Genomic DNA, 57,671 nt, shown 5'->3' on the forward strand with positions numbered 1-57,671 from the left:
AGCGAACTGTGATAAACAAGGCCTTCGGTGGCCGCCGAAGGTGGGTCTCAATTTACCCGTTAGCGAGAAGGGCGTAAAACGCCAAAATACGATAAGAACAACCATACAAGGCCAGGCAATATGCTCCGGGCCATTGGCCCTCCGCGGGACAGCTTACCTTGTGCACCTTTTGCGCAGGTCGCTTCGCTCCCATTTTGGCCCAAAATGCGCACAAGGTAAGCTGCCCCTGCTGGCGGCGTTAGGAGGAGTATATGGACGATACCCCAGAAGAAGCACAGCAAAGACATTTGCTTTTTATGCAGCACTTAATGGAGCGTGGAGTAGCCTGGGCGCTGCACAATGGAGATGGACTCGCCAATTTCGAAACAGATGAAGGAGAGCTTCTACTCCCGCTTTGGAGTTCGTGTACTGCGGCTGAATCTGCTTTGGGGAATTTTAAAAACTACGAGCCAATCCAGATTAGTAAAGAAGATTTACTTGATTGGGTTCTTCCTGCTGCCGAGAGCCACGGGATGTGGATTGGCACAGATTTAAACCCCAGTCTTGCTGGATTAGACGTGCCGGCGACTTATCTTAAAGAAATTGTCTCCAGCGACTACTCCTCCTAACAATCACGGGCAGTGAAGCTCCGGCCCTTCGGGCCTCCGCGGGACGGCTTACCTTATGCACGTTTTGCGCGGTCGCTTCGCTCCCATTTTTGCGCAAAATGTGCACAAGGTAAGCCGCCCCTGCCGTGGGCGTTAGGGCCTAAAGCAATATCGAGAATAATTCAATAATCAATAAGGAAGTAAATTGAGTTTTAATAAGCAAAGAGCTACCCAAATAGCTGAAGAAATCACTATAAACGCTGATGAAAAATTACTCATCCCATCTTTCATAGAGGTATGCCAATTTCTATCAGACTTTCCCAGCGAGTTATCTTGGCGAACCAGTAAAGCGAACCCAGTTAAGCCTAGTGTTGATAACGAAGACGGGTTAAGGATACTAGCCAATAGATACTTTGATGCTTATAGAAGATCTGATTTCCCAGTTAAACCAAGCACAATCCCAGATGAAATGGTTTCGGTCATAATGGAAAGTGCTTATGGATATAGCAAGGAAGAGTGTCAGAGAATAAAACTAGAGCATCAACATGCTATGTGTGCCGAAAATTGCGTTGGCAATTTATTAGAGCGTTACTTAGAGTCCAAATTGCGAGCGAGTCATTGGAGCTGGTGCTGCGGTGAATTTGTAAAGGCCGTGGACTTCATAGGTAAAAATGAAAAAGGCGAGTGGATTGCCTTGCAAATAAAGAATAGGGATAACTCCGAAAATTCATCAAGCAGTGCCATCAGAGATGGCACAAGAATACAAAAATGGTTCCGCTCATTTTCAAAAGATACGGCAAAAGGAAGGCCGAGTTTTACAAATTGGGAGAACCTACCTCCATTGATGCAAGGCTATGGATTAAACGAAGAAGGCTTTAAATCGTTTGTTTCCAGCTACATCTCATCGGAGAAAGCCAAGAACAAGGGTTAACCAAACCCAAGTTCTTGCTGTTCTGATTTATCCTGAAATATCTCTATTTGCTTATTGAATTGAGCTATCCACTCTTTGTCACTAGTATTTTTATACCTTGAGTATTTAAAACCAACAATGGGAACGATCTCAACATTATTGATTAGTTTTATGATCAATTGACCTACGGCAAGTCCCATGCCAAGTGGGACTGCATTGCCAACCTGTTTATACTGCTGAATTATTGGGCCAGCTAGCTCCCAGTTATCTGGAAACTCTTGTATTCTTTTGTATTCCTCAACAGATATTGGTCTATCTTCTGTTGGGTGAGCTAGGTCAGTTGCGGGCATTGCTGGATGAGTGACCAAAGTTGGGGACGGTTTATCCCACGCTAACCGTCTTAAAAAACCTGTTTTCCCTCCACCGGAATAAAATGATTTTCCCATAGCTTCTTTTTGTAACTCTATTGGTAAATCTTTCCAATTTTGACCAGGCTTGAGCAGGCGATAGTATTGCAATCTCTTTTCTGGGAAATTAAGGTGATTGTGGCTTTCAATATTTTTAATGCACGACTTTAAAGTTTTCCATTTTGGCAACCCAAACGAACCATCTTTTGAATGTGTTGGTATCAAAAAGGGTGGTTTTTTGCCGTCACGAGAGCAAATTATAATAACACGTTCTCTAATTTGCGGTGTTCCAAAATTAGCAGAATTATATAAATTAAATGAAAATCCGTATCCGGAACTTTCTAGTCTATTAATTATAAAATTTAGCGCGCCGCCTTTTAGCTCATCCGCTTTTAAATCGGGGAATTCGGGGCCTCTTTGATCATGCGGCCTATGATCCATAGGACAAGATAAAAGCCCTCTAACATTTTCAATAACAAAATATTTCGGTTTCAGTTCAAGGCATAGCTCTAAATACTTTAAAAACACATTACCTCTATCGTCATTGAAGCCTTTTCGCTTTCCTGCCGTGCTAAATGCTTGGCATGGAGGGCCGCCCATAATCAAATCTATATCATCGTCATCTGACAATCCTGCGGCCTGTCTTATATCTGAGCTAGAATATTCGTTTATGTCGGTTAGCAAAGCCGCATTGGGTTTATTCAGAGCAATTGTTTGCCTGCAAAATTTATCAATTTCACAGGCAAGACGGACGTCAAAACCTGCCTTTTCTATTCCTAGGTCAAGCCCCATGGCTCCAGAGAAAAAGCTCAATGCTATGGGCTTTTTGTTGTCAACTTTATAAACAGGATGATCTTCAGCTACTTTGTGTGCAGATTTAAGACCATAGCTTCTTAAGCTAGAGGCATCAATCACCCATGAGCTGCCTAGCTTTCTTGCGTTGAGTTCATTAGTTCTACAAAGGGTGCGAATTCGCTGCTGGCTAATATTTAGTTGTTCTGCTGCTTCTTTAATGGTAATTTCGGTACTCATTCTGTGTTTCCTTTGCGAAACCTATAATAGGTACCAATATAGCTGGATATATATACATGTCAAGCCCTAACAAGCAGCAGCAACGGACTGTCAAACCTGTCACTCAAATTGCTGCGCAATTACGTGCCAGCTTTGCCAGCCGCTGTGCTGGGCGTTATGTGATCACGAGGAATAATAATGAATAGCGGAAAAGTGAACTGCGGAAATTGTAACAACGACGTAGTTCCAAAGTTGTGGAAGAAGAATAAAGAGAGCGCTTTTAATGAGCGTGAGCTAGAGCATGTGTGCCCAATGGCAAGCCCCTAGTATCCTAGACACTCTTTAGCGTTACAATAACGCCAAAAGAGGTGTCTAAATTATGAGCGGAAAGCGCTATACCGAAGAGTTCAAGATTGAGGCGGTGAAGCAGGTCACCGACCGGGGGTACAAGGTTGGGGAGGTTGCTGAGCGACTGGGTATTACCAGCAAGAGCCTGTATGACTGGATCGCAAAATACGGTGACCAAGGCTCTCAGCACCAGACTATCAATAGCCAACAGGATGAAATCAAGAAGCTGAAGGCCCAGCTTCGCCGCGTCACCGAAGAGCGCGATATTTTAAAGGAGGCCGCAGCGTACTTTGCAAGCGAGTCAAGGAAAGATACGCGTTCATAAAATCACGGCTCGATAGGTACTCCATTGCGGCCATGTGTCGCGCTCTGCAGGTTGAGCGTTCTGGCTTTTATGCCTGGCAGGAAAAGCCAAAAAGCAAACGTCAGATTGAAGATGAGCGGCTGTTGGGGCTGGTCAAACAGTTCTGGATCGAAAGCGGGTTTTCCTATGGTTATCGCAATATTACTTTGGACCTCAAGGATCATGGCGAAAGTTGCGGTAAGAATAGGATTTACCGAATCATGCGCCACGCAGGCATTCGCTCTCAAAGAGGCTACAGAAAGCACCGCGGCTTTACAGGCGGGGATCTCAGCCATGTCGCGCCGAATACGCTTGACCGCCAGTTTGAAGTGAACCGCCCCAACAAGGCTTGGGTGACGGACTTCACCTATATTCGCACCCACGAAGGCTGGCTGTATTTGACAGTTGTACTGGACCTCTTCTCTCGCCAAGTTGTTGGCTGGAGCATGAAGAGCAATCCACGCGCTGATTTGGTGATCGACGCCCTGCTAATGGCTATATGGCGACGGAAGCCGAAGGAACGTGTACTCATTCATTCCGATCAGGGTGTGCAGTATACCTGCTCGGACTGGAGGAAATTTCTCACAGACAACAACCTGGAGGCCAGCATGAGCCGCCGCGGCAACTGCCACGATAATGCAGTCGCCGAGAGCTTCTTCTCGTTATTGAAGGGTGAGCGAATCAAGCGCAAGATCTACAAAGATAGGAACGAAGCGCGGGCAGAGATATTCAATTATATTGAGTTCTTCTACAACCCGAAGCGCCGCCACGGCAGCAGTAATGGCTTGTCACCGATTCAGTTTGAAAAGCAGTACTTTGAGGAGCTAGAAAGTGTCTAGAGAACTAGGGGCTTGCCATCACGTTCATACTTGTTATCGGTCTTAATGAACCGGCCAGGCAGCGAACTGTGATAAACAAGGCCTTCGGTGGCCGCCGAAGGTGGGTCTCAATTTACCCGTTAGCGAGAAGGGCGTAAAACGCCAAAATACGATAAGAGCAGACAGCCAACGCTACGCACCTTTTGTGTAACTCGCTGGCGCTCAAACGTTAACACAAAAGGTGCTCCGCGCTGGCTGCGCCTGCGCTGGGCGTTATGTGAAAGACTTACCCACGTTTAGTAGGCATATGAGAAAACGCTTGACTTATCTCTTTCCGGTCTATATTGTCGTGCGCAGCTCGAAAGCAAGCTTATTTTTTACTCTCTCCATTTCGTTGTTTCTTAGTAGTTCCTCGTCCTGTAGTTTTTAAATTCTTCGTTTTATTTCCCGCTATTCATGCCTCATGAAGGCACACTTATACTTATCTACAGGATATACATTATGTCTAATACAGTTACTGGTACAGTAAAATGGTTCAACGAAAGTAAAGGTTTTGGGTTCATCGAACAAAAGTCTGGCCCTGACGTTTTTGCACACTTTAGTTCAATCGTAAGCTCTGGCTTTAAAACTCTTACAGAAGGCCAAGCGGTTGAGTTCACGGTTTCACAAGGTCAAAAAGGCCCACAAGCAGAGAACATCATGGTTGTTTAATCGCTAAGATTTTCTTTAAAGAGGCAAGCTGTGATGGCTTGCCTTTTTTGTGTCTGCAATAAATGTAAGCTTCGTTCAAATAAAACACATAACCAGGCGCTAAATGCTCGGCCAAGGTCTATTCCTCGACTGGAAATCAGCTCGGCGAGTTAGCTCCGGTGGATAGCTCGGGCACACAGTGGGCAGGGGACTTTACTTATATTAAGACCGCTAATGGCTGGCTATATCATGCCGTCGTGATCGACTTGTTGACGAGATCGGTCGTCGGGTGGTCCTTCAGCAGGAAGCGAAATAGCGAACTAACGAAAAGTGCGCTCAAGATGGCATTGGCACGCCAGCGACCACAGGCAGGCTGTATATTCCATTCTGACCAGGGAATTGAATATGCAGCACATGAATATCAAGAACTTGTCGAGTCGGCAGGTATGACACGGAGTATGAGCCGAAAGGGCAATCCTCTGGATAATGGAATTGTCGAATCATTCTTCCATAGCATGAAGACAGAGCTTGTTCACCAGCGGATATTCGAAAATGAAATCGATGCAGTAGCTCATATCATCGAATACATTGAGTTCTACAACCGAGAACGGCTTCACTCAAGTCTCGGCTATCAATCGCTTTCAGAGTATGAAAAACTGGCGGCATAAAGTGTCCACGAAAGTGGTAGCAGATCACTTCTAAAATGCTAACGCATTTAAAAAGCTGATCTGAAACCACTTTCGTGGGCGGTATGAGATGGTTGGGATACCCTGTTTCTCTGCTATAGTCTGCTCTATATCTTCTTAGGTGAAATCCATTGAAGAAAATGATATTTGTTATTGTTTTGTTAGCAGTCGCGTTTTTTTTCTTCTACCAGTATGGGAGAACAATTTGGCATCCGGCAACGACAAGGATTACCGGTAAGAAAACGCTAGCACAGGTTATTGATCGTTATGGTGAACAGGCAAGACAAGAGCTGGAGCCGCTGTTCAATAAAAAAGGCATCAGTTACCCACCGTCAAAGCTCGCGCTTGTTGCCTTCAAGGATAAAGATGTGTTGGAAGTCTGGGCGGCTAACGGCAGTGACTACCAGCTGATAACTTCCTATCCCATCAAGGCGGCTAGTGGTGTACTGGGGCCGAAGTTGCGTGAGGGAGACAAGCAGGTGCCGGAAGGGATTTATAAAATCATCGGGTTTAACCCAAATAGCGCTTATCATCTTTCCATGAAGTTAAATTATCCCAACGATTTTGATTTGGTACATGCTAAGAATGAAGGGCGGACTTATCCAGGTACAAATATATTTATCCATGGCCGTGCCGCTTCAATAGGCTGTCTGGCAATGGGGGACCCTGCGATCGAGCAATTGTTTTCCCTAGTTTATGCTACCGGAAAGTCGAATACGACAGTGCTTATTTCACCATCCGATCCATCGCAGAGCACGCTAAGCCCGCCTGCAGACTCTCCGTCGTGGGTTTCCGATCTCTATAAAGATATTGCGTCAAAGTACTCGGAAATTACTGGGAAGTAGATCCACACCACACTCCAGCGTCTCAAACCAATCCAGAAACTCGGCGACCAATTTTTTGCCAATAAAAGGTTTACCGTGCTGTGGCAGTATCATTTCCACATCCATTAGCCTTATCCGGTTCACCCACTCGCGGCACGCACGATTACCCGCCATGTAGCGGCGGTGGAAGCCTTCCATACGGGGAATATGCGCTGCCATATCATCCACCGGTAGGTGATCCTGTCCGGGGGTTATGGCTGCACCCACATCGCCGGAAAACAACGCCTTGCTGATTGGGTCGTAGAAATGAAAATTGCCCACTGAGTGCAAAAAATGTGCGGGCACCGCCTGAAAGCGTGTCTCGCCCAGTGGGATGTGACCCCCTTCATCGGGCAGTTCGATCATACGGTGGGTGAGGGAGGCATTCATGCGTTCAGACACGAAGCCAGATACCAGGTGCGGCAGGAATCGTGCCCATAGCTTGGATGTTACAACGCAGCAGTCTGTATGCATTAGCCAGCGGGGTAGGGATGCGATGATGTCGGGGTCTTGATGTGAGGCGCATACGTAGCGCAGTGACTTCAAGTCGATGAGCTTGGATAGCTCGAATGACAGCGCGCTATAGGTGAGATCCCCACCTGGATCAAATAGGGCGGCTTCTCCGTGATCGATGACGACCAGTTGATTGCTTGGAATGGCCTCTCCATCCACCAGGCCGGTTACGAATAGACAAATATGATCGTCTTTGTCATAGAGTTTGATAATCTGCTGGCTCATCGCACCGATCCCTTCTATTTCTGAGCAGTAGGCGTCATTATTCTTTTGGAAGGGCGCGATCATACGTATCGGACGAGGCGTCCAATTGATGTAGATCAAGCAGGTCGTGGGCGTGAATCACTAACGACGGGATGAGTATGAAGACGATCGGTATGCTCGGCGGGATGAGCTGGGAATCAACCGCAAGCTATTACAAGACCATCAATGAGGGGGTTAGGGAAAGCCTCGGTGGCCTGCACTCAGCGAAAATCGCGCTTTGCAGTGTGGATTTCGATGAGATCGAGAAGCTGCAGCATCAGGGGCGTTGGGATGACACGGCGAATATTCTTGCGGATGCAGCCAGATCGGTAGAGGCCGCCGGAGCAGATTTCCTGGTCATTTGCACAAATACTATGCACAAGGTTGCAGGAGAGGTGGAGGCTGCCATATCCATACCTCTTGTGCATATTGCAGATGCCACGGCTGAGCAATTGGTAGCGGACGGAGTGAAGTCGGTAGGATTGCTCGGGACAAAGTTCACCATGGAGCAGGAATTCTACAAGAGTCGACTGGCAGAGCGGTATGGGATCGATGTGATTATCCCAACACAAGACGAGCGCGATACCGTGCATGCTGTAATTTACTCTGAGCTTTGTGTTGGCGTCATCAATGATGAGTCTCGTGAAAGTTATATCGACGTGATTCATCATCTGGCGGAGCGCGGCGCCGAAGCCGTGATTCTGGGTTGTACGGAAATAGCACTGTTGGTCGGACAATCACACACAAGGATACCGCTCTACGATACAACAAAGATTCATGCAGCGAAGGCAGTGGATCTGTCGGTTAGTGAGCTGTAACGCTGGAAAGGTAAGTGGATTGGAAAACTCATTCCCAAAGGCATGATTAGCATGCATTTGACAGCCTCGGTAAGCTCGATCTTTGCGCCTGCAATGGAAGTATCTGTAGAGGAAGCGGTATCGATTGTCGAAGAAGTATCGCCAATTCGTTAGTTGGGTACACGGGTCCGTAAATTGTAAGATGTTTGATGATGCGAAAAGTAATATCGCTTGTTTTGGCTTATTTTTTCATCGCCCTCGCGGTAATCGGTGTGTTCCTGCCGGGTATTCCCACGGTTCCTTTTCTTCTGCTTTCCGCCTGGTTTGCCGCGCGTGGTTCAGACCGCTTGCACAAATGGTTGTATGCGCACCCCACCTTCGGCAGCCTGTTGATCAACTGGGAGCAGCAAAAGGCCATATCGCGCAAGAGTAAGATTCTTGCTGTGCTTATGTTGTGCGGCAGCTGGATCTTTCTTTATCACTACCTGGAGAGTATCTGGCTGCTATTGGCAATCAGCGGTATTTTCTTGCTTGTGGCGACGTTTATCCTCACTCGCCGTGAACCCTATTGAGCCGGCACACAAACCGAAAATGGACTCTGAACTGGTGCAGAATGTCCTTGAGCGGTTTGCCAGACAGACACCGCAGATTTCCAGTTTGATTAGGGCCTAACCGCTGCAAGTCACTTTTCTGCTAGTGACTACTCAACAGGATGGATACATTGCCGTAGTATGGCGATGCAACCCTTTTGCATAAACATCCCTTAAGCAGAAAGTATGTCTGAACACGAAGACCGTCGGCGCAGTGCATCTGAAATTTTTACTGCGTTCCTGAAGCTTGGGCTCACCTCTTTCGGTGGCCCCATCGCCCATTTGGGGTACTTCCGTACAGAATTTGTCGAGAAGCGGGCATGGCTCGATGAACAGCAGTTTGGCCAGTTGCTTTCGATCAGTCAGTTTTTGCCCGGGCCGGCCAGTAGCCAGCTGGGCTTTTGTATCGGGCTGCTCAAGGGCGGCTGGCTCGGGGCGCTTTGTGCTTTTCTCGCGTTTACCCTGCCGTCGGTCATGCTGCTGCTGGTGTTCGCGGGGCTTTCCTCTTTCCTTTCCGGGCCCGTTGGCATTGCCATCGTGCACGGGTTGAAACTGGTCGCCTGTGCGGTCGTCGCGGATGCGCTGCTCGGTATGTCCAGAAACTTATGCCCGGATGCGAAACGGCGCACCATCGCCGTGGCTGCCGCGGCATTGCTACTGCTCTTCTCATCCTCCTATATGCAGCTACTGGTGATTCTGCTGGGCGGTATTGCGGGCGTGCTGGCGCTCAGTGGAACGACGAGCAACAATGCCGCCACCCCAATCTCGGTTTCTTTTGGCAAGTGCACCGGGTCGGTGTTACTTGCGGTATTTTTTGCCTTGCTGTTTGCGTTGCCATTGTTCTCGAGTGCAGCGCCGAACCTGCTGTCTGTTACCGAGGCGTTTTACCGCGCGGGTGCTCTGGTATTTGGCGGTGGGCACGTGGTATTGCCGCTACTTGAGGATTCTGTGGTGACGCAGGGCTGGGTGAGCCCGGATGAGTTTCTGGCGGGCTACGGCGCTTCTCAGGCCATTCCGGGGCCGATGTTTGCATTCTCTGCCTACCTGGGTGCGCTGATCCCTACCGGCGCGGGTGCCTTGTTGACCGCTGCCGTGGCATTGATTTTTATGTTTCTGCCCGGGTTTCTGCTGGTAGCTGGGGTGCTGCCGTTCTGGGGCTCTGTATCCCACAGTCCGGTTGCTGCGCGCGTCATCGCAGGTGTGAATGCAGCGGTGGTCGGTTTGTTGGGGGCGGCACTGTATAACCCTATTTTCACTTCGGGTATTGAAGGTGCCCAAGATCTCGCCATTGCGCTGGTCGGCTTCGGTTTACTGGCGGTTTGGCGAGTTTCGCCACTGTTTGTTGTGTTGTGGTGCGTGCTGGCCAGTGTTCTGCCGGTTTTGATTTAGCGCTCGGTTGCTTCTATATATTTGATTGCGGGCCCGAAGACTTCAGCTTGTAATCACTTTTTGGAGCTTTTCCTATGCAGCGACAGAGTGGGAATTGTGCCGTCGCCCAGCAGTTATACGATGCGTTTCTGGCGGGAGATCTGGACGGGATCTATGCACTGTTAGACCCGAATATTGAGTGGGCACTGGTGGGTCCCAATGAGGTGCCACATTTTGGTGTGTACCGCGGTATCGATGAGGTGAAGCGCTTTTTCTCCATCGTCGGTGATATCAACCGGGTCGAGTCGTTTGAGGTGCTGTCGTATACCGAGACGGAGAAGGGCGCCTACGTGGAGTGTCGGGAACACGGCCATTTTGCCGGGCACCCGCAGCACTTTGATATACGCTCTTGCCAGATTCTTGAAATTGACAGCGGCCGTATCGTGCGCTTTCGTATCTATCAGGACACTGCGCAGATGGTGGATGCCTGGCGGTCCTGATATCGCCGGTGTGTTGCCTGTTACTGTTTACAATTCGTCGAGTGGCGTTTCCTCCAGCTTTGCCAGCATCAGCTCGCGGATAACCGGTACCGGTGCATTGCCGTAGCTTAGAAAAGTCTCGTGGAATTGCTTCAGGTCGAATGCGTCGCCCATCTTTTCCTTGATTTCATCGCGTAATTCCATGATGTCCATGTAGCCGGCAAAGTAGCTGGTGAGCTGGACCTGGCTGAGCGTCGCGCGGCGCCACTTGCCCAGCGCCTCGGTCTGTTGCTGGAACCCCTGCTTCATCATCATGTCCATGGCTTCTGCTTCGGTCATGCCCTTTACCTGAATGGAGTAATCCAGAAGCGTGTTGATGACGGTGCGCAGATTCCACTTGTAATACATCATCCAGAGTTCCGGCTCGAAGTCACCGTAGCCGGCTTCCAGCATCATTCGTTCGGTGTAGACCGCCCAACCTTCGATCATTGCCCCGTTGCCGAGAATATTCTTGATGAGGCTGGGGGACTGGTTGGCGTATACCAGTTGCGTGTAGTGCCCGGGAATCGCTTCATGAATATTCAGTATCTGCATCAGGTAGGTGTTGTATTCACGCAGAAAACTTTCGGCGCGGTCGTCCGCCAGTTCCGCAACCGGCATCACGTTGTAGTAGGTGTTGGCGCCTTTGTCGTAGGGACCCGGTGCATTGATCGAGGCAATGGCAAAGCCGCGCATGTAGGGCGGGGTGGTACGGACAACTAATGGCTTTTCTTCGTCCAGTGACAACAGATCTTTTTCTTTGACGAAGGCGACAAGCTCTGGAATCTGTTTTTCCACCTCGGCCTTGAAGGTTTCCTTGGTGGCATGATTCAGTGAAAGCTTTTCCAGTACCTTGTGGATTTTTTCCAGAATATCGTTCGGGCGCTTTTCGTCGGGAAAATACTTCGGCCAAAGTTTGTCTGCCAGCTCATCCATTTTCAGGTGGAGGCGATCTTTTTCACGTAGCGCACGTTCGTACAGCGACTTCCCGCTCATGCTGATCTGAATATCGTAACCAAACTTTTGTTCGTATTGTTCTTCGCCAATACGGAAGTCGCGAAAGCTTTGGGCATTCGCCATTTGTGAATGTAGCGTTTGCAGGAAAACGACATACTCGTCGATTGCCTTGCGCGCATCCTTTAAGCGGCTCAAGAATTGTTCCTGTTCTCTAGGGGAGAGTCCGCTGTCTTCAACCTGGCTTTCCAGTGATTCGCCAAATACGGACTTGGCGCCTTCATTTTGCTGGATGGCCAGTATCAATTGAGGCGCGGCAGGGTTTTTCAGGGTTTTTTCTGCAGCGGCGTAATAGGCGGGTACCTTGGTGAGGCGTTCGCTAAAGGTGCGCAGACGATCGTCCAGCGGAGCGTAATCGGTATTCAGGATCAGCGCGAAACCGTGCGAGACATTGTAATCGGCGGGATTCCACTCGTGAGGTTTGAATTCGGTGAGCTTCCAGATGGTTTGGTTGAGAAAATTAATAATCAGCGCAAGATCGGTGCGTGCGCCGGCACTCAGGGTCTGCGGGTCGAATCCGGAAAATTGGTTCAGGTAGTTTCGCGCAAAGCTCAGTACCGCGCGGCGGTAGTGGTTGTCCGGTACCTGAAGTTCACTGGCGACTTTGTAGTAGCCGTTGCTGATTGCCCAGGTGGGGAATAGCTGCCACATGCGCTCAATCATCTGTGCGCTCAGGCGCTCAAATGTTTCTTCGTTAACGGTAGCGCGTCGGCTGGGTTTCTCTTCTTCGGCAGGGGATTCGGTTGCGCTCTGATCGACGAGCGTCTGCGGTGTGTTGGCGCCAGTATTCTCTTGTGGCGTATCTTTCGGTCCGCAGGCGCAGAGTATGCTGGTGAGGAGAAGTATCGCAGTCAGTTGTTTCATAAGAGGGCTCGAACTTTTGACCGAATCTGTTGAAAAACTAGCACAGTCGTCTTGTTAGCAGGTTTTTATCCGTACACAATTTCGTGTGACCGAGCTTACCTTGTTTCCGCTTCGTGTGGCGACTACAGTGTCAAATTCTGGATTTGTGGTCGAGCGCCACGATTCTACCCTCACTAATAATGAACTATGCATAGAGGAGTCAGATATGACTGAGCTGGCAGCTCAAGCCTGCGAGGCCTGTCGTGCAGACGCACCACTGGTATCCGATGATGAACTCGCGACACTGATCCGCGAAATTCCGGATTGGACCCCGATGACCCGCGATGGCGTCATGCAATTGGAGCGTGTGTTTAAGTTCCGTAACTTCAAGCAGGCGTTAGCGTTTACGAATCGCGTCGGCGCGATTGCGGAAGAGGTGGGCCACCATCCGGCGCTGCTGACCGAGTGGGGCAAGGTAACCGTTACCTGGTGGAGTCACGAGGCAGGCGGTTTGCACAAGAATGACTTTATTATGGCGGCGCGAACCGACCAGCAGCTGGACGCAGAGTAAAAACCTCTGTGGTTCCTGTTTCCAGGCTAGCGCTCAGTGGCGAGTTCTAGCCTGGAGTTGTGTGTGCCTAATCGCGCTTTGAGGCCCACAGTAGAAATTCGCGGTTGCCGTCTCCTCCCTTGATTGGGCTTTCAATATAATCCCGCACGGTAAGATCCAGCGCTTCACACAAGGCGCAAATTTTTTCCTGAACGCCTTGATAGAGGCTCGGGTCCTTTACCAGGCCACCTTTACCGATCCCCTCCGGGCCTACTTCAAACTGGGGTTTTACCAGACTCAGCAGGTGCCCCTGTGGCTTCAGCAGGGCGGGAAGCTGGGGCAGGATGAGCGTCTGGGATATAAACGAAACATCCATCACCACCGCATCGAAGCCCTCACCCCCCCATGGGGAGATTTGCTCGGCGGTGAGATCGCGTGCGTTGATACCTTCGAATAGGTGCATGCGCGGGTTTTCCAGCAATGCGGGCGCCAGTTGGTCGCGCCCCACATCCACACCCACCACCAGTTCTGCGCCTCGCTGTAGCAGGCAGTCACTAAAGCCGCCGGTGGAGCAGCCCACGTCCAGAGCCTGCCAGCCCGCGGGGTTCAGGCCGGTGTGGTCGAGAATACCGGCCAGCTTGATGCCGGCGCGGGAAACGTACTGGTCTTCCGGCAGCGCTTCCACGCGCAGCTGGGTGTCTTCACTCAGGCTCTGGCTGGCCTTGGTGGCGGTGCGCCACTGGCTTCCAGCTGCATCCGATACCTGTACCTGCCCGGCGTCAATCAGTTTGCGGGCATGGGTGCGCGAGCTGGCGAGTTGTTGCTGTACCAGTAGAAGGTCGAGGCGGGTCATGAAAGGCACTATAGTTCAGAAACAATGGAAGATTAAATCGCTGCCATGCTAACCTCAGTCTCCCGGATGCGGAAGACGCGGATAGCAGGTAACCGCTGGGTAGATCGTAAAGTAAGCAGACAACCATGTAACTTGGCAAAGCGGTTACATAGCGGATCTGAATGATAGGAGTTGGTGTTAGATGGCAAATAAGGTTCTGAGTAAATTCAGAGTGCGTAAAGGCAAGGTGTTCGAGGCGCCGTTGGAGAATGCCCTGGGACGCCTGATGACGCCGTTCGACGAATTTATTCACCGCCAGAGTAGCAGTGGTGTACTGCTGATGATTTGTGCAGTGATTGCGCTGGTGATCGCCAACTCTGCATGGCAGGCGGGCTATGCGCACCTGCTACACCTGCCGGTCAGTTACAACTTCGGTGACTGGTCTCTGTCAATGAGTTTCCATCACTGGATCAATGATGGCCTGATGGCGATCTTCTTCTTACTGGTGGGCCTCGAACTTAAGCGTGAGTTCCTCGTCGGTGAACTCTCGGAAATGAAGCATGCGGTGTTGCCCGTAATGGCCGCCATCGGTGGTATGGTGGTGCCGGCGTTGATCTTCTCCATGTTTAACATGGGGACGCCCACGGAGCGTGGCTGGGGTATTCCCATGGCCACCGATATTGCCTTCGCGGTGGGCTGTATTGCCATCCTGGGGAACCGGGTTCCGCGCGCGGTGGTGACCTTCCTGGTGGCATTGGCGATTGTGGATGACCTGGGCGCTATCCTGGTGATTGCCATCTGGTATACCGAAAGCGTCAATATGATCGCGTTGATGGGCGCCTTCCTGCTGACGGCGATTTTGTGGCTGCTGAATTTGGCGGGGGTACGGCACTCTGCCGCCTATATTTTTGTGGGTATCCTGCTGTGGTACGACCTCCACATCACCGGTGTGCACGCCACGCTGGCGGGGGTGATTACCGCCATGGCGATTCCGGCGCGCCCGAAATACGACCCGGTGGCGTTCAGTGCCTTTGTGAAAGACATCATTCGCAGTTTCGACCGCTGCTTCCGACCGGGCGACAAGATTATCGCCAACGATGCGCTGCGCGCGCGGGTCTCCGCACTGGATAACGGTGTGCACCTGGTACAGTCTCCGTTGCAGCGCATGGAAACGCGCCTGCACATTCCGGTGGCATTTATTGTGGTACCGATTTTTGCCCTGGCCAACGCGGGTATCCCGGTGGACAGCTTTACCAGCGCCGAGGCGGTACTGAACCCACTGACCATTGGTGTGATTTGCGGCCTGGTGTTTGGCAAGCTGATCGGTATTGTGGGAGCGACCTGGATCGGCTGGAAACTGGGCTGGGGTGAGCTGCCCAAGCATTCGACCTTCCACCACATCATTGGCGTCGCGCTGCTGGGCGGTATCGGCTTCACCATGTCGATCTTTATTTCGGAACTGGCCTTTGCCGGCCAGAATGAAATGCTGATTCAAGCCAAAGCAGGTGTGTTGCTTGCGTCGCTGATCGCGGGTATTTCAGGCTTCTTGATCCTGCGCCGTGCGCCGATCGAGGAGTCCACCCAGAGTGATGAGATCGATGTTGTTGCTACCGCCGAGATGAGCACCGGTAGAAAATTGCCCTGATAGGCTACTTCTCTCGGTAGTTCTCAAGAATCCCTTCTCAAACGATCCCAGCACCATAAAACGTGGTGCTGGGGCTTCGTTCTTCCCAAGCAAATACGGTAGACGCAGTCGCGCGTATCAGAATACTTCGTGGCGCTGGTAGCGGTTGCACCGATTGTCGCAGTACGGCTTGTCCGAGCGAATGGCGCCACTGGTCGGGTGGACCAGTAGTTGGCGCTTCTTGCTGCCGTGGTAGGCGACCACATTCCAGTAGCCGTTGCGAAAAACCATGCTGCCGAAGGAGTGAAAGCCCAGTTGCTGCAAGCGTGCGCGGACTGCGCCGGCGCTCAGGTCAATCTCGGAGGGTGTGTGTCCATCGAGATCGGGCCCGTACAGCTGCGGGGGGATCTGGGGGTTGGTTTTGGGGCCGGAAAACTGGAAGTCCTGGGGGGAAAAGGGGCCCGGTTGTTGTGCGGCGGCACCGGCGGCCACCGACAGGGCGACAGCGAGCAGCGTGACGCCGAGAAAGTGACGCGTTTTGTGGGACTGTCCTTGTTGGAATGGTTCAGTGGCAAACAGCATGGCGCTCCCCAAATTGCCTTTATCCGGTCATTGATAGGCTGGGAAGGGTGCAATCCCAAGTAGGCTTAGCTTCCTGCCGCTGGCAGACGGGCTCCCGGCCGCCGGCGGAAGCACTTTGCGATAAGTGGAAGGGTTGCTGAGACGGTATTTCGGGGCCGGAATAGCCAGTCACGAGCAGGCTGCTAGAATGGCGCGCTATTTATCTAGCATGAGAAAAATGGCGCCAACCATGACCATTAAGACCTTATACCGTCGCCTGGGCGCGGTACTGCTCGGATTTGCCGGGACCTCTGCGGTCATTGCCGCCGACCCTCTGACTGTGACCGGCGACAAGTTCCGCCAGCTGGAAGAGCTGCTGCCCACCCCGAATATGTACCGCGCCGCTTCCGGTGCGCCGGGGCATGCCTACTGGCAGCAGCAGGCAGATTACGACATCAAGGTCTCCCTGGATGATGACAAGCAGCGCATCACCGCGTCTGAAACCATCACTTACACCAACAACTCGCCGGATACCCTGCGTTACCTGTGGGTGCAGCTGGACCAGAACCGCTTCAAGCCAAACTCTTCCGGCAACTTGGCGGCGCCGGTAGACGTTGAGTCCATCGCCCCGGACACCATCCCGTTCCGCAGCTTCCGTCGCGAAGTGGTCTCCGCGGAATTCCAGGGTGGTTATGACATCACCAAGGTGGCGGATGCCCGTGGCCGTGACCTGCGCCACACCATCGTCGACACCAATATGCGCATCGACCTGCCGCAGCCGCTGAAGTCTGGCGACAGCGTCACCTTCCAGATCGACTGGGAATACAACATCATCGAGCAGAAGGCATTGGGTGGCCGCTCCGGTTACGAATATTTCGAGCGCGATGGCAACTACCTGTACGAGATTGCCCAGTGGTTCCCGCGCATGGCTGCGTATAACGATGTGAGCGGCTGGCAGAACAAGCAGTTCCTGGGCCGTGGTGAGTTTGCCCTGGAATTCGGTGATTACCGGGTGGCTATCGAAGTGCCGGCGGACCACATCGTTGCCTCCACCGGTGTGCTGCAGAACCCGCAAGACGTACTGACCCGCGAGCAGCGCGCGCGCCTGAAAAAGGCCGAGACCGCGAAGAAGCCGGTAATGATCGTGACCAAGGACGAAGCCCTGGAGAACGAGAAAGACCGCGCAACTGCCCGCAAGACCTGGGTGTTTGAAGCAGAGAACGTGCGTGACTTTGCCTGGGCTTCCTCGCGTAAGTTCCTGTGGGATGCACAGGGCTACAAGAAGGGCGGCACCGACACCATGGCGATGTCTTACTATCCGGAAGAGGGTACCCCGCTGTGGGACAAGTACTCTACCGAAGCCATCATCCACACCATGGAAGTGTTTAACCGCTACAGCTTCGATTACCCGTACCCGACCTCCATTTCGGTCAATGGCCCGGTAGGTGGTATGGAATACCCGATGATCACCTTCAATGGTCCGCGTCCGGAGATTGATGAGGAAGACCGCAGCAAGCGCACCTATTCCCGTCGCACCAAGTACGGTCTCATCTCGGTGATCATCCATGAGGTGGGTCACAACTACTACCCGATGATCGTGAACTCCGATGAGCGTCAGTGGACCTGGATGGACGAAGGTCTCAACACTTACGTTCAGTTCCTGGCGGAGCAGGAGTGGGAAGAGAAGTACCCGTCTCGCCGTGGCGACGCGCGCAAGATCATTGAGTACATGAAGAGTGAGAACCAGGTGCCGATCATGACCAACTCAGAATCTATTCTGCAGTTTGGTAACAATGCCTACGGGAAGCCGGCTACTGCGCTGAATATCCTGCGTGAAACAGTGATGGGCCGTGAGCTGTTCGACTTTGCGTTCCGCGAGTACTCCCAGCGCTGGAAGTTCAAGCGCCCAATGCCGGCGGACTTCTTCCGCACCATGGAAGACGCGTCCGGTATGGATCTGGACTGGTTCTGGCGCGGTTGGTTCTACACCACTGACAATGTGGATATCAGCATTGATGCAGTGAAGCACTACACCGTGGGTACCAAGAACCCGGATGTAGAAGGCCCGTGGAAGCGTGAGCGTTTCGAGGAAGCGCCGGAGTCTGTCACCAAGCAGAAGAACCGCGCGAACAAGATGACGCGCATTGTGGATGGCAAGCCGGAGCTGGCGGACTTCTACAATGAACACGATGAGTTTGATGTGTCCAATGCGGATCGCAACAGTTACCGCGGTATGCTGGATGGCCTGGAAGACTGGGAGCGCGATCTGCTGAAAGTAGAGAGCAATGTGTATGTGCTGAATTTCAGCAATATCGGTGGTTTGGTGATGCCGATTATTCTGAAGCTGGACTACACCGATGGTTCTTCTGAAGAGCTGCGTATCCCGGCGGAAATCTGGACCCGCAATGCGGCCAAGACTTCCAAGATGCTGGTGCGCGGTAAGGACAAACTGTTGAAGTCGGTTGTGGTTGACCCGCACTGGGAGACTGCCGACGTGGATGTGGAGAACAACCACTACCCGCGCCGTATCATCAAGTCGCGCCTGGAACTGTTTAAAGACGAGAAAGCGCGCAACCTGATGAAGGACTGGCAGGAAGAGTTGAAAGAAGACTAAACCCTTCCTCAAGTCTCTACTTAGCTGGCCCGGTGGCGGTGCTGCCGCCGGGTGCAGTCTTGCGAGACACGCATGAACCCATCCCTGGGGCTCTGCACCGCCATCCATGGCGGTGAAGGTCTCGCAAGACTGCCCCCAGCGTCAGCACCTTCTCTCAAACTGCACATCTCCGTTAGCGCACATCGTCGTTTCGTTATGCGTTGCATACAATTTCTAAACGCACATTTTGAATTGGTTGGGTTCATATATGCAGATTCAAATGCTTCGAGCTTTGCAGCTTGCTTTTGTCGCTTTCGCTCTTATCTTGAGTGCAGCTCAAGCCCACGCCCATCGCTACCACTTCGGCCTCACCGAAATGTCCGTGAATGAGCGTACCCAGTCCCTGGAAATCACTCATCGTTTCTTTATCGCGGATATGGAGCGCGCGCTGCAATTGAGTGCGAGTAAGGAAATGAAGGATGCCAAGGCGCAGATGGAGGCGTATGTGAATGATCGCTTTCAGTTGCGCACCGCCGATGGTGCAGTGATCAAGCCCAAGTGGGTGGGAATGGAAGCGGATGTGCACGATGTGTGGGTGTATCAGGAGCTGCCGCTGGCGGAGGTGCAGGGTAAGAAACTGCAGGTGCGTCAGTCGATGCTGATGGAGATGGAGCGGGATCAGGTGAATACGGTGAACGTTACCCGCGATGGCAATACTGAAACCTTTACCCTGAAGCCCGGTTCCAGTGCGGTAACGGTTCAGTTCTGAGTTTTGTGTCTGGGGTTTTTGCCTGAGATGTGTGCCTAGCCGCAGCTACAGCAGCGGCGGGTTTTTTCGGTCTTGCCGATACCGGGGTTGAAGGTGTTGGTGGGGTCGAGTTGTTCGAAGAATTCGCGTTGTGCGTCGGGCGCCTGATACAGGTGGCCGACGTTGTGCTCTGCGGGGTAGCGCGCGCCTCGCTGGTCGAGCAGCGCGAGCATAGCCTTTTTGACGGCCTCGTGGTCGGCGTCTTTTTTCAGGACGTAATCCTGGTGGAAGACGTTACACAAGAAGTGGCCGTAGTAGAGGCGCTGTTCCAGTTGGTCGGCGATTTCTGCCGGTAGCTGTTCCTCCCAATTTATATCGTTGCGCCTGAGTGCGATATCCAATGGCAGCAATTCGCCCACGCGCTTGTGATGTACGGCCTGGTAACGCATGGCGGCACCGGCGGACACGAAACGGTGCAGCATGGCTTTGCTGGCTTCCTCCACTGTACAGACAAAAAAACAACCCGCGTTTTCCTCTTTCGCGAAAAAGGCCTGCAGCCATTCGTGGGTGCTTTCGATGCCGTCGTCGGCCACCTTGACGATCAGGTGGTGAGGAAACTTTTCTCGATAGTCCAGCATGCGCTTGGGCAGGTGTTGCGGGAGCAGCTTGCTGATTTTTTGTAGCAGGCGTTCACTCAGAAAGCGCGGCAGGAAACTGCGTTTTTCCAGCCAGGCATCAACGCGACCTTTGAGGGCAAAGAAGCGCGGCATGTTGCTCGTGCCGAGTGTGTTGATCAGGTAGAAGCTGTCTCTTCCGTATTTCGCAGCGAGATCAAACATGTCGCGGTGCAGGTATTCACCGAGTAGAGGAATAGTAGGTAACTCGCTCAGTAGCCCCCGGCGCAGGCGCGCAAATACGGCGGGATCGTCGCTGCCGATATAAAACGTTTGTGTGCGCTTGGGGGTGGGGTAGGTGTCGAGGCGCACCGCGAAGACTGCGACCTTGCCGGCGCAGCCGCTGGTTTCAAACAGGCGGCGCGGGTCGGCGTTGAATCTCGCCGGGGTATCGGCGTCCACATCACGCACCCGTGCCACATATTCCCGGTCCGAGGCCATCCGTGGACGGGTGTTATTGTCCGAGTAGGCGAGTTGCCCAACTTCCGAAAAATTACCGTGCTCGAGGTTAGTGAGTATTTCCTCGGGGGTTTTGCCCAGCTCGATTCCCAGGTGATTGATCAGTTGCAGTTCGCCGTTGCCATCGACCTGTGCGTAGAGGGCCAGTTCGGTGTAGGCCGGACCGCGTTGGCAGAGCGCGCCGCCGGAATTGTTGGCGATACCACCAATAATCGAGGCCCCCAGACAGGAAGAGCCAATCTCGGAATGTGGTGAGCGCTGCAGGGGGGCCAGCCGTTTTTCCAAACTGTTGAGTGTGGCGCCGGGCAGGGCGACAATTTGTTCGCCCTTCTGGTTACCCTCACCCAGCAGATGAATGGTGTTCATGCGCAGGGTATTGATGACCACAACTGGACGGTCGTAATCGGTACCGCTGGGGGTGGAGCCTTCTGTCAGGCCGGTATTGGCAGCCTGCAAGATTATGATGGTGCCTGCGTGTACGCAGGCCTGGAGGGTTTGCCAGAGTTGCAGGAGTGAGTCCGGGAAGACCACTGCGAGCGCCGCGCCTTCACCGGAGCGATAGCCGGTGCGGTAGTACTCGTTGCGCTCGGCATCGGTGATAACACGCTCGCGGCCCAATAACTGTTCCAGTTGTTGGAGTAGTTGCTGCGTGTTTGCGCGGGTATCACTGATACGGGACGTGGTTTCTGGCATTGCAGTAGATCAGTTGTTGTCTTCCTTCATCTCTAGTATTTCCCCGCTGTTGGGGTCTACCTCCAGATCCCACTTCTTGCCTTCTTTGTAGGCTTCAATCTCCCAGCGGCCCTGTTCCAGAGTTACTTCCACCACGGGTGTATAGCCCTGTTGCTCCAGCTTGGTAAGCACCATGGATAGCGCCATGGCACCGGGTGGGGGCTTTTTGTCTTTGGTGTCGTCCTGTGCGGCTGCCACCGCGGCAATGCCGCCCAGGGTGACGGCGAGCAGTGAGTTCTTCACATTTTTCATGTTGTACTCCCTGAACCAGCGGGTAGTCCAGCCGGTTTCTCGAAGTGATGATCTTGCCTAGGAATCAGTCGTTCTTGCTGAGACGTTGCTGCATCATAAAGCACCACTCATCACTGCCGCCATCGGGGCCATGGGCGCCGTCGCCGCCGGTGAGCTTGTCCATGGCGGTGAACCATTCTTCGGAGCCCACTTCAGGCAGGCCCGTAGGGTAGTGTTCGGCAATGGCCAGGCCCTGGGTTTTCATCACCTCACCGTTGACCCACTCAAACCATTTTGCGTTGCAGATTAACTGTCCCTCACTGTTTGGGCTTTCGGGGGATTCGGTGCTGCTGGTATCGCCAGTACTGGCTGCCGGTGACGCACTGTCGCTGGTGGTTGTTTGGGTGCTGGGATCGGGTTCGGTAACGGTCACTTCTTCCACCACCTCCGCTTCGGTGGTCGGTGCGGTATCCGGATCGTTGGTATCAGATTTGCGGCTGCAGCCGTGGAGGATGACAGATGCCGCAAGAGTTGTGGCGAGCGCAGTGAGCAAGAGTTTATGGGTCATGAGGTCTCCTAAACTGTGCGTGCGTGTTCACTTGAACAGTGGTGGCGCCTATTTTTTCGGGTAGGTGCACTAAGCATAGGTGGATTTTGGTGCCTTGCACGGCGGTGGGGTGTTGCTCGAGCGCCATAACACAACAGGCGGCCAGTGGCCGCCTGTTGTGTTCATAAGAAGGGCTCGATCAGAGTGCCGACTGGGAGGCCGCAGATTCCGCAGCGGGGACTTCCACAAGGGCTTCGCCATTGTCGTTGGCTGCGGCGTCGGCCAGGCGCTGTTCTTCGATCCGGTCGGTCCAGGTCAGCAGGGCCTGATAGTGGCGGATATTCTGCACATACGTCACCGGTTCCCAGCCCCGGGCATAGCCGTGTTTCAGGGTCTTGTAGTACTGGCGTTTGGCCAGCAGCGGCAGGTGGTCGCGCACGTCTGGCCAGCGATCCGGGTTGCCGCCCATGCGCTCGGTGAGAACGCGGGCGTCTTCCAGGTGGCCAAGGCCAATGTTGTAGGCCGCAAGTGCCATCCAGGAGCGGTCTGGCTCGCGGATACGCTCGGGGATGCGGTCGCGTACCTGAACCAGATAGCGTGCCCCGCCGTCGATGCTCTCCAGCGGGTCCAGTCGATTTACGCCCATTTCGCGCGCGGTGGCGCGGGTCAGCATCATCAGGCCGCGCACACCGGTTGGTGACTTGGCGCGCGGATTCCAGTGGGACTCCTGATAGCTGAGGGCGGCCAGCAGCTCCCAGTCCAGGCCGTATTTGTCGGCGGCTTTCTGCAGCTCTTCCCGCCAGCGGGGCAGGCGGTCGCGGGTGAGCTGGGCGAAGGTCTTGGCACCGCCCACATTCATCTGGCTCACGTGCCCAAAGTGCACTTCACGCAGCTCCGCGACCAGGCCACTGGTATTGGCGCGGACCATAAAGCTGCGCGCGGCGCGGTAAAGGGTGTCGTCGTCGCCCTTGGGGAAGGCCCAGGAAACCGGCTGGAACTGGGTCAGGTTAAAGGCGATATGGGTATTGGGGTACAGGCCGCGGTGTACTGCGTAGGCGTTGGAGTCGACAACCGCGTAGTGGTACTTGCCCTGATCGACCATCTCCACCAGTTCCATGGCGTCGACGTCGGAGATTTCCTCCCAGGACAAGTCTTCGTAGCGCTGGGACAGTTTGCGCAGCTGCTCGGCATGGGCGCTGCCGGCGATCACGGCAATATTTTTACCGGCCAGGTCACCCACACTGCGCGGGCGTGCCTCGCCCAGGCGGTAGATCACCTGTTGGCGAATCTCAAAATAAGAAGGGGTGAAGCGCACTTGCTCGCGGCGCTCGGAAGTCACCGTGAGGCCCGATGCCGCCATGTGTGCACCAGACTCGGGGTCTTCCAGCTCACCGAACAGGTGGCTCAGGTCGTGCACGTCGCGGATTTCGAGTTCAACGCCCAGTTCGCGGGCAAACTCTTCCAGCATGCCGTATTCAAAACCGGTGTATTGGCCGTTGGCATCTTCGTAGTAGGTGGTGGGCCCATTCTGGGACAGCACGACAAGATTGCCGGAGGCCTTGACCCTCTCCAGCAGGCTGGGCGCCTTGCTGGCGACCAATAAAGAGGCACAGCAGGCCAGTGCCACCCCCTTTGCCAGGCGGCGGCTGTATCGCAACAGTCGGCTTTTCATGATCATAGGCTGTCCCCTCGAATCCTTTCGTTAGCATTATTAACGTGTGAAGCTCGGCCAGTACCTGCTTGGTACCTAACACCTTTCATCCGGATCTTTCCCCAAGACTGGTTACCCGCTTGTGGCCGGTATCCATGCTTCACTGCGAGCGCTATCCATTGCGTCTCGCTTCGATTTACCGAGTACCAAGAGAATCCAGTACATCGGCAATGCCGGCTTTGCCTATTATTTGAACAGCACTAGGCAAAAGCGCGGCAATTTTACCCCATCTCTACCGGGTCTGACCAATTTTGACCAAATTGCGAGACCTGGTTTGTGAAAGCCGGGGTTGTCCCAATCCACCTTTCAGTGTAGTTGGCGCAGCCGACCATGGGCCTGGCCAAGGGTGATTTAAGGGGAATTGAGGTCGTTCCTGGTGCCATTTGGGTCTTCTTTATTGAAGAACTAGGGGCATTGGTCCAGTTAATTCCCGTGGCAGTGTTGGAGTTGCGTCGCTTCAGGTACAATGCGCGCGCTCCGATTCCCGGTGCACCTGCGTGCCACCTCTAAACTGACCGGTTGCTTCCGGCCGCAGGCGCTCAAATTCAGACAAGAGGCTATCTCCCGCGATGCTAGTTCTGCGTGGTGCTCCCGCACTGTCGAAATTCCGCCATCAAAAACTGCTAACCCAACTCCGCGCCCTGCAGCCTGCTGTTGCAGACGTGTACGCCGAGTTTGTGCACTTCTCTGACAGCGACAACCTGGGGGACAAGGACCTCGCGCTGTTGGAGCGTTTGCTGCAGTACGGTCCCACCGAAGAAAAGCACCTGCCCGAGGGCGAGCTGCTGCTGGTGGTGCCGCGTCCGGGCACGATTTCTCCCTGGTCTTCCAAGGCAACCGACATCGCACACAATGCGGGCCTGACGGATATCCACCGCCTGGAACGTGGTGTTGCCTACTACATTACCGGCGTTGAATTAACTGAAGCTGAACGCGACGATCTGGCGGCGCTGCTGCACGATCGCATGGTGGAGACCGTATTCACCGAGGTGGCCCAGGCAGAGCAGCTGTTCCGCGTGGAGAGCCCACGCCCGATGAGTACTGTCGACGTACTGAGCGGTGGCCGCGAAGCCCTGTCTCAGGCCAACGTGACTCTGGGCCTGGCGCTGGCGGAAGACGAGATCGATTACCTGCTCACCAGCTTCGAAGAGCTGGAGCGTAACCCCACCGATGTGGAGCTGATGATGTTCGCCCAGGCGAACTCCGAGCACTGTCGCCACAAGATCTTCAATGCCAGCTGGACCATCGATGGCGAAGACATGCCGAACTCCCTGTTTGGCATGATCAAGAACACCTACCGCCAGGGCGGTGACAATGTGCTGTCTGCCTACGCGGATAACGCGGCCGTTGTCGTTGGCCACAATGCGGGCCGTTTCTACCCCGACCCGGAAACCAAGGAGTACGGCTTCAGCCAGGAAGCCATCCACTTGCTGATGAAGGTGGAAACCCACAACCACCCGACCGCCATTGCACCGTTCTCCGGTGCCGGCACCGGCGCCGGTGGTGAGATCCGCGACGAGGGCGCGGTAGGCCGCGGCTCCAAGCCCAAGGTTGGCCTCACCGGCTTCACCGTATCCAACCTGCAGATCCCGGGCTTCGAACAGCCGTGGGAAGTGAATTACGGCAAGCCCGGTCGCATCGTGACCGCGCTGGATATCATGATTGAGGGCCCCATCGGTGGTGCTGCCTTTAACAACGAATTCGGCCGCCCGAACATCTGCGGCTATTTCCGTACCTTCGAAGAAGATTTCAATGGCGAGCGTCGCGGTTACCACAAGCCGATCATGCTGGCCGGTGGTTACGGCAACATCCGTGAAGACCACGTGGATAAGCCGGAATTCCAACCGGGCGCCATGCTGATCGCCCTGGGTGGCCCGGCCATGTTGATTGGCCTGGGTGGCGGTGCCGCTTCCAGTATGGCCAGCGGCTCCAGCTCGGAAGATCTGGACTTTGCCTCCGTGCAGCGCCAGAACCCGGAAATCGAGCGCCGTTGTCAGGAGGTCATCGACCAGTGCTGGCAGCTGGGCTCCGAGAACCCCATCGCCTTTATTCACGATGTGGGCGCCGGCGGCCTTTCTAACGCCTTCCCGGAACTGGTGAAAGACGGTGGTACCGGCGGCAGCTTCGAGCTGCGCAATGTACCGTCCGATGAGCCGGGTATGAGCCCGCTGGAAATCTGGTGTAACGAATCCCAGGAGCGCTACGTCCTGGCGGTGATGCCGCAAGATCTGGCGCGCTTTGAGAAGATCTGCGAGCGCGAGCGCGCGCCGTTCGCGGTGGTGGGTGAAGCCACCAGCGAGAAACACCTGACCCTGAACGACAAGCAGTTTGACGCCAAGCCGGTCGACCTGCCCATGTCCGTATTGTTTGGCAAGCCGCCGAAGATGCATCGCGAGGCTGCCAAGGTCGAAGCCAAAACCAAGGCCTTCGATACCAGCAAGATCGATCTGAACGACGCCGCCGAGCGCGTTCTGCGTCTGCCTACCGTGGCCAGCAAAAACTTCCTGATCACCATTGGCGACCGTACCGTAACCGGACAGGTCAGCCGCGATCAGATGGTTGGCCCCTGGCAGGTACCGGTCGCGGACTGCGCGGTGACCACCGTTTCTTACGACAGCACCGCGGGCGAAGCCATGTCCATGGGTGAGCGGACTCCGGTGGCGCTGCTGGACGCGCCGGCCTCCGGTCGCCTGGCGGTGGGTGAGGCGATCACCAATATTGCCTGTGCGCCGATCAAGCAGCTGTCCGACATCAAACTGTCCGCCAACTGGATGTGTGCCGCGGGCCACCCGGGTGAGGAAGAAAAGCTCTACCGCACCGTAGAAGCCATCGGTATGGAACTGTGTCCGGACCTGGGTATTACCATCCCGGTTGGTAAGGATTCCATGTCCATGCGCACCGCGTGGAATGAAGACGGCGAAGACAAGGCGGTAACTGCGCCGCTGTCGCTGGTGATCTCTGCCTTCTCCCCGGTTACCGATGTCCGCAAAGTGGTGACCCCGCAATTGCGCCGTACCAAAAAAGGCGAGAGCGAACTGATTCTTGTGGATCTGGGGGCGGGCAAAAACCGTCTCGGCGGCTCCTGCCTGGCACAGGTATACAACGAGCTGGGTGAACAACCGGCAGACCTGGACGATGCCAAGCGCCTCAAGGGTTTCTTCGACCTGATGCAGCAGCTGCTGGCGGAGAACAAGGTAATTGCATATCACGACCGCGCCGACGGCGGCCTGTTCGCCACGCTGGCGGAAATGAGCTTCGCCGGCCGTGTGGGTCTGGATGTCGAAATTTTCGACCTCGACGACGATGCCATCGCCGCGCTGTTCAGCGAAGAGCTGGGTGCGGTACTGCAGGTGCCGGCGGCCGATGCTGAGATGATCGAAGGGCGTTTCGCCACCGTTGGCGTACCGGCGCACCGTATTGGTGGCCTGAACGACAACGAAACCCTGTGCATCACCAATAACGGCAAAGAAATCTTCAACCGCAGCCGTGCGGAACTGGAGCAGATCTGGTCAGAAACCAGCTACCGCATTCAGGCGCTGCGCGACAACGCCGATTGCGCCAAGCAAGAGTTTGACGCCATCGCCAAAACTTCCGCGCAGGATCCAGGCCTGTCCGTGAGCCTGAGCTACGACGTCAACGAAGATATCGCCGCGCCGTACATCAGCAAGGGGGTGCGGCCGAAGATTGCGATCCTGCGCGAGCAGGGCGTCAACAGCCAGGTGGAAATGGCACATTCCTTCCACCGCGCAGGCTTCAATGCCGTCGACGTGCACATGAGCGATATTCTCGCCGGCCGTGTTGAACTGGGTCAGTTCAAGGGTCTGGTGGGCTGTGGTGGCTTCTCGTACGGTGACGTGCTCGGCGCCGGCGAAGGTTGGGCCAAGACCATTCTGTTCAACGATCGCGCGCGCGATCAGTTCGAAGGCTTCTTTAACCGCAAAGACACCTTCGGCCTCGGCGTATGTAACGGCTGTCAGATGTTCTCCGTCATCAAGGAACTGATTCCTGGTGCCGGTCACTGGCCGCGCTTTGTGCGCAACCTGTCCGAGCAGTACGAAGCGCGCTTTGCGCTGGTGGGCGTGGAAGATTCCCCATCTGTCCTGTTCAAAGGTATGGCTGGGTCTTACATGCCGGTGGCAGTTGCTCACGGTGAGGGTCGCGTGGAATTTGCCGACCAGCAGGCGCTGGAAGCGTGCGAACAATCCGGCACCATTGCCATGCGCTACCTGAACAACAACCAGCAGATTACCGAAACGTACCCGGCCAACCCGAATGGCTCGGTAAACGGTATTACCTCGCTGTGTTCCGAAGACGGTCGCGTCACCATCATGATGCCGCACCCGGAGCGTGTCGCCCGCGCCGTCAGCAACAGCTGGCGCCCGGACGACTGGGATGAAGATTCCGGTTGGATGCGCCTGTTCCGCAATGCCCGTGTGTTTGTCGACTGATTCTCGGTATCGCACATCCGCCTGATTTCAGGCGTACAAAAAACCCCGGTTTTTACCGGGGTTTTTTTATGCGCGAAAGAAAACAGTTTTCTAAGAATGGATACCGCTGTACAGCGATTGAACTTGTCTAGACTGAAGGGGCTTTTAAATTGGGTTGTCCGGTGACTCTGCGCGCTGGTCGGGTTATGAATGCTCTTAACAGTCTCGGTGGTTCAATTATGTGTGACGAATTACTGTATTCCAGCGAAACCTCTCGCGCCACGCAATCGTCTTCTGATGCGTCGGGTGCTGGTCAGGATACCAGCCGCCGGCAGCTCTTAAAGGGCGCATTCTCAGCGAGCGTTGCTGGGCTTGCCGCTGGCGCAGGGCTAATGGGTTTTTCCAACGTGACCTTCGCGGGCGCCTTGACCAAAGAGCAGCGTGATGGGATGAGGCCTGATGACATCATTAAGATGATGGAAGAGGGCAACAAACGCTTTCGTGCTGGCAAGATGAAGCAGCACGATTATGTGGCGCAACAGAGTGCCACGGCATCGGGGCAATACCCCGCCGCCGCCATACTGAGCTGTATCGACTCACGCACCCCGGCGGAAATCCTGCTCGACCTTGGCCTGGGTGATGCATTCAATGCGCGTGTCGCGGGTAACATCTGTAATGATGACGTTATTGGTAGCCTCGAGTTTGCCTGCGCAGCCGCAGGTTCCAAAGTGATCCTGGTGATGGGGCATAGCGCCTGCGGCGCCGTAAAGGGCGCCATTGATAACGTGAAACTGGGCAGGCTCAGCGGTCTGCTAGGCAAGATCCAAACTGCGGTGGCGGCGACCAAGTACGATGGCGATCGCACCAGCAAAAATGCCGAGTTTGTGGATCAGGTGGCAGAAAACAATGTGCGCCAGTCGATCAAGGAAATTCGCGAGGGCAGCGAGACACTGGCCAATCTGGAAAAAGAAGGGAAAATCAAAATCATCGGCGCCATGTACAACCTGAGTGATGGTCAACTGACGTTGCTGGACTGAAACGTTAACGGCGACCATCGGGCGCCGTCCCATCCCTATAAGTGTATTTGCGCGCCTGGCCAGAGACTAAAGTTCCTGACTGGCCGGGCACTTTTTCCATTCTTTGCTACACTAAAAACCATAAGCGCAATAACATTTTTCGTATGGACACTTCATCGCAATTGCTATCAATCTCCATACCTTCGTTGCTGGCGGATTACCTCAGCCGATTAAGCCCGCAGCGCAGCGAACGCCTGCACAAGTTACACAACCTTGTGACCGCCAACTATCCCGATGCAAACCTATCCCTTAAATACAAAATGCCAACCTACGAGCAGGGTGCCGGCTGGGTGGCATTGGCGAGTCAGAAACATTATGTGTCGGTGTATACCTGTGCCCGCGTCCATATACAGCCGTATCTCGATAAGCATCCAAAAACCAAGTGCGGAACCGGGTGCCTGAATTTCCGCGACAATGACGATATTGTGTTTGAAGACCTGAAGCCGGTATTGGCTTCTGCATTGAGCAAGAAGTGAGGCGAGCGACCCCACGGTGGTGTAGTCGCGCGCTCACAGGGAATTAAGATAAAAATCAAGGAGTTGATCATGCCTTACAACGAAGAGCTGGCGGACAAAGTACGTGAAGTCCTGCACGAAGAAGCCGGTCTGACCGAAAAGCAGATGTTTGGTGGTCTGGCCTTTATGCTCAATGGCAACATGGCCTGCGGTGTTGTTGGTGAGGAGCTGATGGTGCGGGTAGGGCCCGACAACTACCAGGCCGCACTGGGAGAGCGCTATACCCGACCTATGGATTTCACCGGTCGGCCATTAAAGGGCATGGTTTATGTCGAAGAAGACGCCATTCTTGAGGACCTGAATGGTTGGGTCACCCGCGGCGTGGAGTTTGCCGGCACCCTGCCACCAAAATAAGAGCGCACACGCGCTCTGATCAAACAGTGCCGGCATCCAGGGTGTCCGGGTCGTCCAGCTTCGAGGGGGCGGCAATACCGTCTATTTCGACGGTCAAATGGGAAACCTGTGAACAGCGCTGTTTGAGCTCCGCTTCCAGTGTATCAATCAACATTTCTGTTGCCTCCAGGGTGGCCTGCACCGTCGCCCTCTGTTCCGCATAGTCGATCACCGTCTCCGTGCGCCGATGATCGGGCACGCGTTCCAGTAGTGCGGCCTGGTGCTCCTCAATACGTTTACGCATATCGCGCATCAGCACTTCTTCGCGTATCTCTATTTCCGCAACGACCACGGTATGCCGGTCGTCTACGATGACCGAGCGCAGGTCGTGGTGGCGTTCGATCTCTGGGTGTTGGCGCACGATCTCACTAAAGCACTTCTCGGCCTTGTGATCGCGAATACTGGTAAGAAAGCGCATATTTACCATGCCGAGAAAGATTGCGGTGACACCGAGCATCAGTGCGATCAGCACAGAAAACCCGATGTCCCAGCGCGGGTCGCCGGTGACCTGCGTCATACCGATACCTGTGGCAGCGAGGATCACACCGGTAACCGCAATCGAGTCTTCCAGCAGTACCGCAATCAGCGTCGGGTCATCGGCGGACACCAGATAACGAAACGGATTACGCAAACCGGCGGCGCGCATGCGGCTGAAGAATTCCTTGGCCGCGACATAAAGGACATATCCCTCGAGTATGAAGGCAATGGTTAACACCAGCGCTGAAATCACAATAGGGTGGACCGCCATGCCCAGCACCTGGATGGTCTCCGGCCGCTCTATATGTCCCAGATTGTGAAACGCGTGCCAGGCATGGGCCAGACCGAGGCCACAACCAATGGAGAAGAGGCCAATGGCACTCCACAGGTTCCACAGATACTTTTTCTGGCCGTGGCCAAACGCATAGTGACGATCTGCCGGACGCCCGCCTCGCTTCAACCCCAGTAGCAGGAATATCTGGTTCAGCGTGTCCATGAGACTATGGACTGCTTCATTCATCATTGCGGCGGAATGGGTTGCCAGAGCGGCAACACCTTTTAATACGGTGATGATCGCATTCACACAAATGGCATAGAGAACCGCTTTTTTTGATCCCTGGGCCATGTGACTCCCCTTCTCCCTGATGTTTCTCGATTGCTGGTCGCAGCCAAAGGGCGCCACGTAACACGGTGAACGTTGGTGTAGTAAAAACCCACTTCCATCAAAAATAGGCAAGGTGACGGCGGCTGAATTTCTCTCTAGGCGCGAAAAACGCCAACCCGCCAATCTGCACAAAAAACCGCTGCCTATACTTCCCCAATTCCAATTGTCTGTCACCGCGCACAGTCCAGCGCGGACACTAATGGGGAATCACCATGAGTAAGTATGGGATTGTTTTAACGGCTTTGGCTTTCATTTTTGTCGCGAGTGGCTGCGGTGAAAAACAGCAGGGTGGGCCGGAGAGTGAAACGCCAAGCGGCCAGCCCAAATTGATCGAAGAAGAATTTGGGCGCGATGCCAAACAGCTGAATGAGGAATCCGAACAGCCCCGGGACAAGGACCCGCAAGCCGCCCCGGAAGGTGGTGACACCAGCGCGGCAGCGCCGGCTCCTGCGTCCAGTGGCGACTACCCGACCCAGGCCTACTTCGGTGACACCCATGTCCACACCGGATGGTCGGTAGACGCTGGTATGGATGGAGCGATTCTTTCGCCGGAAGACGCCTATCGATTCGCCCTTGGTGAAGAGGTCAAATCCAATAGCGGCCTGAGTGCCAAGCTCAGCCGCGCCTATGACTGGTTTATGGTCACGGATCACTCCGATGGTATGGGGGTCATTAGCGAGCTGGTTTCCGGTAACCCGGAGATGATGGCTGACGAGACCCTCAAGCGCTGGAACGAGGCACTCAATTCCGGTGACGACCAGCGGGCGGCGGATGCCAAGAGCGAGCTGATTGTCATGCAATCCGAGGAGCGCCTGCCGGAAATCGTGATGGATCCCAAGTGGATGAAATCCGCATGGGAAAAAACCGTGGATGCGGCGGAGAAGTTCAACAAGCCCGGTGCGTTCAGTACGTTTATCGCTTTCGAGTGGACCGTGAATGCGGGGGGAGGTGATAACCTGCATCGCAATGTGATTTTTCGTGACGATGCCAGCAAGACACGCAGCTTGATTCCCCTGACGACCTTTGACACTCAGGACCCGGAAAAGCTCTGGCAGTGGATGAAGGCCTATGAGGATAAAACTGGCGGGCGCGTTTTCGCCATTCCCCACAACGGTAATCTGTCCAACGGGCGTATGTTCGAGCAGAAACGCTTTGATGGCTCGCCCATGACCAAGGAGTGGGCGGAACTACGTGCGCGCTACGAGCCACTGTACGAAGTCACCCAGATTAAGGGACAAAGCGAATCCCACCCCAGCCTGTCACCTGAAGATGAATTTGCTAGCTGGGACTTGTGGGACCGCGGCAACCTGATTCTCAAGCCAAAGCCCGCCGGATCCTTTAAATATGAATACTGGCGTCCAGCCTTGAAGGAGGGGATGCGCCTAGAGAATGAGCTTGGGGTGAATCCGTTCCAGCTTGGCGTCAACGGCGCAACGGATACGCATACCGGACTCTCCACCCCCGATGAAGATAACTTCTTCGGCAAGTTCAAAACGTTAGAGCCAAGCAATAAAGAACGCTGGAAGTTCCCACTACTGAGCGGACCTTCCGACAACTATATGGGATGGCAAATGGCTTCTGCGGGCATTATGGGTGTCTGGGCGATGGAAAATACCCGCGAGGCGATCTGGGACGCGATGCTGCGCAAGGAAACCTTTGCCACCAGTGGGCCACGCATGCAGGTGCGCTTCTTCGGCGGTTTTGATTTCTCTGCCGCTGATGTGGAGTCGGATCTTGTGAAACAGGGTTACGCGAAAGGCATCCCCATGGGCGGGGTAGTCAACGGGGGTGCATCTGGTAAGAAGCTGGGCTTTCTGGTCGCCGCCATGAAGGACCCTGATGGTGCGAACCTGGATCGCGTCCAGATTGTTAAGGGGTGGGTCGATGGCCGTGGCAAGACCCACGAGAAGATTTTCAATGTGAAGTGGTCCGGTGATCGAAAGTTAGATGGTGAGGGAAATATTCAGAAAGTCGGTGATACAGTGAACCTGGAAACCGCGGAGTATACCAATGACATTGGCGAGGCAGAGCTGGTTGGTTACTTTGAAGATCCTGAATTCAATCCCGAGCACCGGGCGGTCTACTACGTGCGCGTGCTGGAGATACCCACCCCGCGCTGGACCCTGTATGACAAGCTGCGAAACAAGGTAGAGATGGATAAAGACGTCCCCATGGTTTTACAGGAGCGCGCCTTCTCGAGCCCTATCTGGTACAAGCCGAATTGAATTGCTTAAACCAAGTTTTCGTACTCTACATTCATACTCTACAAATGACAAAACCCACCGTAAAGGTGGGTTTTGTACGTTTGGCCGGAGTGTTTAGTTACTGCCGCCGGCGCCAGCTTTCAACTTTTGCTCGATTTTCTCAAGATTGAAAGAACCCGGGCTCTGGCTGGGTGGATATTCCTTCATTGTCATGAGGAATTTCGCGGCCATTTGCTGCATCGGGATTAGTACAAAAGCGCGATCCAGAAACCAGTCGTTGTACGTGTTTGAGTTGTGCTGCGCACGCTCGAATGGATCTCTACGCAAATTAAATAGCAATGGAACGCGGAGCTCGGTAAAGGGCTCGCGCCATACTTCGAACGCTTTTCCGCGATTTTCCAGGAAAACTGCTTTCCAAGCGTCGTAGCGCATGGCAACGATTTGACCATCATCGTTCACGTAGATAAAGTCACGGCGCGGAGACTCTTCCGTTTTACCGGTGAAGTAGTCCAGCATGTTATTGCCGTCGATATAGTTTTTGTAGCTGCGACCATTTAATCGCACACCCTTAAGTAGCTGCTGTTTGATTTTGGGATTGCCTGCTACTGCGGCGAATGTCGGTAGCCAGTCCTCATGGGAGACGATCCCATTCAGGGTTTTGCCCGCGGGAAACTTGCCCGGCCAGCGTACGAACGCGGGTACACGGTAGGCACCCTCCCAGTTGGAGTTCTTCTCACTGCGGAAAATCGTGGTACCAGAATCTGGCCAGGTATTGAAGTGCGGACCATTGTCGGTTGAGTAGAATACAATGGTGTTGTCCGAAATCTTCAGTTCATCCAGTAGGCTGAGTAACTTACCGACGTGCATGTCGTGTTCTACCATGCCGTCTTGGTATTCGTTACTGTTGGGGCCTGCTAGATTTTTATGCTCTTCCTTCACGTGGGTACGAAAGTGCATACGTGTAGCGTTCCACCACACAAAGAAGGGTTTTCCCGCCTGAACCTGCTGTTTGATGAAGTCCATGGCTGCAGCGAGGGTTTCCTCATCGATGGTTTCCATACGCTTCTTGGTGAGTGGGCCGGTGTCTTCAATCTTACCGTCGGCGGTCGCCTTAATTACGCCACGAGGACCATATTTCTTGCGAAACTCCGGGTTTTTCGGGTAGTCGCGGTTTTCCGGCTCCTCCTCCGCATTCAGGTGGTAAAGGTTGCCGAAAAACACATCGAACCCGTGATTGGTGGGCAGGTGCTCGTCGCGGTCACCGAAGTGGTTCTTGCCAAACTGGCCGGTGGCGTAGCCCTGGCTCTTCATCACCGTGGCAATGGTTACGTCGGACTCCTGCCAGCCTTCTTTCGCGCCGGGCAGTCCTACTTTCGTCATGCCCGTGCGTACCGGCACGTTGCCACCCACAAAGGCGGCGCGCCCCGCAGTACAAGACTGCTGGCCGTAATAGTCGGTAAATGACAGACCCTCTTTGGCAATGCGGTCGATGTTGGGCGTCTTATAGCCCATCATGCCTTTGCTGTTGGCGCTGATGTTCCATACCCCAATATCGTCACCCCAGATCACCAGGATGTTGGGTTTGTCCTGCGCCTGTGCCGCGCTGGTGCAGATCGACAGCAGTGCCGCCGCGGCCAGTGAAACGGGTACCTTCAACAGGTGCCCTAAACGTAGTTTTTTCATGGTTTCCTCCGGAGCAATGTGGAAGGTTGTTGGTGCTAGTTGATATGTGGTGAGTGATTGATACGAAGGTCAGGGCGTTGCGACCGGGAACACCTGCTCCCAGTCTTGCTGCATATCGATGACAGTCCAGCCCCGGTCCTTCGCCTGGTCCAATCCTTTTTCCAGACGGCCTATGTACGACTTGCGATCGTAGGCCCACTCACGTTTGTCATCGGTGTGGTGCAGCAGCAGGCCAAAGCGCGGGCCTTTTCCTGCGGTGGTCCATTCAAGCATTTGAAAGTCACCGTCGGAATTTCCTGCCGCGAATAGTGGGCGCTGGCCGATATACCGGTGAATACCGACGGGCTTACCTTCCTTGTCGTTAATCAGGTTGATATCCGCGAGCTTGACGATTTCTGGTTTGCCATCGCGGACCTGGTATTCGGCTTTGAGGCTGGACCCCACGACCTGATCAGGCGGGATGCCGTAGGTCTGCTCTGCGAACACGCGCAGAAAATCAGTGCCACCACCGGAAACGATAAATGTCTTGAAACCGTTCGCGCGCAAGTAGTTGAGCAGTTCCAGCATCGGCTGGTAGACCATTTCGTTGTAGGGGCGGTTGGTTTTCGGGTGGCGGGCGTTTTTCAGCCACTGGGATACATTTTGTGAAAATTCGTCTGCGGTCATATTGGCGTGGGTGGCGCCGATGATTTTCATCAGGCCTTCTTTGCCACTGGCCATCAATTTTTCCATGTCCCCCTTGAGGGCTGAGGCAAATGGCTCTTCGGTTTTCCACTCCGGGTGCTGGGGGGCCATTTTCTTGACCTGATCCAGTGCGTAGATCAACTGGAAATAAACCGGTTGTTCAGCCCACAGGGTGCCGTCGTTATCGAAGGTGGCGATACGCTGATTTTCTGGCACGAAGTCAGGGGAGCCTTCACGTGTTGTCTTTTCGACAAAGCTGACAATGGCCTGCTTGGTCTTGCCATCGGACCAGGAGGGGAGCGGGTCGTTACTCTCGGTCGCCCATACGCCAGTGCTTAGGTAAGCGAGGGAGACAAAAAGCAGCCACAGAGCTGTGGTCGCGAAGCGGTACGGCAAAATCCGTAGTTGCATAGAACTTCCCAAAATACTGCAGTGAAGTGCATGCGTTCGTGGTTCACTGTATAAATCCTAGTTCGTGTTTTTCATTCTTGCGCTGCCCCCGCAATATTTTTTCAACTTTGTACGTTAAGCCGCAAAGCTGACCTGATGGTTCTGGAGCGATTCTGGGGCGGCTCTGGAATGAGGTTAGCGATTGCGGTGTGATGGGTTCAGCGCAGGCAGGTCCGGTTGTCGGCTTCGTGCCCGGCGCTTTGCGGCGTAAGCATCAATGGCGAGCTCCAGCTGTTCCCACAAAGGAGTCGCAGTCTCAGATGCCGCGGTGTCGCCATATTGTGCCCGCCCCAGGGCGAGCAGAGCTGCGGGTACACGGGAATTCTGGTAGTCAGTAGAACCTTCAAGCTCTACCGCAGCTACGAGAGCACTAGTGTAGTCATGCTTTTTTGCTGCCTTGCGCAGTCTCGCCATAGTTTCCTGCCCGCTTGCCTTTCGATACTGGAGATAGCGTGACCGTACGCGCTGGGCCAACGCGGGAAGCCAATGCTTAGCGCACCACAGCGATAGGCCGACCAGCGCCAGTATCAGCAGCCACTGGGCAAGCGAGAAGCTGCGAACAACGGATGCTCCTTTCACCCGGACCTTAATGGGGTCCACCGAGGCGGTTCGGATACTGCCGTTGTCCAGGTCATACCAGCGCAGGGTAATTGCCGGCAGTTCACCTCGCGTTGGTACTTCCGCGACAAAGGTGACTTTCTCGGTGCGTTTACCGGTGTCGATGTCGCGAAAGTCACTGTGGTCTACCGCCTTTGGCGTGTCCGGGTAAGCGGCAATGCCATCTACATTGGTTTGGCTTTGTAACAGCGGGATAAACATTACCGTTGATCCCTGAATTGTGGCGGTTACGGTGCGGCTAAAGCTATCTCCGGGGCGCAACTTGTCCGGCTCCCCGTTGATCGTTTGCGTCAGGGTGAGGTCGCGCGCGGCGATATATGGGCGCAAGTTTTCCGCGCCTTTGGGGGCGGTGACGGTGAGGGTGTGTGCAGGAAGGGGCACGTTTGTGACGATGTCTCTGTCATTCTGCGGACTTCGGTAGTGCACTTGAAGGCTGGATGGGGGTAACTGAAAGGTGCCCGGGGTCAGGGGGACCACCTGATACTCCCGTATTACCCCTGACCAGGTTTTCCCGTTGATGGTTTGACTGGTAGAGACTGTGGACTTCTCTGGCAGTGTCACCGAAAGATTAGGGCTGTCGAATTGGGGGAATTCGATTGGCTTACTGAGCCAGGTGGGAACCAATACCGTCACACGGAAGGTTACTGCCTGCCCGGGAGCGATGCCGGACTCGGAAAGCGCACTCTGCACGATCGGTTTGTTGTCTGCCTGCTGATTGCTGGTCAGAACCGAAGGCGTGTCGGTTTGTGTAGCGATCGTGACGGCAGTCGTAAGAACAAGCATGAGACCTGCGACGAAGCACGCAGTCCGTCTCAGGTAAGCGGCAGCGCAAGTCACGGAGTACTCTCCGGCGCTGGTGCACTCGCGGCTTCAACCGCAAACCGCTGCTTGAGAAACTCGCTGGTACTGGTATCCAGTGTGGACATCCACTGCTCTGCATTTACCTCTGTGCCACTGACCGGTGTTGGTGGTGCTTCCATTTCTTGTTGCTGTTGCTCGTCGTAGCGGTCGTCATCGCTTTCAGTTTGTTCATATTTTTCTTCCTCCTCGCCCCGGGATTTCTCCATGTAAGTGAGAATCTCACGAGAGAGTTGCAGGTTTTCCTGTGCCCCAGGGAAATTCGGATCTATCTGCAGTACCTGTTCAAATCCGGTAATGGCGTCCTGATACTGGCCACTTTTAACCTGGGCCATGGCGCGGGTGAAGATGGCCTCTGGTGCATCAAGCGGTGCCAGTGTGTTCGCCGCGTCCTCATAATGTCCAGCCTGATACTGCGCGTATCCGCGGTGGTACACATCGGCAAATGCGTCGGCCGCGCGAGCATATTCTTTGCGTTGCATCAGCCATTGGCCGAGTTGATCCGGTGTAAACAGCCGGCTAAGAAACGCATTTGCCGGTGGCCCCTGTGGGACTGCGGTTGTGGAGGTCGTCGCGGTTTGGGCGTTAGATGTTTGTGCGGTGACCCATGGTGTCAGAAGGTACAGGAGACTGAAGATACAAAGTACCAGGCCAACACTTGCGCCAGCCCGAGTCGATAATGTGGAGGAGGGTATGGAGAAGGCTGTTGTCGATCCAGTTGCGGGTAACATCCAGCCGCGACGAAACCAGAGTAGCGCGAGCAGCGCCGCGGGCCAGGCGAGCCACCAGCCGCGATCGTCCCACTGGAGATTCTCGTCCCTGGCCAGCGCCTGGCGGAAACCACTATCGAAGTAACGCACAAAGCCTTCGATATCGCGGGTATCCGGCGTTACCCGTTCTACACGCGCATCATGCACTTGTTCAGCCCCGGGTATTTTGGCGCTACTCGGCAACAGTATCAGCATCCCAAGGGTGTTCGCGCGATTGCGCTGGTTGAAGTGGGCAACGTCCGTCGTTTCAATGCCGTCATTCAGAAACAGAATGCCTCCGGAGGTGCCGGCCTGTTGCAGAATACTCTGCGCCATGTTCAATGCACTGGATGCGTGGTTGCCAGCTACTGGCATGATGTCGGCGGCTAACCCTTCCACATATGGGCGCAACAGGTTCTGATCCTCGGTCAGGGGGACCACCCGATGCGCCGTGCCGGCGTAGGCGATCAGTGCCGTGGGGGCGCCGTCGCGGCGTTTCAGCAAGTCGTAGACCTTTTGCTTGGCGCGCTCCAGACGGCTGGGTGCGACATCGGTTTCGGTCATGCTCTGATTTACCTGCACGGCAATCACCAGGGGCGCGGTGCGCCCCATCAGCGAGTCGGGCAGGCGCGTCCACGCGGGTCCCGCGGTGGCCAGGGTCAGTAGCGCGAGCAGCAACGCGAGTGCATCGATGGGTAAGAAGCGTGGCCAGTGTGCTCTATCGCGCTCACCAACACTGAGCGCGCGGGCCAGATGGGGAGCGATTGGCAGGGAAGGCTTGTCGACCGCGCGCTCCGGTGGACGGCGCTGTCTCCACCACAGGGTCAAAATAATCGGCAACAGCAGGAGCCAGAGCGGACGCAAAAAATGGAATGCAGTGAGGAAACTGCTGAGGTCACCGGCAAGATCGCTCATGTTGATGCCGCCTGAAGATTCCGGCCGCCTCTCTGCAGAGTCAAAGCCAATCCCAATAAGGACAACAGCAAGGCAATACCGAGCGGCCAGTGACTCAAGCCGGTGCGGGGGCGATAGGTCTCGCTATCCACTTTTTTTGGTACCAGTGCATCAATTTCTTTATAGATTTGCGTAAGCGCCTGTTGGTCGTTGGCAAAATAAAAGTTGCCACCGGTGCGTTGCGCGATGGCCTTTAGCGTGGCTTCGTCCAGCCGGTTCTCGGATTCGCCCTGCGGGTCGCCTACACCGACCGTGAGAATTTTTACGTCGCGCTGGTTGGCGATGGATGCGGCATTGATTGGGCTCATGCGGCTGGCGGTATCGCTACCATCACTCAGTAAAATCAGCAGCCGTTGCTTTACCTCGCTGCTTTCGAACTGGCGAATGGCGAGGCCAATGGCATCACCGAGGGCGGTGTGCGGCCCGGCCATGCCCACTTCCGTTTGACGCAGTAGTTCGAGTACCGTGTCGAGATCGGTGGTGAGTGGCGCTTGCACAAATGCTTTGCTGCCAAATACGATCAGTGAGATCCGCTCGCCTTCGCGGCCCTGTAGAAAATCCGCCAGTACGCTTTTTACCCCGGCCAGTCGTTGCAGCCGCTGATCGCCTGCACCCATAAAATCCTCCTGCGCCATGGAGCCGGAAATATCTACCGCGAGAATGAGATCTCGCGCGGGTTTCTGAAGTGTTACCGCTTCGCCTTCCAGCTGTGGGCGCGCCAGCGCGCTCAGGATCAGAATCCAAATGAGAGCGCCGAGCAGGTGCTGCCAAAGTTGACGACGACGCACGATGGCACCGGCGCGGGGTGACAGACCGAGGCGCTCGCTGATGCGCTGAAAAAAGGGTACCCGAATGGCTGGCACGCGCACCCGGTAGGGTGGTGCCATTTTCCATACCAGGAGCGGAAGTGGCAGTAGCAAAAAGACCCAGGGTGCGGCAAAACTCAGACTTGCCAGAAAACTGCTCACAATGTTTTCTCCGCAGAGGTAGTCGGCTGTACAGAGCTCTTTGCGGGCGAGGGCGTAGCCTTGACGTGTTGTCGAATCCAGTTGCGTGCGGCACTTGTGAGCGCGGGCTGTGGTGGACAAGGCCGGTAGGCGCCTTGTAATAAGGTTTCGCCCACTGCGCCCGTAAATGCATTGCCGGGGTAGTGCCGGTTTAGAAAATCCAGCCAGACCGATCCGGTGAGTCCCGCCACTTGATCCCGCGGATAAGCAACCAGGGCGGTGCGCCGCAAAAGTTCGGCGATTTGTGCCGGGTCGCCCTCAACCGTGTCCAGCGCCCTTAACGCCGCGCGCCGGTACGCGTTTGCGCGGTAACGGCGGTATGCCAGTGCGGCCACCGCCAGTACCAGCAGCAGTACGCTTAACAGCAGGCTTTTCGCCAGCGGGGTTTGTGGCCACAGGGAAATGGCATCCGGAACCGGGGGCGGAGCCAGCTGCGCAATGAGATCGGGCAAGGTGGTTTCAGTTGTTGTCGGGTTACTCTGGGCCACCGCTAGCCTCCGACTCTGAATAGGGCTTTACGTTGGCTTCAGGTTGCGGCGCCTTACTTGGCGCAAGTCCCAGCAGGCGGCGCAACTGCGGCAGAGTTTCCTCTCCCGCAGATAGCGGCGCCAGGGGGATCCCATAGTGTCGTTGCCATTGCGCAATAGCGGCGCGACGCTCTTCGGTAAAGTGATTTAATGCCGAGTGGATCGCACGATCGCTGGTGTCCAGAGTTGCCTGCCTGTCTCCGTCAGAGATGGCACTGACAAAACCCTCGGGTACCGTTTCCCCGGTCGGGTCGGATACGGGCATTAAAATCACGTCGTTGTGTCGCGCAAGGCCGGCCAGCAACCGGTCGCTGGCGGGGCCGATGACATCGAAGTCGCTAATCAGCAATACAAGGTGGTCGCGCCGGGCAATATTGGCAACTGCCTGCAGCACCGTATCTAGCGAGGTGGGGTTTGCGGGCGGCGCATCCGCATGCAGGCGCTGGTTTGCCTGCGCCAGTTCGCTGAGAAAATGCGTGAGCGCGCGCCGGTTGCGTTTGGGGCGCTGTGCATAAAGCCCATCGTCGCGCACCACGATACCGCCCACACGGTCGTTCTGATGTAGTACGGCGAAGGCGGCGTAGGCCGCCGCTTCAGCGGCGGTGACCGACTTCATGGCGAAGTGGGTACCATAAAACATCGATATACGCTGGTCCGCGACGATCAGCGCCGGGCGGTCCCGCTCTTCCGTATACACCCGCACATGGGGTTCGCCAGTACGCGCCGTTACTTTCCAGTCGATGGAACGGACATCGTCCGATGGCCAATACTCGCGCAGTTCCTCGAAATTGAGTCCGCGCCCGCGCAATGGCGAATGATGCTGTCCGGCCAGCACGCTGCGTACTGGTTGACGCGGCAGCAGGTTGAGGGTTTGTGCGGGTCCTTCCAGTGCTTGCAGGTGCGCGAGGTCTACGTGAACACGCGGGTCGTCAGCGCTGCGCGGTGCGGCAACAGTGTCGATGCCTGCGCGGGTGTAATTTCGGCTGCGGGTGAAAAAATTTGGCATGACAATCGCCCCGGTCCAGGTGTCAGGGCAGTGCGACGACTTTGAGCAAGGTGTCGATCGCCCGGTCCGCACTGATGCCTTCCCCCTGCGCCTCGAAGCTGAGCCCCAGGCGATGCCGCAGGCAGTCGTGAATGACGGCGTGGATATCCAGCGGATCGACATAGTCCCGGCCCTCCAGCCACGCATTGGTCCGGCCGGCCTTATCCAGGGCAATGGAGCCTCGCGGGCTGGCGCCAATCTCGATCCAGCGCGCGAGATCCGGCGAGCGCTCCCCCGGGTGGCGGGTTGCCTCGACCAGATCTGCCATATAGCGCGCCATCGGGTGGGATACGTGAATGGCGGCAATTTCCCGGCGCGCGTTGAATACCGCCTGCTGTGGAATCACGTCCGTAGTGTGTTTGCCGGCGGTTGTATTTGCGCCTTGCTCGTCTTTCTCTTTACTGCTCTCCGTGCCGCTCTCAGTACTGCTATCCGTGTTGCTATGAATGGCCGCGATCTCCTCGTTGCGCACCAGCTCGATCACCTCAACCTCATCTTCCACCGGTGGGTAGCTGATCAGCACGTGCATCAGGAATCGGTCCAGTTGCGCTTCCGGCAGCGGGTAGGTGCCCTCCTGCTCGATGGGGTTCTGGGTGGCCATCACCATAAACAGGGGTGGCAGCGGGTGGGTTTTGCCGGCGACGGTGACCTGGCGCTCCTCCATGGCCTCCAGCAACGCGGACTGCACCTTGGCCGGGGCGCGGTTAATTTCATCGGCCAGCACAATGTTGGCGAAAATGGGGCCGGGATGAAAACGGAATTCGGAACCCTGGTCGCTCCGGTACAGCATGTCGGTACCGGTCACGTCTGCGGGGAGCAGGTCCGGGGTAAACTGAATGCGACTGAAGTCGGCTTCCAGGTTTTTCGCCAGTGCCTTGATGGCGCGGGTCTTGGCGAGGCCAGGCAGCCCTTCCACCAGAAGATTCCCGTTGGCCAGCAAACCGATAATCAGACGCCGGATCACGTCCCGCTGGCCTACGATGGCACGACCCATGCCCGCTTCCAATGCTGCAATCTGATCACGTGCCGACACGGACAATCCTCCATACTGCGTCTCTATTAACGCTAGCAGATTGGGGGCAGAGGTCAGAGGCGTAAGAAGCTATACTCGGTGTCTTCAAACACCTTAACTCGCTGATAATAAGAGCATAATTCGGAGACAGGATGCGCGCGCCGATCATCTTTCTGCTTGCGGTACTCGCCGCCACGGCCTGTGATAAAGACACAGGGGCGGGCGATGCAGAAAACCCGCCAAACACCGTCCAACATTCCGCCGCTGTGCAGAGTCAGAAACCTGCTGTCGTCCATGTGGCGCAGGGTAAACAGGGTAAGGAAGGTAAGAAAGGGGCGCCCCCACAGGCGGATGGTAACCCCGATTATGTGGGCGTCGCGCAATGTGCGGCCTGCCATCAGCAGGCCTTCGACGACTGGCAAAAATCCCATCACGACCTGGCGATGAAAACGCCGGACTCGGAAACGGTGGTGGGGAATTTTGACGATGCAACCTTCGATTATTTTGGTACCGAGTCTCGCTTCTTTCAGCGCGATGACCAGTACTTTGTGCGCACCGATGGGCCCGATGGCAAACTGCACGATTATCCTGTGGCCTACACCTTTGGCGTTTATCCACTACAGCAGTATTTGATCGAGTTCCCCGGTGGGCGTTTACAGACACTCAGTCTCTCCTGGGATGCCCGTCCAAAAAAAGAGGGCGGCCAGCGCTGGTTCCACCTGTACCCGGATGAACAGATCAAGGCCGGCGATCCACTGCACTGGACCGGTATTAACCAGAACTGGAATTTCCAGTGTGCCGACTGTCATTCCACCAACCTGCACAAGAATTACGACGCAGAATCTCAGACATTTGCCACCCGCTGGTCTGAAATGAACGTGGGTTGCGAATCCTGTCATGGCCCGGGGCGGGCCCACGTGGAGTGGGCCGGTTTGCCGGAGCGCGAGCGCGCAGCGGATAAAAATCAGGGATTTGAACTGCGCTTCGATGGCCGCCGCCAGGCGCGCTGGGCGATGGATGCGAAGACCGGTATCGCGCTTATCGCCAACAACGTGCATACCCAAGCTGAAATTCCCGTATGCGCGCAGTGTCATTCCCGCCGCGGTACCCAGTTCCCCGGTGTCAAGCCAGAGGATGATTTCCTGGACTTCTTCCACCCCGCCTTATTGAGTGCAGGTCTCTACCACGCAGACGGCCAGATCAACGACGAAGTGTATGTATGGGGCTCTTTCCTGCAGAGCAAAATGCACGGGGCCGGTGTGACCTGCAGTAATTGTCACAACCCCCACAGCCTGGAGTTGCGCGCGAGTGGCAACGATGTGTGCGCGCAGTGCCATCTCCCCACCAAGTTCGATACGGCAGAACATCATTTTCACCCGGTGGGGAGTGAAGGCGCGCAGTGCGTGAACTGTCATATGACCGACAAGGTGTATATGCAGGTGGATGCACGTCGGGACCACAGCTTCCGCGTGCCACGCCCGGATTTGTCCGAAAAAATTGGATCACCGAACGCCTGTGTTGGCTGCCATACCGATGAAACCAACACCTGGGCGGCGGCGATTCTGGAGGAAAAATTTGGCGAGCCGGACCCGCACTATGGCGAGGCGCTGTTTGCCGGGCGAGTGGGCGCGCCGGACGCGGAGAGCCAGTTACTGAAGCTGGCAATGGATGAGAGCCAGCCTGAAATAGCGCGGGCAACCGCGATCTCCATGCTGCCGCGCTACCTTTCGCAAACCAGCGCCCAGGTGTTGCAAGTGATTGCACAGGGGGATGATGCCTTGCTGCATTTGGGTCTGGCGCAATCGTTGGATCATGTACCGCAACAGGTGCGCCCGGCATTGGCAATTCCGCTGTTGTATGAAGATGAACGCGTGACTGCCTCTCTTGCCGCCAGTGCTTTGGCGGGGGCACCGATGGAGAGTTATCCGGCGGAAGTCGGCAAACGCTTTGACCAAGCGATGGCCGATTACCAGGCCTCGGCGGAGTTCAATAGCGACCGACCGGAGAGCCTGGTGAATTTGGCTTCCTTGCGCGGGCGCGAAGGTGACCTGCCCGGCGCCGAGAAGCTGCTGCAACAGGCGGTGGCGCTCGCCCCGTATTACACGCCGGCGATTATTAACCTGGCGGATCTGTACCGTGGTACCGGGCGTGAGCGCGATGGAGAGCGTCTGCTGCGCAACGCGCTCAATCGTCCGATCGAAGAAGCCATCGAAAAGGCGCCACTGCAGCACGCACTGGGCCTGTCTCTGGTGCGCCAGCAAAAATTACAGGACGCCATACCCATGCTGCGCGCTGCTGCCGATGCTGAGCATGCATCACCGCGCTATGCCTATGTGTATGCCATTGCGCTGAATTCGGCTGGTGACTCAACGGCCGCTGTCCGGTACCTGGAGCAGGCGCTGCAGCGGTTCCCCGGAGATCCAGAGATGATGAGCGCACTGATCTCCATGTACCGCGAAACTGGCCAGCAAGAAAAGGCGGAGCAGCTGCGGCGGCAGTTGCAGTAACGTCCAAAATCTTCTCGCCCTTCCCCGGGGGAAGGGCGGTACACTGAGTGCTCAACAACAATAAACGACAATAAAAGCACTTTGTGACCATGCGTACTCAGCACTTCGATACCCTGATCATCGGTGCCGGCCTCTCGGGCATCGGCACTGCCTGCCATTTAATGCGGGACTGCCCCAACACGGACTTTGCAATTCTCGAGCGCCGCCAACAGATTGGTGGTACTTGGGATCTGTTCCGCTACCCCGGGGTCCGCTCCGATTCCGATATGTTCAGTTTTGGCTTCAGTTTCCGCCCATGGAATGGCCTGAAGACCATGGCCGATGGCGAGTCGATCCGCCGCTACATCGAGGATACGGCAGCGGAATACCACGTGACCGATAAGATTCACTTCGGTGTGAACCTGAACGAGGCCAATTGGGATAGCGTACAACAGCGCTGGCAGTTGCTCGGTGAGTGCAGCAGCCCGGCAGAGGAAGGTGGTAAAGCCCTGATCGAGCCCGTGCTGTTCACCTGCAACGTGCTGATTTCCTGCACCGGCTACTACGACTATCAGGCGGGATATCAGCCCGAGTTTGTCGGCATGGATAATTTTCAGGGGCAGTGGATTCACCCGCAACACTGGCCGCTGGATCTCGATTACCAGAACGAGCGCGTTGTGGTGATTGGCAGCGGTGCTACCGCGGTAACCCTGGTACCAGCCATGGCAGAGCAGGCGGCGCATGTCACCATGTTGCAGCGCTCCCCCACCTATGTGTTGTCGGTGCCGGCGGAAGATAAGTTGACCCACTGGTTGAAGCAGTGGATACCCGGGCAGTGGGCCTATGGTATGGCGCGGCGTCGCAACATTACCCTGCACCGCTGGATGTTCAAGGCTGCCAAGCGCTGGCCACAGTTGGTGCGCAAACTGATGTTGCGTGGGGTGCGCAAGGCACTCGGCGAAGGAGAAAGCACAGCCCATTTTACGCCACGTTATGCGCCATGGGATCAACGGCTCTGCGCCATCCCCGATGGCGACCTGTTTGACTCGATCAATACGGGCAAGGCGTCGGTCGTGACCGAAGACATCGACTGCATTACCGAGAGCGGCATCCGATTGAAAAACGGTGAACATCTACCGGCGGATATCATTGTTTCGGCCACCGGCCTGAAGCTGCAGCTGCTGGGAGGGCTGGCGCTGAAATTGGATGGGGAATCCGTGGATACCCGTAACCGCCTCACTTACAAGGGGGTGTTGATGGAAGGCGTACCCAATATGGCGTGGGTATTCGGCTATACCAATGCGGCCTGGACCCTGAAGGCAGATCTTGCCGCCGGTTATATTTGCAGATTGCTCAACCATTTGCGTGACACGGGGCAGTGCCAGTTTATCGCTGTGGATAAAGATGGCTGCATGGGGGATTCCTCAGTGATGTCCGCGCTGCAGTCCGGTTATGTGGAGCGTGCGGATCACCTGTTGCCACGACAGGGTACCCGCTACCCGTGGAAGCTACTGAACGACTACCCGAAAGATCGCAAGCTCATGCTGGAAGCGCCGATCGATGACGGCATTCTGAATTTCTCCGCGACACGCGTGGCGCAAAATCACAGCGCAGAGGAGGAGGCCGCGACAACTGGCTGATACGCAAGCGAATCGACTAGGCTCTAAGTCATCCAGTAACAGCGAGATGACACCAGAATGCCGAGCGTTCGTACTCTGCGACCTTTTTTCCTGTGGGCGGTAGTGTTGTTTTGCCTGGCCATTCTGTGGGAAGTGATCATGGGTGACAGCCAGACCTCAACGGAGCCCTTGGGTGAAGTCGTAAATAGCCTCGCGCCAGCCACCGAGTCACGTTTGGCACGGGTGGTTCTGCGCGACGCGCAAGGTCAGCCAGATACCCACTCTGGTTTTCATCTTTTGCAGGATGGGCTGTCTGCTTTTGTGGCGCGTGCGGCACTGATTGAGGAAGCCAGTGTCTCTCTCGACCTCCAATACTACATCTATGAAGACGATACCGTTGGCCGCATCCTGACCAGCCTGCTGCTGCAGGCTGCGGATCGCGGGGTGCGCGTACGCCTGCTGGTGGACGATCTCGGCACCCGCGTGGAAAACCCCTGGATCGCGGTGCTCGACCAGCACCCGAATGTTTCTATTCGATTATTCAACCCGGTGGCGGGCCGTTCGGGTATCGGGCGTGCCATCGAACAGGCGCTGAATTTTGGCCGTATCAATCATCGCATGCACAACAAACTGATGGTTGCCGACGGGCAGTTGATGATTACCGGCGGGCGCAACATTGGCGACGGCTACTTCTCCCACGCGAATGTGGAATTTTTTGATGTCGACGTACTGGCGATTGGCGCGGTTCTACCGGAAGCTTCGCGCATTTTTGATGAATATTGGAATTACAAGGTTTCTGTGCCGGTCGAGTTGCTTCCTCTGACGACGGCGGATAACCAGACTCTGGACCAGCTCCGGCAGGAGGTGGCCAACTTTCTCGCAAACGAGGCAGAGTCCGAATTTACCGAAGCGCTCAAGAGTTCCGATTTTGCCCGGGCGTTGATCAATGACCAGGTCGCCTTTCACTGGGGGCCAGCCTCCCTCTATGCGGATCCACCATCGAAAGCGTTGAAGCGGGACGAGATTCCGGTTGAGGAGTTTCCAGGGTATCAGCTGGAAAAAGTCATTCGCAGCGCAAAGCAGCGGTTGAGCATCAGTAGTGCCTACTTTATTCCCGGCGATGTGGGCAGCGAGTTGTTTGGTGAGCTGGAGCGGCGCGGTGTGCAGGTGAAGATCCTCACCAACTCGCTTTCCAGTAACGATGTGGCAATTGTGCACGGTGCTTATGCGCGCTATCGGCTTACGCTTCTGAGAAGCGGTATCGACCTGTGGGAGTTGCGCACGGTTGCCGGGCAAGAGAAGCGCCAGCACTGGTTTCATGGGAAATCCCGCGCAACGCTGCATGCCAAGACATTTGTGATTGATGAGGACCGGGGGTTTGTTGGCTCGATCAATCTGGATAGCCGCTCAATTATCCAGAACACAGAGATTGGCTTGCTGATGGAAAATGCAGAAATAAATCAGCAACTGAATAATTTGTTTGAAGAGTGGGTTGCGCCGGACTCTGCCTGGCACCTGGTATTGAATGAGCAGGGTGAGCTGCGCTGGCAAGCGCAAGACGTGAATGGTGCGTTCATCGAAATGAATGTGGACCCTGAGACCAGCTGGTGGCAAAGAAGCCTCAGCTGGCTGTTATCCTGGCTGCCAATTGAAACACAGATCTAGCGCTCGCAATTTCGGCCATCAAAATGAAAATTGCACCGATGCGCCCAAGAACTGGATTTTTGCGTCTTCATAGGTTCCCTGTAGACGAGGACTGAATGGGGGGCGCCCTTGCTGGTCGATATCGACATCGCCTAGTGAGACGTAGTTGTAGCCGATATCCATGGTCAATCCCGGGCACAGCTCTTTGCCGGCGCCGAGGCCTATGGTCCAGGTTTCGTTGGTCACCGTATCGGCGGTGACCGACGAGGTATTCTGCATACCGCTTTCCAGTGCGACGCCGGTGGAAAGATACCAGCCGTTCAACATTCCCTGATCGAACTCGTGCCGAATACCCAGCGCCAGTGCGCCGGTGTCTTTATATCCGCGGTCCACCTTGATGGACGTTTGCACCGGATCGCCGAGTTCGAGGGAAACACCCGCGTATTCGGACCACTCCTGCCAGGCTAGGTTGGCATAGAAGGTGGTGGAGTCGGTCATCTGTTGTTGCAAACTGGCGGTGACCGTCGGCGGGACATCCACATCAATCTCGGTGCGGATACCATCAAAACGTTCGACGGCGGGGGCGAACAGGGGGCCAAAGTTACGCAGCCGCAGGTTGTCGCGGAAGTCGAATTCGACTTTTGAGGTGTAGGTAAGGCCAAAGGTGGTACCTGCAACCGGGCGGTACATAATACCTGCGTTGGCGCCGTATCCCATTTCCAGGTCTTTGTAACGCAGAAATGCATCGCCACCAGCCAGTCCAGCGCGCGGTGCAGACTGATAACTCAGGTACCCGACCATGGCATTGAGGCCTATGCCGAGAGAGAGGCAGTCGTTCATCTTCCAGCTTAGGGAGGGGATCAGGCTCATGCTGAGCAGGTCGACGTTCTGGACAAAACGCCGTCCTTTCCAGGAATCGGTGTAGTCGAGACCGAGGCCGAAGTTGCCCGCTGTGGCGAAACCCCAGCCGATATTGTCGGTCAGTTTACCTGCGGCAAAGACACCGCCACCGGGGAACCAAGCGAGTGCATTGCCGCCGTCGCCGCCGGATAAATTACTCTCTCCGCCGTCGGTAAACTTGATATCACCGTAGAGTGCCTGTGCTGCGCCGCGAACCTCCATGTTGCCGCGCCACACGGTGCCCGCCGGGTTGGTGAATGCGGTCGCAGCATCTTCTGGCGTAGCGGCCCAGCCTGCGCTGGCGGTACCCAGAATGGGGGTGCCGATTTGCCACAACATAACGCCGCCGGCATATGCGCTGGGCGCACTGGCTGCGGCAAGTGTTGCAATGGCAATGGGTAAGTATCTATACAGGTGAGCCTTGCTACGCATGTTAAATTCCCTCTGACGACATCTTCGATCGAGTCAATTCAATTCCGATACATTTCGATGCTTTGCCACAGCCATTGCACTATTTCGGAAACAACATCACCCAATTCAGACGGAAGCCCCATTCCTGCGAACCGACCACAGGGCTATCCACGTAGTAACGCGGCCCAGCCTGTATCTGGTAGGTCTGATCACCGACTTCAAATACTTTTGCTACCAGGAAATGCACCGGCGCATTCCATACCTCTGTCTCCCAGAAGTACGTGGTTTCACTTTGCAGGGTAAAGGTCCAGGCGTTGGACGTGTTGTAGGCGAGGAACGGCTGAATGAACGTGTTGTTTACGTCGTTGCGGTTGTCACTGCCGGCAAAAGACCACACGTGATTGGCCAGTGCGCCGATGGTCCAGGAGCCGGTTTGTTTGAGCACCACGGCGGTAGGACCGATCCCCCATTTTTCCGCACCGAGGAGCGGTTCCGTTGCAGTGGGGAACAAAAAAACCGGGCCAACACCCCAGGTGACGCCACCCGAAGTGGGCTCCTTTGGTGAAAAGAACAGGCTCTGTACTGTGTCACCCAATCCTGTTTGGTCGCCGCTGCCGGGAAAAATATCTTCCTGATTGATCACTGGAACAATGGTGCGGTTGATCAGGTTCAGGTCTTCGGTGAGTTCAAAGGGAATCACCGGCTGGATATTCAACCTGTATGTTCTGCCGCCTTCAATTGGTCCAACCCGGTTGTCTAGATTGTGCTGAAAGGGCAGGCTGATAAGGTCAGAAATTGGATTACTGAGCTGTTTGGCAAGGCTGCTGTCGTCGGCAGCAACTGCGATGCAGGAAATCGCGAAGGCAAAAGAAGCGATGAAACAGCGGTACATCTACATCACCAAAGTGGGAAGTTCGAAAACAACTTCCGTCAGTCTAGATGTATTCGGCAATATTTGAGTTGGTTTGGCATTGCGGTCAACAGGCGAAGAGAAAAACGCGCTACCTGTCGGATTAATTGTCGCGTTGCTTGCTGTACTGACGTTCGCGCCGATTTTTTCTCAGGTTGTTGCGCTGAAATTATGAAAGATGCGGCCGGGATCGAGATCGCCGGCGCACTTATATAGGAAGAAGCAGGGTGTTACTTGGTGGCGACCGCTAGTGCCACGGCATTAGGGCCGAGGTTGATACCACCGGAAAGGCTCATTACCGAACGATAGATTTTCACGTTGTGCTTCTCGGCAACTTTTTCAAATTCCTTAAAGCCCGGCACCTTGTCCAGATTCTTCAACGGACCAGCAATACTGACCACCACCGCAGGCATCAGCAGGTCACCGGCGGCCATTTTCTCTTCCGCCAGCTGGAACAGACGACGGGTACAGCCGTCATAGGTTTTTACGGTATCAGCTACCGCAGAACCTTGGTAGGTCATTGAAATGATCGGGTGCAGGTCCAGCAGGCGCGCAAAAAACGCTTTGATCCAGCTAACGCTTTTTTCGTTCTTCTGGCGTGCACGCTCGCGCAGATAGTACACGTCCTCAACAGAGGCATAGCCCACCATCTTGCGGCCGAATTCCTCGGTGCGCGATTTGATTTGTGCGCCACTGAGGCCTTTTTGAATCAGGGACAGGGTGTACAGCGCCAGCAGGCCCTGGCCGGAGAACAGGGTGTGGGAATCCACTGCACTGATTTGTGCGTCGTCGTTGTTCAGGCGCTTGGCCACGTTGACGGCATTGGCGTAGGTGGGACTGTTGGCACCATTAATGGTCTGTACCACGATGTCCTTATGGCCTTCGCGCAGCAGCTTCGACAGGACGGTGTCGATTTCCTCCTCGCTGGCTGGGCCAGAGGTCACCTGATGGGTGCGGCCGACCAGGTTCAGGGAGTAGAAGTGATTCATCTGCGCGGGATTGCGCTGATCCCCGAACTGGTCTTTACCCACGCTGACACTGTGGGGAAGAACCGGGATCTTGTACTTGCGCAAAAACTCATCGGGCAGGTCACAGCCGGAGTCGACAACTAGCTGAACCATGTTGGTGCCTCTTATTTTCTGGTCCAATGTGGGGTGTTTGGCGCCGAATCTAACACTGTGGCGTGTAATTTTACAGGTCGTGCGGGGGCAAATTACGGACGGTATGTGACCTGAGAGTTCTGCGGTTGCGGGGTGTGTGGAGTAGCGGAGTACTGAGGGCGTTAAAAAAAGCCGCAGACAGAATCTGCGGCAAGCGCCTTTCGGGATGCTTGGGCGATGAAGACTGGGGGGCTAGTTTGGAGAACCAGACAAGCGAATTTGTTTTCGGACGAATTCGAGGAGGGCATGGGAACCGCTGCGTACTTCGATGGTGCTTGGAATCTCTGTGACCAGCCACTCCACGGACCAGTCCAGCGTTTCTCCGGGTTGCAGGTTGCGTGCGGCGCTTTGTACCTCGAGTTCCAGATAAGGCCGTTCACCACTCAGATACAACTCAATGTCGCCCTCGCCGGTGGCCATATCCCGCACGGTTACCTTTGGGTAGACCTTCAGGTACAGCAGTCCATCCAAGGCATAGGCGAGCCAGCCTTCACTGCCGTTGGCGATTACCTTGCCCTCGACCAAGGGTGCATCGGCGACCATGGGGAGCCACAGGGTGTCGCTGTTGAGTTCGTAAGCCACTTGCCCGCGTACGGTCTTGACGCTGTCCGTGTTCACGGGAGCAAAGGCAAGGCCGCGATTGGGCACGCGGGTAATCTCCCAGGCGGCGATCTCGGGGAAGGCTTTCTCGGCATTGATGCGGTAGTGCACTGTGGCGGTATTACCGCCGTCGAGCGAGACGGTTTTTTGTACCTGTGCCCCGGCGCCAAAGGCGCTGGTAACCGTGGCGGAATCTATTGACTGTGTAATCACGGAGTAGGGCGCGTTATCGTGCTCCGGAATAGGCGGCCAGTTCCACAAGGTCTGTGGGCTGAGCCAGAAGGTCGAACCGAAGTTGTTTGCGTCCGGTTGCGGAATCGCCAGCAGATCCCGTTCGCGGTACCAGAGTTCGGTAATACGCCCGCCGTGATTGGGGTCCAGTGTCAGCTTAAGGCTGTCGTTGCTGAGTTGGATGGGGGCATCGGCGGCATTGCCGGCGGAGACCGCCAGCAATGCCGCAACCCCAATAGCGGCAGCACTGTTGTTGAGGCGTTGCTTGCGCAGCATGGGTCAGCTCCCGCAGCGCACTTGAGCCTGTTCACGTGCGCCGGGGACGAACTTGATGTTCGCCACCGCCATCGCCAGTTTGCCTTCACTGTGCAGGGACAAGCCCTGAGATACCTTGGTGAAATCTGCGCCGGCCTCGGCGAAGCACTGCAGGTCGATCGAAACCTCTGTCCATTCACCCACCGGGAGCTTGCTTAGAGTACTTTGCAACGGCAAGGCACCGCTGCAATTGGTGCCGTCGCAGTTGATTTGTGCACTGACCGCTGCCGCCGGCGCTTCATCAATCCGAACCTCCATGGTGAGCGCAGATGCTTCTGCGAGGTAACGGCTCAGATCCTGCGGTTTCTGCGTGTGCAATACCACACTGCCGGCACGTAGCCCTTTCCAGGTGAGGGCGCGGGCATCTTCTTGCGACAGCATGTCGATGGAGGCTACCACGATGTTGTCGTCTGCACTGCTGGCGAGGTTTCCGTTTACCCATTGCAGGTCAGCACCGGCTTCTTCGATGTACAGCTTCCAGGGCGCGCGCGGGCGGGACACCATCAGCCAGGCGTCTTCCAGCTTGCCATCCACGTAAGACTCGCCGTCCTCATTCAGATTGTTGGCGACCTGAATGTCGCTGGTGTAATCGAGCCCGTAGCCGTAGGCGAACAGTGGCTGGTAATCCGCATCGTTGCGGTTGATCACTGTCTGGTGCACTTGTCCGGGCCAGGTAAACGAAAGTTGACCGGTAAAGTCGTGGCGTTTGTTGCCGTCTGCATCGGTCAGCAGGACATCTGCAACACCGGCGCCTTCAGAGCCCGGCAGCCAGGCCGCGACGAAGGCATCCGACAGGTTCAGCTCTTTGTTCACCCACAGCGGGCGACCGGAGAGAAATACGCTGACGATCGGGATGTTCTGGGCTTTCAGTTTTTGCAGCAATTCCTGATCTACTTTGCTACCCAGCTGATACTCGATACTGGCAAGATCGCCATGCCACTCTGCATAAGGCTCCTCACCGTAGATCACGATAGCAACATCGGGTTTGGCGCCATTACTGAATGCTGCGTCCTTCAGTTCACCGTTTTCACTGAGCACCACTTCACCGCCCGCGGCGTCGACCGCCTGCTTGATGCCGGTGTAGATGGAGGTTGCGCCGGGGAAGTCTTCTGCGGTATTGCCGGTGCCCTGCCAGGAAATGGTCCAGCCGCCACTTTGTTTGGAAATATTATCGGCACCGTCACCGGCCACCAGAATATTTTTGCGTGCATCGATGGGTAGCAGCTGGTCGTTATTCTTCAGTAGCACCAGCGATTTGCGCACGGCCTCGCGCGCGATGGCACGGTGTTCGTCATTGCCGAGAATACCGTTCTTGCCCGCTAGTGGGCGGTCACGCTCGAACAGGCCCGCGCGGATTTTCACCCGCAGGATACGGCTTACCGCATCATCGATACGGCTCATGGGAATTTCGCCGCTGTGCACCTGTGCGATGGTGTTCTTCAGCAGAGCCTTCCATTCGGCCGTGATCATGAACATGTCGAGGCCGGCATTGACTGCCTTTGCACAGCTGTCCACGGTACAGCCGTCTACAAACCGGTGGCCGTTCCAGTCGCCTACTACAAAGCCGTCAAAACCCAGGCGTTCTTTCAAAACGTCAGTGAGCAGGTATTTGTGCCCATGCAGGCGTTTGCCATTCCAACTATTGAAGGATGCCATCACGGATTGCACACCGGATTCCAGTGCGGTGATGTAGCCCGCTGCATGGATCTCAGCGAGCTCTTTCTCGCTGACTGCGGTATCGCCGCGGTCGATACCGCGTGTGGTGCCACCGTCACCGACAAAGTGTTTGGCAGCGGATACCAGATGGTGGCCGTCGAGAAATGCTTCGCTGTTTTTTTCGCCCTGAATACCCTTGATCATTTCCCGGGCGTAAGCGGCAACAATCTCGGGGTCTTCGGAATAGCTTTCAAAAGTGCGGCCCCAGCGATCGTCGCGTACCACAGCGATGGTCGGAGCGAAGGTCCAGTCAACGCCGGTCACGGCGACTTCGCGCGCAGTGGCTTCGCCGATGCGACGAATCAATTCCGGATCGCGTGCGGCACCGAGGCCAATATTGTGCGGAAACAGGGTCGCGCCGATAACGTTATTGTGCCCGTGAACGGCATCGCTGCCCCAGATAATTGGGATGGCTACGCCACCGTCGGAGGTATCCATGGATGCGGCAAAGTAGTCGTCCGCCAGCTGGCGCCAGTCATCAGGCGTGGCAAACTTGTCATTATTGGGGAAGGTGCCACCACCATTGAGAATGGAGCCAATATGATATTGCTTCACTTCTTCCGGGGTGATGGTCTTGATTTCCGCCTGCATCATCTGCCCGACTTTTTCTTCCAGCGTCATACGGGCGAGCAAGTCTGCGATACGGCTTTCGACTTTCTCATCCCTTGGCAGCGCTGGCTGCAGCGCTGGCCACACATCGATGGCGTTTAAAGCTGTGCCGTCATGTTCAGCAGCTTGGGAAGTTGATGGAGCCGCGGAGGTGTTTGGCTTCTCCGCCTCACCGCAAGCACTCAAGCCCACTGCAAGCGCAATGCAGCTCGCGAGGCGTATTGCTCGGCCTTCGCCGAAGCGACCTATTTTATTATTCATGATGACTTCCCTAATAAATCTGAAATGATTTTGCTGCTTGTAAAAAAGAACTGGGCACACCCGCGAAAGGGTAGGAACGGGAGTGCCCAGGTAAGCAAGCATTCGGCTGGCGAGTCTGCCGCTCACGCGGCATCACGCTTCCGTTTTTAAGACGGGCGAGAGGTTGGAAATGAACCCTCTCAGCCCTTCATTTGTTCAAGTTCGAGCCCTTTGGTCTCGTGCACCATGTACAGAACAAATGCTACGGACAGCAGTGCGAACAGGGTGTAGATACCGTAGGCACCGGCGAGACCGATTCCGACCAGCATAATTGGGAAGGTCATGGTGATGGCGAAGTTAGCCACCCACTGTGCGAGACCAGAGACCGCGAGGCCGGAGCCGCGCATCTGATTTGGGAACATCTCACCCAGCATGGTCCACATGGCCGGTCCCCAGGAACCGTTGAAGAAGAACACGTAGGCGTTGGCGGCGATCAGTGCCAGCAGGCCCATGCTCTGGGAAAGCTGCAGGTTGCCATTGGTATCCACGGAGGAGTTGGCGAAGGCAAAGGCCACCAGGCCAAGAGTTGCTGCCATACCGATAGAGCCCACCAGCAGCAGGGGTTTACGGCCGATCTTGTCGATTAAGGCCATGGTGATCAGGCAGGCGGCGATGCTCACACCACCGGAAATGATATTGATCATCAGCGCGTCGGATTCAGAGAAGCCCACCGCTTGCCACAGAACGGCACCGTAGTAGAACACCACGTTGATACCCACGAGCTGCTGGAACACGGCAAGGCCGATGCCAACCCAGACGATTTTGCGAATCTTGCCAACCTTGTTGCCGGTGTTTTCCAGCAGGTCTGCCATGCGTGGGCGGTGGTCGCTGGCCACAGACTGGCGGATGCTGTCCAGCTTCCCGGCCACGGCGGCTTCGCCATACAGTTTACGCAGTACTTCGGTGGCGCGGGAGGTCTGCTTGGACAGTACCAGATAACGCGGGCTCTCTGGAATCAGCAGCAGGGCCAGGAAGAACAGGGTGGCGGGAACGATTTCGATCCAGAACATCCAGCGCCAGGCGTTGTAGCCCATCCACCATTCATTGATGGCAGAGCCGGCCGTGTTGGCCAGCCAGTAGTTGCTGACAAATGCGGCGAACAGCCCGGAAATGATGGCGATCTGGTTGATGGTGATCAGGCGGCCGCGAATCGCCGCAGGGGCAATCTCGCTGATATAGGCCGGTGACATCACACTGGCGGCGCCCACGGCGAGCCCGCCGAGGATGCGGTAGAACACAAACTCAGGAGAGCTGGCAGCAATGCCGGAACCCCAGGCGCTGACCACGAAGAAGACCGCGGAAATCAGCAGTAGGGTCTTGCGGCCCCAGCGGTCAGCCAGGCGACCAGCAAAGAACGCGCCGACGGCACAGCCAAGCAGCATGGAGGCAACGTTGAAGCCGGTACCGGCGGTATCGGAGGCAAAGGCCTGCTGCAGGCCGGTAACGGTACCGTTGATGACCCCACTATCAAACCCGAACAGGAAGCCACCGATGGTCGCTACTCCGCAGATCAGGATGATAAAGGGGAGGGAAGGTGCATCTTGGCGGCCCTGGGCTACGCCCTGGATGCCGTCCGCGGAATTCTCAATCGCTTGCATGGAGGACTTCCTGCTTTT

At 55.6% G+C, this 57,671-nt stretch carries 46 protein-coding genes; 22 read left to right on the top strand and 24 right to left on the bottom strand.

All coding sequences use genetic code 11. The annotated features are described in order from the left end of the window. Positions 1 to 251: 251 nt before the first annotated feature. Positions 252 to 608 carry a DUF2750 domain-containing protein gene (locus LCM31_RS10485; protein WP_224869889.1) on the top strand — a complete coding sequence of 119 codons (357 nt, stop codon included), beginning with the start codon at positions 252 to 254 and terminating at the stop codon, positions 606 to 608. A 184-nt stretch (positions 609 to 792) separates the two neighbouring features. Beyond that, positions 793 to 1,518, top strand: a complete 726-nt coding sequence (locus LCM31_RS10490) for a SinI family restriction endonuclease (protein ID WP_224869891.1) — start codon at positions 793 to 795, stop codon at positions 1,516 to 1,518. Here LCM31_RS10490 and LCM31_RS10495 read toward each other — a convergent pair. Beyond that, entirely contained in the window at positions 1,515 to 2,936 is a 1,422-nt protein-coding gene (locus LCM31_RS10495; protein ID WP_224869893.1) for a DNA cytosine methyltransferase, read from the bottom strand. The two genes, LCM31_RS10490 and LCM31_RS10495, sit on opposite strands and share 4 nt — an antisense overlap. A 358-nt stretch (positions 2,937 to 3,294) precedes the next feature. On the opposite strand from LCM31_RS10495, the gene LCM31_RS10500 reads away from it, so the two are divergent. The 4 genes from LCM31_RS10500 to LCM31_RS10515 all read left to right on the top strand — a co-directional run bounded on the left by LCM31_RS10500 (position 3,295) and on the right by LCM31_RS10515 (position 6,645). Continuing rightward, positions 3,295 to 4,445, top strand: a protein-coding gene (locus tag LCM31_RS10500) for an IS3 family transposase (protein WP_224869896.1) whose coding sequence is annotated in 2 segments (ribosomal slippage) — positions 3,295 to 3,532 and positions 3,532 to 4,445 — 1,152 coding nt in all. Because the reading frame shifts where the segments join, the coding sequence is not laid out codon by codon here. Positions 4,446 to 4,925: 480 nt separating this feature from the next. Next, positions 4,926 to 5,135 carry a cold-shock protein gene (locus LCM31_RS10505; protein WP_224869898.1) on the top strand — a complete coding sequence of 70 codons (210 nt, stop codon included), beginning with the start codon at positions 4,926 to 4,928 and terminating at the stop codon, positions 5,133 to 5,135. A 158-nt stretch (positions 5,136 to 5,293) separates the two neighbouring features. Next, a complete protein-coding gene (locus LCM31_RS10510; protein WP_224869900.1) occupies positions 5,294 to 5,782 on the top strand; it encodes an IS3 family transposase in 489 nt (162 codons plus the stop codon). A gap of 158 nt (positions 5,783 to 5,940) precedes the next feature. Beyond that, positions 5,941 to 6,645 (top strand): L,D-transpeptidase family protein, encoded by a 705-nt coding sequence (locus LCM31_RS10515; RefSeq protein WP_224870656.1) that lies wholly within the window; start codon positions 5,941 to 5,943, stop codon positions 6,643 to 6,645. Here LCM31_RS10515 and LCM31_RS10520 read toward each other — a convergent pair. Continuing rightward, positions 6,616 to 7,401, bottom strand: coding sequence for an oxygen-binding di-iron domain-containing protein (locus LCM31_RS10520; protein ID WP_224869902.1), 786 nt, complete (start codon positions 7,399 to 7,401; stop codon positions 6,616 to 6,618). The genes LCM31_RS10515 and LCM31_RS10520 overlap by 30 nt on opposite strands. A 137-nt stretch (positions 7,402 to 7,538) precedes the next feature. On the opposite strand from LCM31_RS10520, the gene LCM31_RS10525 reads away from it, so the two are divergent. The 4 genes from LCM31_RS10525 to LCM31_RS10540 all read left to right on the top strand — a co-directional run bounded on the left by LCM31_RS10525 (position 7,539) and on the right by LCM31_RS10540 (position 10,674). Further along, on the top strand, positions 7,539 to 8,237 hold the full coding sequence (locus LCM31_RS10525) for an aspartate/glutamate racemase family protein (RefSeq protein ID WP_224869904.1): 699 nt from the start codon (positions 7,539 to 7,541) through the stop codon (positions 8,235 to 8,237). Between the two features lie 188 nt (positions 8,238 to 8,425). Then, positions 8,426 to 8,788, top strand: coding sequence for a YbaN family protein (locus tag LCM31_RS10530; protein WP_224869906.1), 363 nt, complete (start codon positions 8,426 to 8,428; stop codon positions 8,786 to 8,788). Between the two features lie 204 nt (positions 8,789 to 8,992). Beyond that, positions 8,993 to 10,195 (top strand): chromate efflux transporter, encoded by a 1,203-nt coding sequence (gene chrA, locus LCM31_RS10535; protein ID WP_224869908.1) that lies wholly within the window; start codon positions 8,993 to 8,995, stop codon positions 10,193 to 10,195. A 74-nt stretch (positions 10,196 to 10,269) separates the two neighbouring features. Continuing rightward, a complete protein-coding gene (locus tag LCM31_RS10540) occupies positions 10,270 to 10,674 on the top strand; it encodes a nuclear transport factor 2 family protein (RefSeq protein ID WP_224869910.1) in 405 nt (134 codons plus the stop codon). A 27-nt stretch (positions 10,675 to 10,701) separates the two neighbouring features. Here LCM31_RS10540 and LCM31_RS10545 read toward each other — a convergent pair whose 3' ends face one another. Beyond that, the gene (locus LCM31_RS10545; protein WP_224869912.1) at positions 10,702 to 12,570 is read right to left on the bottom strand and encodes a DUF885 domain-containing protein; all 1,869 of its coding nucleotides are present in this window, start codon (positions 12,568 to 12,570) and stop codon (positions 10,702 to 10,704) included. Positions 12,571 to 12,775: 205 nt separating this feature from the next. Here LCM31_RS10545 and LCM31_RS10550 point away from each other — a divergent pair, with 205 nt between their 5' ends. After that, positions 12,776 to 13,120 carry a 4a-hydroxytetrahydrobiopterin dehydratase gene (locus LCM31_RS10550; RefSeq protein WP_224869914.1) on the top strand — a complete coding sequence of 115 codons (345 nt, stop codon included), beginning with the start codon at positions 12,776 to 12,778 and terminating at the stop codon, positions 13,118 to 13,120. Positions 13,121 to 13,187: 67 nt separating this feature from the next. On the opposite strand, the gene LCM31_RS10555 is transcribed toward LCM31_RS10550, so the two are convergent. Continuing rightward, a complete protein-coding gene (locus LCM31_RS10555; protein WP_224869916.1) occupies positions 13,188 to 13,952 on the bottom strand; it encodes a TlyA family RNA methyltransferase in 765 nt (254 codons plus the stop codon). A 181-nt stretch (positions 13,953 to 14,133) separates the two neighbouring features. Here LCM31_RS10555 and nhaA point away from each other — a divergent pair, with 181 nt between their 5' ends. After that, positions 14,134 to 15,576, top strand: coding sequence for a Na+/H+ antiporter NhaA (gene nhaA / locus LCM31_RS10560; RefSeq protein WP_224869918.1), 1,443 nt, complete (start codon positions 14,134 to 14,136; stop codon positions 15,574 to 15,576). Positions 15,577 to 15,693: 117 nt separating this feature from the next. Here the strand turns inward: nhaA and LCM31_RS10565 are convergent, their stop codons facing one another. Continuing rightward, positions 15,694 to 16,137, bottom strand: coding sequence for a hypothetical protein (locus LCM31_RS10565; protein ID WP_224869920.1), 444 nt, complete (start codon positions 16,135 to 16,137; stop codon positions 15,694 to 15,696). A gap of 229 nt (positions 16,138 to 16,366) precedes the next feature. On the opposite strand from LCM31_RS10565, the gene LCM31_RS10570 reads away from it, so the two are divergent. Together LCM31_RS10570 and LCM31_RS10575 are read left to right on the top strand one after the other, a co-directional pair. After that, positions 16,367 to 18,730 carry a M1 family metallopeptidase gene (locus LCM31_RS10570; protein WP_224869922.1) on the top strand — a complete coding sequence of 788 codons (2,364 nt, stop codon included), beginning with the start codon at positions 16,367 to 16,369 and terminating at the stop codon, positions 18,728 to 18,730. A 259-nt stretch (positions 18,731 to 18,989) separates the two neighbouring features. Continuing rightward, positions 18,990 to 19,478, top strand: a complete 489-nt coding sequence (locus LCM31_RS10575; protein WP_224869923.1) for a DUF6702 family protein — start codon at positions 18,990 to 18,992, stop codon at positions 19,476 to 19,478. Between the two features lie 35 nt (positions 19,479 to 19,513). Here LCM31_RS10575 and dld read toward each other — a convergent pair whose 3' ends face one another. The 4 genes from dld to mltF form a co-directional block, all read right to left on the bottom strand. Beyond that, entirely contained in the window at positions 19,514 to 21,283 is a 1,770-nt protein-coding gene (gene dld / locus LCM31_RS10580; RefSeq protein WP_224869925.1) for a D-lactate dehydrogenase, read from the bottom strand. 9 nt (positions 21,284 to 21,292) lie between these two features. After that, the gene (locus LCM31_RS10585) at positions 21,293 to 21,574 is read right to left on the bottom strand and encodes a PepSY domain-containing protein (RefSeq protein WP_224869927.1); all 282 of its coding nucleotides are present in this window, start codon (positions 21,572 to 21,574) and stop codon (positions 21,293 to 21,295) included. Positions 21,575 to 21,638: 64 nt separating this feature from the next. Further along, on the bottom strand, positions 21,639 to 22,121 hold the full coding sequence (locus LCM31_RS10590) for a hypothetical protein (protein WP_224869929.1): 483 nt from the start codon (positions 22,119 to 22,121) through the stop codon (positions 21,639 to 21,641). A 178-nt stretch (positions 22,122 to 22,299) separates the two neighbouring features. Next, the gene (gene mltF, locus LCM31_RS10595; RefSeq protein ID WP_224869931.1) at positions 22,300 to 23,778 is read right to left on the bottom strand and encodes a membrane-bound lytic murein transglycosylase MltF; all 1,479 of its coding nucleotides are present in this window, start codon (positions 23,776 to 23,778) and stop codon (positions 22,300 to 22,302) included. 602 nt (positions 23,779 to 24,380) lie between these two features. Here mltF and purL point away from each other — a divergent pair. The 4 genes from purL to LCM31_RS10615 all read left to right on the top strand — a co-directional run bounded on the left by purL (position 24,381) and on the right by LCM31_RS10615 (position 30,183). Continuing rightward, entirely contained in the window at positions 24,381 to 28,259 is a 3,879-nt protein-coding gene (gene purL, locus LCM31_RS10600) for a phosphoribosylformylglycinamidine synthase (RefSeq protein ID WP_224869933.1), read from the top strand. A gap of 185 nt (positions 28,260 to 28,444) precedes the next feature. Then, positions 28,445 to 29,275 (top strand): carbonic anhydrase family protein, encoded by an 831-nt coding sequence (locus LCM31_RS10605; RefSeq protein WP_224869935.1) that lies wholly within the window; start codon positions 28,445 to 28,447, stop codon positions 29,273 to 29,275. A gap of 143 nt (positions 29,276 to 29,418) precedes the next feature. Next, positions 29,419 to 29,790 (top strand): iron chaperone, encoded by a 372-nt coding sequence (locus LCM31_RS10610; protein ID WP_224869937.1) that lies wholly within the window; start codon positions 29,419 to 29,421, stop codon positions 29,788 to 29,790. A gap of 69 nt (positions 29,791 to 29,859) precedes the next feature. Next, a complete protein-coding gene (locus tag LCM31_RS10615; RefSeq protein ID WP_224869938.1) occupies positions 29,860 to 30,183 on the top strand; it encodes a TfoX/Sxy family protein in 324 nt (107 codons plus the stop codon). Positions 30,184 to 30,202: 19 nt separating this feature from the next. Here the strand turns inward: LCM31_RS10615 and LCM31_RS10620 are convergent, their stop codons facing one another. Continuing rightward, the gene (locus tag LCM31_RS10620) at positions 30,203 to 31,324 is read right to left on the bottom strand and encodes a cation diffusion facilitator family transporter (RefSeq protein ID WP_224869940.1); all 1,122 of its coding nucleotides are present in this window, start codon (positions 31,322 to 31,324) and stop codon (positions 30,203 to 30,205) included. A gap of 251 nt (positions 31,325 to 31,575) precedes the next feature. Here LCM31_RS10620 and LCM31_RS10625 point away from each other — a divergent pair, with 251 nt between their 5' ends. After that, the gene (locus LCM31_RS10625; protein WP_224869942.1) at positions 31,576 to 33,588 is read left to right on the top strand and encodes a DUF3604 domain-containing protein; all 2,013 of its coding nucleotides are present in this window, start codon (positions 31,576 to 31,578) and stop codon (positions 33,586 to 33,588) included. A 93-nt stretch (positions 33,589 to 33,681) separates the two neighbouring features. Here LCM31_RS10625 and LCM31_RS10630 read toward each other — a convergent pair whose 3' ends face one another. The 8 genes from LCM31_RS10630 to LCM31_RS10665 all read right to left on the bottom strand — a co-directional run bounded on the left by LCM31_RS10630 (position 33,682) and on the right by LCM31_RS10665 (position 43,175). Further along, positions 33,682 to 35,250: an arylsulfatase gene (locus LCM31_RS10630; RefSeq protein WP_224869944.1), complete on the bottom strand. Its 1,569-nt coding sequence runs from the start codon at positions 35,248 to 35,250 to the stop codon at positions 33,682 to 33,684. A 69-nt stretch (positions 35,251 to 35,319) separates the two neighbouring features. After that, positions 35,320 to 36,345: an HAD family hydrolase gene (locus LCM31_RS10635; RefSeq protein ID WP_224869946.1), complete on the bottom strand. Its 1,026-nt coding sequence runs from the start codon at positions 36,343 to 36,345 to the stop codon at positions 35,320 to 35,322. A 174-nt stretch (positions 36,346 to 36,519) separates the two neighbouring features. Beyond that, positions 36,520 to 37,785, bottom strand: a complete 1,266-nt coding sequence (locus LCM31_RS10640; protein ID WP_224869948.1) for a BatD family protein — start codon at positions 37,783 to 37,785, stop codon at positions 36,520 to 36,522. Between the two features lie 50 nt (positions 37,786 to 37,835). Further along, positions 37,836 to 39,524 carry a vWA domain-containing protein gene (locus LCM31_RS10645; RefSeq protein WP_224869950.1) on the bottom strand — a complete coding sequence of 563 codons (1,689 nt, stop codon included), beginning with the start codon at positions 39,522 to 39,524 and terminating at the stop codon, positions 37,836 to 37,838. Continuing rightward, positions 39,521 to 40,531, bottom strand: a complete 1,011-nt coding sequence (locus LCM31_RS10650; protein WP_224869953.1) for a VWA domain-containing protein — start codon at positions 40,529 to 40,531, stop codon at positions 39,521 to 39,523. Before LCM31_RS10650 ends, LCM31_RS10645 begins: the two co-directional genes overlap by 4 nt. Further along, positions 40,528 to 41,058 carry a DUF4381 domain-containing protein gene (locus tag LCM31_RS10655; protein WP_224869955.1) on the bottom strand — a complete coding sequence of 177 codons (531 nt, stop codon included), beginning with the start codon at positions 41,056 to 41,058 and terminating at the stop codon, positions 40,528 to 40,530. Before LCM31_RS10655 ends, LCM31_RS10650 begins: the two co-directional genes overlap by 4 nt. Continuing rightward, positions 41,045 to 42,103, bottom strand: coding sequence for a DUF58 domain-containing protein (locus tag LCM31_RS10660; RefSeq protein ID WP_224869957.1), 1,059 nt, complete (start codon positions 42,101 to 42,103; stop codon positions 41,045 to 41,047). The genes LCM31_RS10655 and LCM31_RS10660 overlap by 14 nt, the downstream gene beginning before the upstream one ends. A gap of 22 nt (positions 42,104 to 42,125) precedes the next feature. Then, positions 42,126 to 43,175 (bottom strand): AAA family ATPase, encoded by a 1,050-nt coding sequence (locus LCM31_RS10665; RefSeq protein WP_404804381.1) that lies wholly within the window; start codon positions 43,173 to 43,175, stop codon positions 42,126 to 42,128. Between the two features lie 131 nt (positions 43,176 to 43,306). Between LCM31_RS10665 and LCM31_RS10670 the strand changes: the two genes are divergently transcribed. The 3 genes from LCM31_RS10670 (at position 43,307) to LCM31_RS10680 (ending at position 48,924) form a co-directional block, all read left to right on the top strand. Beyond that, positions 43,307 to 45,661 carry a multiheme c-type cytochrome gene (locus LCM31_RS10670; protein ID WP_224869959.1) on the top strand — a complete coding sequence of 785 codons (2,355 nt, stop codon included), beginning with the start codon at positions 43,307 to 43,309 and terminating at the stop codon, positions 45,659 to 45,661. Between the two features lie 89 nt (positions 45,662 to 45,750). Beyond that, positions 45,751 to 47,280 carry a flavin-containing monooxygenase gene (locus LCM31_RS10675; RefSeq protein WP_224869961.1) on the top strand — a complete coding sequence of 510 codons (1,530 nt, stop codon included), beginning with the start codon at positions 45,751 to 45,753 and terminating at the stop codon, positions 47,278 to 47,280. Between the two features lie 57 nt (positions 47,281 to 47,337). Continuing rightward, the gene (locus LCM31_RS10680; protein ID WP_224869963.1) at positions 47,338 to 48,924 is read left to right on the top strand and encodes a phospholipase D family protein; all 1,587 of its coding nucleotides are present in this window, start codon (positions 47,338 to 47,340) and stop codon (positions 48,922 to 48,924) included. An 18-nt stretch (positions 48,925 to 48,942) separates the two neighbouring features. Here the strand turns inward: LCM31_RS10680 and LCM31_RS10685 are convergent, their stop codons facing one another. From LCM31_RS10685 to LCM31_RS10710, 6 genes are all read right to left on the bottom strand, one after another. After that, positions 48,943 to 50,235, bottom strand: coding sequence for an OmpP1/FadL family transporter (locus LCM31_RS10685; protein ID WP_224869965.1), 1,293 nt, complete (start codon positions 50,233 to 50,235; stop codon positions 48,943 to 48,945). Between the two features lie 79 nt (positions 50,236 to 50,314). Then, positions 50,315 to 51,106: a transporter gene (locus tag LCM31_RS10690; RefSeq protein WP_224869967.1), complete on the bottom strand. Its 792-nt coding sequence runs from the start codon at positions 51,104 to 51,106 to the stop codon at positions 50,315 to 50,317. Positions 51,107 to 51,354: 248 nt separating this feature from the next. Further along, the gene (locus LCM31_RS10695; RefSeq protein ID WP_224869969.1) at positions 51,355 to 52,245 is read right to left on the bottom strand and encodes a DegV family protein; all 891 of its coding nucleotides are present in this window, start codon (positions 52,243 to 52,245) and stop codon (positions 51,355 to 51,357) included. Between the two features lie 231 nt (positions 52,246 to 52,476). Then, positions 52,477 to 53,391, bottom strand: coding sequence for a DUF4380 domain-containing protein (locus LCM31_RS10700; protein WP_224869971.1), 915 nt, complete (start codon positions 53,389 to 53,391; stop codon positions 52,477 to 52,479). A 3-nt stretch (positions 53,392 to 53,394) separates the two neighbouring features. After that, positions 53,395 to 56,016 carry a glycoside hydrolase family 3 protein gene (locus tag LCM31_RS10705; RefSeq protein WP_224869973.1) on the bottom strand — a complete coding sequence of 874 codons (2,622 nt, stop codon included), beginning with the start codon at positions 56,014 to 56,016 and terminating at the stop codon, positions 53,395 to 53,397. 179 nt (positions 56,017 to 56,195) lie between these two features. Beyond that, on the bottom strand, positions 56,196 to 57,653 hold the full coding sequence (locus LCM31_RS10710) for a sugar porter family MFS transporter (RefSeq protein ID WP_224869974.1): 1,458 nt from the start codon (positions 57,651 to 57,653) through the stop codon (positions 56,196 to 56,198). Between the last annotated feature and the right edge of the window lie 18 nt (positions 57,654 to 57,671).

Origin of the sequence: Microbulbifer agarilyticus (genome assembly GCF_020171345.1) — a bacterium.
In the GTDB taxonomy this organism is placed as follows: domain Bacteria; phylum Pseudomonadota; class Gammaproteobacteria; order Pseudomonadales; family Cellvibrionaceae; genus Microbulbifer; species Microbulbifer agarilyticus_D.

Excerpts from the sequence above, each read along its gene's own strand:
- mltF (WP_224869931.1), bottom strand. The coding sequence starts at position 23,778 with ATGATCATGAAAAGCCGACTGTTGCGATACAGCCGCCGCCTGGCAAAG.
- LCM31_RS10485 (WP_224869889.1), top strand. The coding sequence starts at position 252 with ATGGACGATACCCCAGAAGAAGCACAGCAAAGACATTTGCTTTTTATG.
- LCM31_RS10515 (WP_224870656.1), top strand. The coding sequence starts at position 5,941 with ATGATATTTGTTATTGTTTTGTTAGCAGTCGCGTTTTTTTTCTTCTAC.
- LCM31_RS10615 (WP_224869938.1), top strand. The coding sequence starts at position 29,860 with ATGCCTTACAACGAAGAGCTGGCGGACAAAGTACGTGAAGTCCTGCAC.
- LCM31_RS10590 (WP_224869929.1), bottom strand. The coding sequence starts at position 22,121 with ATGACCCATAAACTCTTGCTCACTGCGCTCGCCACAACTCTTGCGGCA.
- LCM31_RS10540 (WP_224869910.1), top strand. The coding sequence starts at position 10,270 with ATGCAGCGACAGAGTGGGAATTGTGCCGTCGCCCAGCAGTTATACGAT.
- LCM31_RS10570 (WP_224869922.1), top strand. The coding sequence starts at position 16,367 with ATGACCATTAAGACCTTATACCGTCGCCTGGGCGCGGTACTGCTCGGA.
- purL (WP_224869933.1), top strand. The coding sequence starts at position 24,381 with ATGCTAGTTCTGCGTGGTGCTCCCGCACTGTCGAAATTCCGCCATCAA.
- LCM31_RS10545 (WP_224869912.1), bottom strand. The coding sequence starts at position 12,570 with ATGAAACAACTGACTGCGATACTTCTCCTCACCAGCATACTCTGCGCC.
- LCM31_RS10605 (WP_224869935.1), top strand. The coding sequence starts at position 28,445 with ATGAATGCTCTTAACAGTCTCGGTGGTTCAATTATGTGTGACGAATTA.
- LCM31_RS10625 (WP_224869942.1), top strand. The coding sequence starts at position 31,576 with ATGAGTAAGTATGGGATTGTTTTAACGGCTTTGGCTTTCATTTTTGTC.
- chrA (WP_224869908.1), top strand. The coding sequence starts at position 8,993 with ATGTCTGAACACGAAGACCGTCGGCGCAGTGCATCTGAAATTTTTACT.
- LCM31_RS10670 (WP_224869959.1), top strand. The coding sequence starts at position 43,307 with ATGCGCGCGCCGATCATCTTTCTGCTTGCGGTACTCGCCGCCACGGCC.
- LCM31_RS10575 (WP_224869923.1), top strand. The coding sequence starts at position 18,990 with ATGCTTCGAGCTTTGCAGCTTGCTTTTGTCGCTTTCGCTCTTATCTTG.
- LCM31_RS10495 (WP_224869893.1), bottom strand. The coding sequence starts at position 2,936 with ATGAGTACCGAAATTACCATTAAAGAAGCAGCAGAACAACTAAATATT.
- LCM31_RS10530 (WP_224869906.1), top strand. The coding sequence starts at position 8,426 with ATGATGCGAAAAGTAATATCGCTTGTTTTGGCTTATTTTTTCATCGCC.
- LCM31_RS10555 (WP_224869916.1), bottom strand. The coding sequence starts at position 13,952 with ATGACCCGCCTCGACCTTCTACTGGTACAGCAACAACTCGCCAGCTCG.
- LCM31_RS10705 (WP_224869973.1), bottom strand. The coding sequence starts at position 56,016 with ATGAATAATAAAATAGGTCGCTTCGGCGAAGGCCGAGCAATACGCCTC.
- LCM31_RS10695 (WP_224869969.1), bottom strand. The coding sequence starts at position 52,245 with ATGGTTCAGCTAGTTGTCGACTCCGGCTGTGACCTGCCCGATGAGTTT.
- LCM31_RS10635 (WP_224869946.1), bottom strand. The coding sequence starts at position 36,345 with ATGCAACTACGGATTTTGCCGTACCGCTTCGCGACCACAGCTCTGTGG.
- LCM31_RS10710 (WP_224869974.1), bottom strand. The coding sequence starts at position 57,653 with ATGCAAGCGATTGAGAATTCCGCGGACGGCATCCAGGGCGTAGCCCAG.
- LCM31_RS10610 (WP_224869937.1), top strand. The coding sequence starts at position 29,419 with ATGGACACTTCATCGCAATTGCTATCAATCTCCATACCTTCGTTGCTG.
- LCM31_RS10690 (WP_224869967.1), bottom strand. The coding sequence starts at position 51,106 with ATGTACCGCTGTTTCATCGCTTCTTTTGCCTTCGCGATTTCCTGCATC.
- LCM31_RS10585 (WP_224869927.1), bottom strand. The coding sequence starts at position 21,574 with ATGAAAAATGTGAAGAACTCACTGCTCGCCGTCACCCTGGGCGGCATT.
- LCM31_RS10550 (WP_224869914.1), top strand. The coding sequence starts at position 12,776 with ATGACTGAGCTGGCAGCTCAAGCCTGCGAGGCCTGTCGTGCAGACGCA.
- LCM31_RS10505 (WP_224869898.1), top strand. The coding sequence starts at position 4,926 with ATGTCTAATACAGTTACTGGTACAGTAAAATGGTTCAACGAAAGTAAA.
- LCM31_RS10660 (WP_224869957.1), bottom strand. The coding sequence starts at position 42,103 with ATGCCAAATTTTTTCACCCGCAGCCGAAATTACACCCGCGCAGGCATC.
- LCM31_RS10680 (WP_224869963.1), top strand. The coding sequence starts at position 47,338 with ATGCCGAGCGTTCGTACTCTGCGACCTTTTTTCCTGTGGGCGGTAGTG.
- dld (WP_224869925.1), bottom strand. The coding sequence starts at position 21,283 with ATGCCAGAAACCACGTCCCGTATCAGTGATACCCGCGCAAACACGCAG.
- LCM31_RS10675 (WP_224869961.1), top strand. The coding sequence starts at position 45,751 with ATGCGTACTCAGCACTTCGATACCCTGATCATCGGTGCCGGCCTCTCG.
- LCM31_RS10520 (WP_224869902.1), bottom strand. The coding sequence starts at position 7,401 with ATGAGCCAGCAGATTATCAAACTCTATGACAAAGACGATCATATTTGT.
- LCM31_RS10700 (WP_224869971.1), bottom strand. The coding sequence starts at position 53,391 with ATGCTGCGCAAGCAACGCCTCAACAACAGTGCTGCCGCTATTGGGGTT.
- LCM31_RS10565 (WP_224869920.1), bottom strand. The coding sequence starts at position 16,137 with ATGCTGTTTGCCACTGAACCATTCCAACAAGGACAGTCCCACAAAACG.
- LCM31_RS10640 (WP_224869948.1), bottom strand. The coding sequence starts at position 37,785 with ATGCTTGTTCTTACGACTGCCGTCACGATCGCTACACAAACCGACACG.
- LCM31_RS10630 (WP_224869944.1), bottom strand. The coding sequence starts at position 35,250 with ATGAAAAAACTACGTTTAGGGCACCTGTTGAAGGTACCCGTTTCACTG.
- LCM31_RS10525 (WP_224869904.1), top strand. The coding sequence starts at position 7,539 with ATGAAGACGATCGGTATGCTCGGCGGGATGAGCTGGGAATCAACCGCA.
- nhaA (WP_224869918.1), top strand. The coding sequence starts at position 14,134 with ATGGCAAATAAGGTTCTGAGTAAATTCAGAGTGCGTAAAGGCAAGGTG.
- LCM31_RS10645 (WP_224869950.1), bottom strand. The coding sequence starts at position 39,524 with ATGAGCGATCTTGCCGGTGACCTCAGCAGTTTCCTCACTGCATTCCAT.
- LCM31_RS10620 (WP_224869940.1), bottom strand. The coding sequence starts at position 31,324 with ATGGCCCAGGGATCAAAAAAAGCGGTTCTCTATGCCATTTGTGTGAAT.
- LCM31_RS10685 (WP_224869965.1), bottom strand. The coding sequence starts at position 50,235 with ATGCGTAGCAAGGCTCACCTGTATAGATACTTACCCATTGCCATTGCA.